This window comes from Comamonas composti DSM 21721, from assembly GCF_000429845.1.
Lineage (GTDB): Bacteria > Pseudomonadota > Gammaproteobacteria > Burkholderiales > Burkholderiaceae_C > Comamonas > Comamonas composti.
The window spans coordinates 1-55,773 of record NZ_AUCQ01000028.1 but is presented as its reverse complement, the minus strand read 5'-3'; the positions used below and the strand labels follow the sequence as shown (position 1 = coordinate 55,773).

The 55,773-nt window shown below is 64.9% G+C and carries 55 protein-coding genes (1 of these 55 only partly in view); 34 read left to right on the top strand and 21 right to left on the bottom strand.

Annotated elements, in window-relative coordinates:
* The 4 genes from G486_RS0113830 to G486_RS0113815 all read right to left on the bottom strand — a co-directional run.
* Positions 1-149 carry the beginning of a malonyl-CoA decarboxylase gene (locus tag G486_RS0113830; RefSeq protein ID WP_027016074.1) on the bottom strand. The gene continues 1,303 nt to the left of window position 1, outside the view, so only the first 149 of its 1,452 coding nucleotides appear in the window; the start codon lies at positions 147-149; its stop codon lies beyond the left edge, outside the window.
* A complete protein-coding gene (locus G486_RS0113825) occupies positions 146-814 on the bottom strand; it encodes a GntR family transcriptional regulator (protein WP_027016073.1) in 669 nt (222 codons plus the stop codon). The genes G486_RS0113830 and G486_RS0113825 overlap by 4 nt, the downstream gene beginning before the upstream one ends.
* 281 nt (positions 815-1,095) lie before the next feature.
* Positions 1,096-1,914, bottom strand: a complete 819-nt coding sequence (lgt, locus tag G486_RS0113820; RefSeq protein ID WP_027016072.1) for a prolipoprotein diacylglyceryl transferase — start codon at positions 1,912-1,914, stop codon at positions 1,096-1,098.
* Positions 1,915-1,986: 72 nt separating this feature from the next.
* A complete protein-coding gene (locus G486_RS0113815) occupies positions 1,987-3,021 on the bottom strand; it encodes a nuclear transport factor 2 family protein (protein WP_051303524.1) in 1,035 nt (344 codons plus the stop codon).
* Positions 3,022-3,103: 82 nt separating this feature from the next.
* Between G486_RS0113815 and G486_RS24315 the strand changes: the two genes are divergently transcribed.
* From G486_RS24315 to gshA, 3 genes are all read left to right on the top strand, one after another.
* Positions 3,104-3,328: a hypothetical protein gene (locus tag G486_RS24315; protein ID WP_027016070.1), complete on the top strand. Its 225-nt coding sequence runs from the start codon at positions 3,104-3,106 to the stop codon at positions 3,326-3,328.
* A gap of 356 nt (positions 3,329-3,684) precedes the next feature.
* Positions 3,685-4,590 carry an SDR family oxidoreductase gene (locus tag G486_RS0113805; RefSeq protein WP_027016069.1) on the top strand — a complete coding sequence of 302 codons (906 nt, stop codon included), beginning with the start codon at positions 3,685-3,687 and terminating at the stop codon, positions 4,588-4,590.
* Between the two features lie 704 nt (positions 4,591-5,294).
* On the top strand, positions 5,295-6,833 hold the full coding sequence (gene gshA / locus G486_RS0113800) for a glutamate--cysteine ligase (RefSeq protein WP_027016068.1): 1,539 nt from the start codon (positions 5,295-5,297) through the stop codon (positions 6,831-6,833).
* A 1-nt stretch (position 6,834) separates the two neighbouring features.
* On the opposite strand, the gene G486_RS0113795 is transcribed toward gshA, so the two are convergent.
* Positions 6,835-7,041 (bottom strand): oxidoreductase-like domain-containing protein, encoded by a 207-nt coding sequence (locus G486_RS0113795; protein ID WP_027016067.1) that lies wholly within the window; start codon positions 7,039-7,041, stop codon positions 6,835-6,837.
* Positions 7,042-7,046: 5 nt separating this feature from the next.
* Entirely contained in the window at positions 7,047-7,292 is a 246-nt protein-coding gene (locus G486_RS0113790; RefSeq protein WP_027016066.1) for a hypothetical protein, read from the bottom strand.
* Between the two features lie 287 nt (positions 7,293-7,579).
* Between G486_RS0113790 and ylqF the strand changes: the two genes are divergently transcribed.
* Both ylqF and G486_RS22355 read left to right on the top strand, forming a co-directional pair.
* Positions 7,580-8,524 (top strand): ribosome biogenesis GTPase YlqF, encoded by a 945-nt coding sequence (gene ylqF / locus G486_RS0113785; protein ID WP_027016065.1) that lies wholly within the window; start codon positions 7,580-7,582, stop codon positions 8,522-8,524.
* A 134-nt stretch (positions 8,525-8,658) separates the two neighbouring features.
* A complete protein-coding gene (locus tag G486_RS22355; RefSeq protein WP_051303522.1) occupies positions 8,659-10,974 on the top strand; it encodes a putative bifunctional diguanylate cyclase/phosphodiesterase in 2,316 nt (771 codons plus the stop codon).
* On the opposite strand, the gene G486_RS0113775 is transcribed toward G486_RS22355, so the two are convergent.
* On the bottom strand, positions 10,971-12,164 hold the full coding sequence (locus G486_RS0113775; RefSeq protein WP_027016064.1) for a M20 aminoacylase family protein: 1,194 nt from the start codon (positions 12,162-12,164) through the stop codon (positions 10,971-10,973). The genes G486_RS22355 and G486_RS0113775 overlap by 4 nt on opposite strands.
* A gap of 156 nt (positions 12,165-12,320) precedes the next feature.
* On the opposite strand from G486_RS0113775, the gene G486_RS0113770 reads away from it, so the two are divergent.
* Positions 12,321-13,304, top strand: a complete 984-nt coding sequence (locus G486_RS0113770; RefSeq protein ID WP_027016063.1) for a DHH family phosphoesterase — start codon at positions 12,321-12,323, stop codon at positions 13,302-13,304.
* 89 nt (positions 13,305-13,393) lie between these two features.
* Here the strand turns inward: G486_RS0113770 and G486_RS22350 are convergent, their stop codons facing one another.
* A complete protein-coding gene (locus G486_RS22350) occupies positions 13,394-14,200 on the bottom strand; it encodes a pseudouridine synthase (RefSeq protein ID WP_211233787.1) in 807 nt (268 codons plus the stop codon).
* 159 nt (positions 14,201-14,359) lie between these two features.
* Here G486_RS22350 and G486_RS0113760 point away from each other — a divergent pair, with 159 nt between their 5' ends.
* Together G486_RS0113760 and G486_RS0113755 are read left to right on the top strand one after the other, a co-directional pair.
* Positions 14,360-15,355: a diaminopimelate dehydrogenase gene (locus tag G486_RS0113760; protein ID WP_027016062.1), complete on the top strand. Its 996-nt coding sequence runs from the start codon at positions 14,360-14,362 to the stop codon at positions 15,353-15,355.
* Between the two features lie 241 nt (positions 15,356-15,596).
* Positions 15,597-16,739, top strand: coding sequence for an MFS transporter (locus G486_RS0113755; protein ID WP_027016061.1), 1,143 nt, complete (start codon positions 15,597-15,599; stop codon positions 16,737-16,739).
* Positions 16,740-17,017: 278 nt separating this feature from the next.
* Here the strand turns inward: G486_RS0113755 and G486_RS0113750 are convergent, their stop codons facing one another.
* A complete protein-coding gene (locus G486_RS0113750) occupies positions 17,018-18,244 on the bottom strand; it encodes an MFS transporter (RefSeq protein ID WP_407059799.1) in 1,227 nt (408 codons plus the stop codon).
* Between the two features lie 494 nt (positions 18,245-18,738).
* Here G486_RS0113750 and G486_RS0113745 point away from each other — a divergent pair, with 494 nt between their 5' ends.
* The gene (locus tag G486_RS0113745; protein ID WP_245587330.1) at positions 18,739-19,083 is read left to right on the top strand and encodes a MoaF-related domain-containing protein; all 345 of its coding nucleotides are present in this window, start codon (positions 18,739-18,741) and stop codon (positions 19,081-19,083) included.
* Between the two features lie 66 nt (positions 19,084-19,149).
* On the opposite strand, the gene G486_RS0113740 is transcribed toward G486_RS0113745, so the two are convergent.
* The 7 genes from G486_RS0113740 to G486_RS0113710 form a co-directional block, all read right to left on the bottom strand.
* On the bottom strand, positions 19,150-19,518 hold the full coding sequence (locus tag G486_RS0113740) for a copper-binding protein (RefSeq protein WP_027016058.1): 369 nt from the start codon (positions 19,516-19,518) through the stop codon (positions 19,150-19,152).
* A gap of 23 nt (positions 19,519-19,541) precedes the next feature.
* Complete coding sequence (locus tag G486_RS0113735; RefSeq protein WP_027016057.1) at positions 19,542-20,039, bottom strand: DUF411 domain-containing protein; 498 nt, start codon at positions 20,037-20,039, stop codon at positions 19,542-19,544.
* Between the two features lie 69 nt (positions 20,040-20,108).
* Positions 20,109-21,509, bottom strand: a complete 1,401-nt coding sequence (locus G486_RS0113730) for a multicopper oxidase family protein (RefSeq protein WP_027016056.1) — start codon at positions 21,507-21,509, stop codon at positions 20,109-20,111.
* 1 nt (position 21,510) lies between these two features.
* Positions 21,511-22,953, bottom strand: a complete 1,443-nt coding sequence (locus G486_RS0113725) for a TolC family protein (protein ID WP_034387714.1) — start codon at positions 22,951-22,953, stop codon at positions 21,511-21,513.
* Complete coding sequence (locus G486_RS0113720; protein WP_027016054.1) at positions 22,950-23,294, bottom strand: hypothetical protein; 345 nt, start codon at positions 23,292-23,294, stop codon at positions 22,950-22,952. Before G486_RS0113720 ends, G486_RS0113725 begins: the two co-directional genes overlap by 4 nt.
* Before the next feature lie 103 nt (positions 23,295-23,397).
* Positions 23,398-23,811 (bottom strand): hypothetical protein, encoded by a 414-nt coding sequence (locus tag G486_RS0113715; protein ID WP_027016053.1) that lies wholly within the window; start codon positions 23,809-23,811, stop codon positions 23,398-23,400.
* A gap of 96 nt (positions 23,812-23,907) precedes the next feature.
* The gene (locus G486_RS0113710; protein ID WP_027016052.1) at positions 23,908-26,022 is read right to left on the bottom strand and encodes a heavy metal translocating P-type ATPase; all 2,115 of its coding nucleotides are present in this window, start codon (positions 26,020-26,022) and stop codon (positions 23,908-23,910) included.
* A gap of 39 nt (positions 26,023-26,061) precedes the next feature.
* Here G486_RS0113710 and G486_RS0113705 point away from each other — a divergent pair, with 39 nt between their 5' ends.
* The 4 genes from G486_RS0113705 to G486_RS0113690 all read left to right on the top strand — a co-directional run bounded on the left by G486_RS0113705 (position 26,062) and on the right by G486_RS0113690 (position 29,196).
* Positions 26,062-26,523: a Cd(II)/Pb(II)-responsive transcriptional regulator gene (locus G486_RS0113705; protein ID WP_027016051.1), complete on the top strand. Its 462-nt coding sequence runs from the start codon at positions 26,062-26,064 to the stop codon at positions 26,521-26,523.
* Positions 26,524-26,651: 128 nt separating this feature from the next.
* Positions 26,652-27,455: an MlaE family ABC transporter permease gene (locus G486_RS0113700; protein ID WP_027016050.1), complete on the top strand. Its 804-nt coding sequence runs from the start codon at positions 26,652-26,654 to the stop codon at positions 27,453-27,455.
* Positions 27,456-27,511: 56 nt separating this feature from the next.
* Positions 27,512-28,501 (top strand): MlaD family protein, encoded by a 990-nt coding sequence (locus tag G486_RS0113695; protein WP_027016049.1) that lies wholly within the window; start codon positions 27,512-27,514, stop codon positions 28,499-28,501.
* Entirely contained in the window at positions 28,498-29,196 is a 699-nt protein-coding gene (locus G486_RS0113690; protein WP_027016048.1) for a hypothetical protein, read from the top strand. Before G486_RS0113695 ends, G486_RS0113690 begins: the two co-directional genes overlap by 4 nt.
* A gap of 27 nt (positions 29,197-29,223) precedes the next feature.
* On the opposite strand, the gene G486_RS22345 is transcribed toward G486_RS0113690, so the two are convergent.
* The 3 genes from G486_RS22345 to G486_RS0113675 all read right to left on the bottom strand — a co-directional run bounded on the left by G486_RS22345 (position 29,224) and on the right by G486_RS0113675 (position 31,493).
* On the bottom strand, positions 29,224-29,496 hold the full coding sequence (locus G486_RS22345) for a hypothetical protein (protein WP_034387711.1): 273 nt from the start codon (positions 29,494-29,496) through the stop codon (positions 29,224-29,226).
* A gap of 199 nt (positions 29,497-29,695) precedes the next feature.
* A complete protein-coding gene (locus G486_RS0113680) occupies positions 29,696-30,061 on the bottom strand; it encodes a winged helix-turn-helix domain-containing protein (RefSeq protein ID WP_027016047.1) in 366 nt (121 codons plus the stop codon).
* A 421-nt stretch (positions 30,062-30,482) separates the two neighbouring features.
* Positions 30,483-31,493 (bottom strand): Bug family tripartite tricarboxylate transporter substrate binding protein, encoded by a 1,011-nt coding sequence (locus G486_RS0113675; protein WP_027016046.1) that lies wholly within the window; start codon positions 31,491-31,493, stop codon positions 30,483-30,485.
* Positions 31,494-31,803: 310 nt separating this feature from the next.
* Here G486_RS0113675 and G486_RS0113670 point away from each other — a divergent pair, with 310 nt between their 5' ends.
* Positions 31,804-32,721 (top strand): LysR family transcriptional regulator, encoded by a 918-nt coding sequence (locus tag G486_RS0113670; protein WP_027016045.1) that lies wholly within the window; start codon positions 31,804-31,806, stop codon positions 32,719-32,721.
* On the opposite strand, the gene G486_RS0113665 is transcribed toward G486_RS0113670, so the two are convergent.
* Positions 32,716-33,495, bottom strand: a complete 780-nt coding sequence (locus G486_RS0113665; protein WP_027016044.1) for an IclR family transcriptional regulator domain-containing protein — start codon at positions 33,493-33,495, stop codon at positions 32,716-32,718. The genes G486_RS0113670 and G486_RS0113665 overlap by 6 nt on opposite strands.
* 175 nt (positions 33,496-33,670) lie before the next feature.
* Between G486_RS0113665 and pobA the strand changes: the two genes are divergently transcribed.
* From pobA to G486_RS0113570, 19 genes are all read left to right on the top strand, one after another.
* Positions 33,671-34,846: a 4-hydroxybenzoate 3-monooxygenase gene (gene pobA / locus G486_RS0113660; RefSeq protein ID WP_027016043.1), complete on the top strand. Its 1,176-nt coding sequence runs from the start codon at positions 33,671-33,673 to the stop codon at positions 34,844-34,846.
* A gap of 117 nt (positions 34,847-34,963) precedes the next feature.
* Entirely contained in the window at positions 34,964-35,743 is a 780-nt protein-coding gene (locus G486_RS0113655; protein ID WP_027016042.1) for a 2OG-Fe dioxygenase family protein, read from the top strand.
* Between the two features lie 69 nt (positions 35,744-35,812).
* The gene (locus G486_RS0113650) at positions 35,813-36,250 is read left to right on the top strand and encodes a universal stress protein (RefSeq protein WP_027016041.1); all 438 of its coding nucleotides are present in this window, start codon (positions 35,813-35,815) and stop codon (positions 36,248-36,250) included.
* Between the two features lie 139 nt (positions 36,251-36,389).
* On the top strand, positions 36,390-37,181 hold the full coding sequence (locus tag G486_RS0113645) for an SOS response-associated peptidase (protein ID WP_027016040.1): 792 nt from the start codon (positions 36,390-36,392) through the stop codon (positions 37,179-37,181).
* A 49-nt stretch (positions 37,182-37,230) separates the two neighbouring features.
* The gene (sbcB, locus tag G486_RS0113640) at positions 37,231-38,670 is read left to right on the top strand and encodes an exodeoxyribonuclease I (protein ID WP_027016039.1); all 1,440 of its coding nucleotides are present in this window, start codon (positions 37,231-37,233) and stop codon (positions 38,668-38,670) included.
* A gap of 238 nt (positions 38,671-38,908) precedes the next feature.
* Positions 38,909-39,532: an FMN-binding negative transcriptional regulator gene (locus G486_RS0113635; protein ID WP_027016038.1), complete on the top strand. Its 624-nt coding sequence runs from the start codon at positions 38,909-38,911 to the stop codon at positions 39,530-39,532.
* A 269-nt stretch (positions 39,533-39,801) separates the two neighbouring features.
* Complete coding sequence (locus G486_RS0113630) at positions 39,802-40,473, top strand: c-type cytochrome (RefSeq protein WP_027016037.1); 672 nt, start codon at positions 39,802-39,804, stop codon at positions 40,471-40,473.
* A 67-nt stretch (positions 40,474-40,540) separates the two neighbouring features.
* Positions 40,541-41,542: a c-type cytochrome gene (locus G486_RS0113625; RefSeq protein ID WP_027016036.1), complete on the top strand. Its 1,002-nt coding sequence runs from the start codon at positions 40,541-40,543 to the stop codon at positions 41,540-41,542.
* Positions 41,543-41,699: 157 nt separating this feature from the next.
* The gene (gene argA / locus G486_RS0113620; RefSeq protein WP_027016035.1) at positions 41,700-43,046 is read left to right on the top strand and encodes an amino-acid N-acetyltransferase; all 1,347 of its coding nucleotides are present in this window, start codon (positions 41,700-41,702) and stop codon (positions 43,044-43,046) included.
* Between the two features lie 246 nt (positions 43,047-43,292).
* Positions 43,293-44,420: a 4-oxalomesaconate tautomerase gene (locus G486_RS0113615; RefSeq protein ID WP_027016034.1), complete on the top strand. Its 1,128-nt coding sequence runs from the start codon at positions 43,293-43,295 to the stop codon at positions 44,418-44,420.
* Positions 44,421-44,526: 106 nt separating this feature from the next.
* Positions 44,527-45,906: an MFS transporter gene (locus G486_RS22340; RefSeq protein ID WP_051303517.1), complete on the top strand. Its 1,380-nt coding sequence runs from the start codon at positions 44,527-44,529 to the stop codon at positions 45,904-45,906.
* A gap of 43 nt (positions 45,907-45,949) precedes the next feature.
* A complete protein-coding gene (locus G486_RS0113605) occupies positions 45,950-46,978 on the top strand; it encodes an amidohydrolase family protein (RefSeq protein ID WP_027016033.1) in 1,029 nt (342 codons plus the stop codon).
* A 115-nt stretch (positions 46,979-47,093) separates the two neighbouring features.
* Positions 47,094-47,777, top strand: coding sequence for a 4-carboxy-4-hydroxy-2-oxoadipate aldolase/oxaloacetate decarboxylase (gene ligK / locus G486_RS0113600; protein WP_027016032.1), 684 nt, complete (start codon positions 47,094-47,096; stop codon positions 47,775-47,777).
* Positions 47,778-47,792: 15 nt separating this feature from the next.
* Positions 47,793-48,725: a DUF1932 domain-containing protein gene (locus G486_RS0113595; RefSeq protein ID WP_027016031.1), complete on the top strand. Its 933-nt coding sequence runs from the start codon at positions 47,793-47,795 to the stop codon at positions 48,723-48,725.
* Positions 48,722-49,639 carry an amidohydrolase family protein gene (locus tag G486_RS0113590; protein WP_027016030.1) on the top strand — a complete coding sequence of 306 codons (918 nt, stop codon included), beginning with the start codon at positions 48,722-48,724 and terminating at the stop codon, positions 49,637-49,639. Before G486_RS0113595 ends, G486_RS0113590 begins: the two co-directional genes overlap by 4 nt.
* Positions 49,640-49,838: 199 nt before the next feature.
* Complete coding sequence (ligA, locus tag G486_RS0113585) at positions 49,839-50,288, top strand: protocatechuate 4,5-dioxygenase subunit alpha (RefSeq protein WP_027016029.1); 450 nt, start codon at positions 49,839-49,841, stop codon at positions 50,286-50,288.
* A gap of 3 nt (positions 50,289-50,291) precedes the next feature.
* Positions 50,292-51,161 carry a class III extradiol dioxygenase subunit beta gene (locus tag G486_RS0113580; protein ID WP_027016028.1) on the top strand — a complete coding sequence of 290 codons (870 nt, stop codon included), beginning with the start codon at positions 50,292-50,294 and terminating at the stop codon, positions 51,159-51,161.
* On the top strand, positions 51,162-52,118 hold the full coding sequence (locus tag G486_RS0113575; protein ID WP_027016027.1) for a Gfo/Idh/MocA family oxidoreductase: 957 nt from the start codon (positions 51,162-51,164) through the stop codon (positions 52,116-52,118).
* A 309-nt stretch (positions 52,119-52,427) separates the two neighbouring features.
* Positions 52,428-53,444 carry an aldo/keto reductase gene (locus G486_RS0113570; protein ID WP_027016026.1) on the top strand — a complete coding sequence of 339 codons (1,017 nt, stop codon included), beginning with the start codon at positions 52,428-52,430 and terminating at the stop codon, positions 53,442-53,444.
* Positions 53,445-53,459: 15 nt separating this feature from the next.
* On the opposite strand, the gene G486_RS0113565 is transcribed toward G486_RS0113570, so the two are convergent.
* On the bottom strand, positions 53,460-54,068 hold the full coding sequence (locus G486_RS0113565) for a LysE family translocator (protein WP_027016025.1): 609 nt from the start codon (positions 54,066-54,068) through the stop codon (positions 53,460-53,462).
* Positions 54,069-54,216: 148 nt separating this feature from the next.
* Here G486_RS0113565 and G486_RS0113560 point away from each other — a divergent pair, with 148 nt between their 5' ends.
* The gene (locus G486_RS0113560; protein ID WP_245587328.1) at positions 54,217-55,683 is read left to right on the top strand and encodes an aminotransferase-like domain-containing protein; all 1,467 of its coding nucleotides are present in this window, start codon (positions 54,217-54,219) and stop codon (positions 55,681-55,683) included.
* Positions 55,684-55,773 lie beyond the last annotated feature (90 nt).

The following is a 55,773-nucleotide window of genomic DNA, read 5'->3' as shown; positions in this document are numbered from 1 at the left end:
GCTTCCTGACCACGGCGCAGCGTGGCATCCAGGCGCTGCTGGGTGCTCCGCGGCGCCTGCGGCTTGGGGGCGACTTTCTCATCGGCAGGCGTATCGGTGCTGCGCAGGCGGGAGACGCTGCGCGAAATCCAGGAGCTGGCGGTATTCATGGCGAGATACGGGATTGGTGGTTGCGGGCAACTTCGCTCAGCGCCTCGCGCTGGCGCAGAAGATGGTTTTGCATGGCGGCATCGGCCGCCTGGGCATCACGCTGCTTGAGCGCTGCGAACACCTGCAGGTGCTCGGCCAGACTTGCCTGGAGGCGGCCCGGAGCATGCAACTGGCGCAACCGGGCCAGCAGCAAAATTCTGCGCAGCCCGCCGATGACCTGGGCCAGCCAGCGATTGTCGGCCAGCGTGATCAAGGCCTCGTGGATGGTGCGGTTGACTTCGTAATACTCGGTAATCGAGCCTTGCTGCGCATGGCGTACCAGACGTTCATGCAGCACCTCGAGAGCCGCCACATCGGCCGCGCCTGCGCGCTTCGTGGCCTCAAAGGCCGCTCGGCCTTCGAGCAAGGCAATGACGGGAAAGATTTCGTCCAGATCGCGCTCCGTGACTTCGCTCACAAAGCACCCCCGGCGCGGCTCGTGGCGCAGCAATCCTTCGGCGACCAGCACCTTCAGAGCCTCGCGCAACGGCGTGCGCGATATAGCCAGGCGCTCGCACAGAACCGGCTCGTCCACGAAGCTGCCAGGCTCCAGCCAGCCCTCGAAAATCTGGGTTCGCAGCCGGGCTGCGACCTCGTCGTGCAGGGATTGGTTTACCGGGCGCATGAGGGCAGGTCGATCATCAACAGATAGAAGTAGAGGTGAGCCAGCTCAAATCTTCCACGTCGCCATTTGCACTGAAATCAAGGCAAAAGCATTGAATGACATTTCTTTTGCCATTATTTCCTGTAATTATGAAGTGAGGTCGAATTTTTGCAAGATGGAGGCGAAAAAAATCCTCCTGATTTACCCGTAAAAAAAGCGTCCTGGCCAGGCCAGGACGCTGCTATGAAAAAAGTAGTTCATGCGCTTGCCAGGCAAGCGCTGCACAGGGTTTCTCTGTGTTTTCAATGCGGGGTCTGAGGCTGTTTTTCGGCCCAGGCCCAAAGTCCCATGCCAAACAAGACCATGGGCACGCAGAGCCACTGTCCCATGCTCATGCCCAGAGACAGCAGGCCCAGAAAATCATCCGGTTCGCGAAAGTACTCGGCCACGAAGCGCAGCAGGCCATAGCCCATGAGAAAGACGGCGGCGACCTGGCCCCGCTTGTGCTCTTTTCTTGCATACAACCACAGCAGCACGAACAGCAGCAGGCCTTCGAGCAGGAACTGGTAGATCTGCGAAGGGTGACGCGGCTGCATGGAGCCACTTTGCGGAAAGACCATGGCCCAGGGCAGCTCGGGACTTGCAAACCGCCCCCAGAGCTCGCCGTTGATGAAGTTGCCAACGCGCCCTGCAGCCAGACCCGTGGGAACACAGGGCGCCACGAAGTCGGCCACTTCCAGCCAGTGCCGGGCACGCGAGCGCGCAAACCACAGCATGGAGGCGACCACGCCCACGAGTCCTCCGTGAAAGCTCATGCCGCCTTGCCAGACGAAGAAAATTTCCAGCGGGTGGCTCAGGTAGTAGCCTGGCTTGTAGAACAGGCAATAGCCCAGGCGTCCCCCCACGACCACGCCGAGCACGCCCAGGAACAAGATGTCCTCCACGTCCTTGCGTGTCCAGGCCCTGTCGGCGCTCATGCGCGAGAAGGGCGGATGCTTGAGGCGCAAGGTGCCCAGCCATAAAAAAAGGCCGAAAGCGGCCAGATAGGTCAGCCCGTACCAATGCACGGACACGGGGCCGATCTGCAGGGCCACGGGATTGATCTGGGGATACATCAGCATCCCGGCATTGTGCCGCAGACCAGCCGGGCAAAGTCCCGAATGGCCTGCTGCTTCAGCGATGCGAGCGCATCATCAGGAGGTCGTCTCGCCGACGATGCGCCAGGCATCGCCCTCGCGCTTCATGCGCAATGTCTTGTGGACCGAATCCTTGACCACGCCCGAAGCGTAATCCTGCCGGAAGCGTGCACTGGCCGTGTCGCCCTGAACCGAAACCTTGACCTCATGGATCTTCACCGTGATGTCTGGCCTGCCCACGATGCGCTGTCTGCGCTGGATCTTCCACTTGTCGAGGGACAGTCCGCCGGCCGGCACAAACTGTTCGCTGTAGGCGCCCAGATAGCTTTCCAGGTCCTGGCTTTCCCAGGCTCTGGCCCAACGGGTCACCACGCTCTTGATCTGCTCGACATCAGGGCTGGGGGCAGCCTCTTGCACAACAGGCGAGGCTGGCGGCTCCTTGGCTGCGATTGCCGAGGAGCCGCTTTGCGGAGAAGGTGCCGGCTGGCTGGCTGCAGGCGCGTCTTTGGTGCGGGCCGACAAGGCCTGCTGGTCAATGTCTCCACCGGGCAAAAGTCTGGAGAGTTGGGCGAATTTGGGCTCCAGCGCCTTGTTCGATGCATCGAGCTCCAGGGACTTGCCATACAGCTCGGCTGCCATGCGCACATACAAGTCACCGAGGTTTTCGTAGGCCGTGGGGTAGCCGGGGCTTACGCGAATGGCCTTCTCCAGTACCTCCACGGCCTTTTGATCCTGGCCCTGGGCCGCATACAGCACGGCCAGATTGTTGTAGGGCTCGGGCAGATTCGGGTGGTCACGCGTGAGCTCGGTGAAGATCTTGATGGCACGCTCGGACTTGTGCTGCTCTGCAGCGATCAGGCCTTGCATGAAGCGCATCTGCACATCGCCTGGATTGGCCCGCAAGTAGTTGTCCACCTTGGTGCTCGCCTGCTCCACCCTGCCTTCATTGAGCAGGCGTGAAATTTCGCCAGCCTCGTCAGCGCTTGCCAGCGACAGACCCGAGGCAAGACCCAGGGCCATGATGCACAAAAGCCGGTTCAGCTTGAAACGCGCAGGCGAAGAGGCGGGAGAGAAGGCAGGGGTCATCAGCATTTCTTGTTTTCCAGGCACAGAGGCTTCAATTAAAAATGACCAGCCCGAAACTGGCAGCAGCCATTTGAAGCACGCTCTGAGAATGCAACAAATTCTACAAGAGCCTGTTCGCCAGGATCGCCACAGAATCAGAGCCTTCAACTTGCTTGATGCAGGTTCAGCAATATCGGAGAAGCTGCGGCCTCACGATATGGGCGGCCGCGAGCCCATGATCCGGCTGCAGTTCAGCTGTGGCAGCGACGGAGATCGTGAACACGCTCTGAGGGCTGAACCGGGTGGGGTGCAGGATTTTTTGCCTGTTTTTTGAGCGCTTGTCATGACCTGGTTACAAATCAATGACTTGCACCGCTTATCCAGGGGTGGAGGGGAGTTGTTCACAAGCTTGTGCAGGCAGAGCTGGGATAAGTTTCTGCGGATGAATGCAGGTGTGCTTAAAAAACATGCAAAGTAGGAAAATTATTTTAAAACAATGACTTAAATCATGTCTCCCGCTGTTGTTCAAGCTTGTCCACAAGCTTGTCAGTCAAAAATGGGGAAAACCCCTGCTCGGACTGAACAAGTCACCTGAGCTACGGCAAGGCCGGTTCACAGCGTCTACATTCTGGGGGCCTGGGCTGCAGCATGTGAGCTGGCCCGAAGGTAGAACAACAAGGAGTGAAACGAATGGAGATCGACTTCAAGGGCCGCGTGGCCATCGTGACGGGTGCGGGCGGTGGCCTGGGTCGCCTGCATGCGCTGGCGCTGGCAGCGCGCGGCGCCAAGGTGCTGGTGAACGATCTGGGCGGAGCCCTGGATGGCAGCGGCGGATCGGCGAGTGCGGCTCAGAAAGTGGTGGACGAGATCCGCGCCGCAGGTGGCGAGGCTCTGGCCAATGGTGCTTCGGTGACCGATTTCGCGGCCGTGCAGGCCATGGTTCAGCAGGCGGTCGATGCCTGGGGCCGCGTGGACATTCTGGTCAACAACGCCGGCATCTTGCGTGACAAGAGCTTTGCCAAGATGGAGATGGAGGACTTCCGTCTCGTCGTCGACGTACACCTGATGGGCGCAGCCCATTGCTGCAAGGCCGTGTGGCCCCACATGCAGGCCCAGAATTACGGGCGCATCGTGATGACCACGTCCTCGACGGGCTTGTATGGAAACTTCGGCCAGGCCAATTACGGTGCGGCCAAGCTGGCCCAGGTGGGCTTGATGCAGACCCTGGCCATAGAGGGGGCCAAGTACGGCATTCATGTGAACGCACTCGCGCCCACGGCTGCCACGCGCATGACCGAAGGGCTGATGCCCGAACAGGTGCTGGCTGCGCTCAAGCCCGAGGCCGTGGTGCCGGCCATGCTGGTGCTGGCTCATGAGAGTGCTCCTACACGCACCACGCTGTGCGCGGGCGCGGGAGGCTTTGAAGCTGCCCACATCACGCTGACCCAAGGTGTTTACCTGGGACTGGGTGAGCAGGTGCCCGAGCAACTGGCAGCGAGTCTGGCCCAGGTGGTGGCGCGCGAGGGCGAGCAGGTTCCGGCCAGCGGCGCGGCCCAGGGTACGCTAGAAGTCGGCAAGGCCATGTCCGCCGCTTAAAACACGTTCTAAGCGTTTGGGCGGTTGGTTTGCCCTGCGTCCCGGCACCCAGAAAAGGCCAGGGAAATAGGCCGACAGTGAACTGGCAAGTCAACTGGCAAATGCATTGGCAAGCGAACTGGCATTTGTGCGAGGTGTTTTCCTTGGAGCGTGTTCACGCTCTCAGGTCCATGTCTGGCAAAGCAGGGCGCTTGCATTCCCGCCACAATGCCCTCAGAACGTGTTTACGATCTCCTCGGTGCCGCGCCAGTGTCTTTGCGGGATGGGATGCAAGGCGCGACACCGCAGCAATAGCCGTGCTATTGCGAGGATTCGCAACGCTGCAGACCGCCCGCAAAGGCACTGGCCCCAAGGGTTGGAGCGAAATCGGGCGATTTCTTCGCGCTGGCCCTTGCTTGCACCCCGGTGCAAGCTGTGCCCCATCGCTTTGAACTCATCCCGATTGCGCTCCAACGCGGCAGCGTAGAGATCGTAAACACGTTCTCAGGTTTCGGCCTGCGGGCATTTTTTCTGGGGCTTTGCGGCCCTGGTGCAGACCAACGCTGACATATTCCTTTCGGATTCGCGCAAGGCGGGCCGTGCAACAGGCCAAAACCAGTGGTTAAACGGCGGGCTGCTCTCGCACTGTTCCGGGTTTCTCTATCATGCGGGGCGTTTGGGTCGGGCCTTGCCTTCGGCCTCCATCAACAAATCGGTAAACCAGAATGAAGATATCGCAGGCGCCCATGGCGATCCCCGATTCCGATAGGCTTAAAGGCATTCGCCGAGGCATAGAAAAAGAAGGGCTGCGTGTGCAGCCCTCTGGTTCTTTGGCCCTGACTCCGCATCCGCTGGCGCTGGGAGCGGCGCTGACCCATCCCCATATCACCACCGATTACAGCGAATCCCAGATCGAGCTGATCACGGGTGCGCGCCTGGGCGTTGAGGAATGTCTGGACGAGCTGGTGCATATCCATCAGTTCGTGCTGCGCACGCTCAAGGAGCAGGGCGGGGAGATGCTGTGGGCATCGAGCATGCCCTGCCAGTTGCCCACGGATGAGACCATTCCGCTGGCCCGCTATGGCTCTTCGCATTCGGGGCGCTCCAAAAGCGTTTACCGCATGGGCCTGGGCCATCGCTACGGGCGGCGCATGCAGACCATCTCGGGCATCCACTACAACTGGTCCCTGCCGGGGGTGAGCAGCAGCGAGTACTTCTCGCTGATCCGCAACTTTCGCCGCCACGCCTTCGTGCTGCTGTACCTGTACGGTGCCTCGCCCGCGCTGTGCCCCTGTTTTGTGCAGGGGCGCGAGCACAGGCTGCAGCGTCTGGGCAGCGAGGGCCAGGCGCTTTATCTGCCGCATGCGACTTCGCTGCGCATGGGGCGGCTGGGTTATCAAAGCGATGCCCAGGCCAGCATCAATGTGAGCTACAACGGCCTGCAAGGATATGCGGACTCCCTGCATGAGGCGCTGACCCGGGCATACCCCGCCTATGAGCAGCTGGGTGTGCGCAATCCCGGCGGCGACTACAACCAGCTGGGCACGGGCCTTTTGCAGATCGAGAACGAGTTCTACGGCACGATCCGCCCCAAGCGCACGGTCAGTCGGGGCGAGCGCCCGCTGCATGCGCTGCGCGAGCGCGGTGTCGAGTATGTGGAAGTGCGGCTCATGGATCTCGATCCCTTCGAGCAGGTCGGCATTGCCGCGCCCACTATGCGCATGCTCGATGTGTTCCTGCTGCACTGCCTCATGAGCGACAGCCCGCCGGACACGCCCGAGGAAATCGCCGAGCTCAAGCACAACCAGCACCTGACGGCCGAGCGCGGCCGCGAGCCTGGCTTGATGCTGCTGCGCGGCGGCCGCGAAATCGGTCTGCGTGACTGGGCGCAGGAGGTGCTCGCCCAATGCCAGCCTTTTGCTCTGGCCCTGGACAGGGCCCATGACTGCGAAGACTACAGCCAGGCTCTGGCCCAGGCCCTGGCACGTGTCGAGCAGCCGGTGCAAACGCCTTCGGCACGCGTGCTCGAACAGATCATCGGGCTTTATGGCAACAGCTTTGCGCGTTTTGCACTGGCGAGCTCCGAACATTCGCGCGACAGCCTGCTGGCCCTGCCCTGGAGCGGCGAGCAGCAGCAGCGCTTCGAGCAGTGGGCAGCCCAGTCCCTACAGGAGCAAAGGGATATGGAGGTCGCCGATGCGCAGGGCGGTCTGGATTTCGAGCAGTGGCGTCAGCGCTATATGTCGGCTGCCAACCTGCTGTGAGTCAGGCAGGGGCCAGAGCCCGCTCGGCGTCCTCGCACCAGAACTGCAGGGCGTCGTAATAGCCTTCCCAGACACAGCCGTTGCAGCCGCGCCCGCAGCAGCTCGTGGGCTCGGGCGGCGGAGCACGCAGTGCCTGCTGGACCTGGGCGGCGCGCTGCTGCCAGGTTGCGATGCGGGCCCTGGCCTGGTCCAGAGGGCTGGCCTGCACGGCGGCTAATCCTTGCCGCGCGCGGCCTTGCGGCGCGCGAACAGCAATACAAAGGCCGTGCCCAGCAGCAGCGCAAACCAGCCCACGATATGGGACTGGGCCAGTATCTGGGTCATGCCGCTGGGGGCCATGAAGCGCGGTGCAAGCAGGATCACCAGACCGATGATGGCGCAGGTCAGGCCCTTGATCAGCAGTTCGTTGTCGGCCTTGCGCGAGGTTTTGCGGGAAGAGGGGGTATCGGACAAGGACATGGCTGCGGTTTCCGGTGAGAAAATCAGCTGCCGATTATGCTTGCGCTCCCGAGAGCCTGCCGGCCAGGGACAATAGGCGCCGCAGCGCTCTGCGATCAGGCCCCGCCCCAGGCCTTTCCCCTGAAGGGCGAACGAGCAAGGGCAGTGGCCCAGCGTATAAGGCCGGCGCGGCCCAGGCTCGTGACAGCGAGCAGGGGCCGTTTCTTGCGCTGAGGCTGTCGTCCTCCCTTGGGGAGCGAGCGGCAAAGCCGCTCAGGACGCTATCCCATTTCATGAAGGTTTTTTCAATGGCCATCCAGTGGTTCCCAGGTCATATGCATCTCACGCGCAAGGCGATTGCCGAGCGCGTCAAGGAAATCGATGTGGTCATCGAAGTGCTGGACGCACGCCTGCCCGGCTCCAGCGCCAATCCCTTGCTGCAGGAGCTTACCGACCACAAGCCGAGGCTGAAGGTGCTCAACAAGCAGGATCTGGCCGACCCCGAGCGCACCCTGCTATGGCTGGACTGGTACAACGCCCAGAGCCAGACCCGGGCGATTGCGCTCGATGCGTCCGAGCCCGCGCCCACGCGCCGGCTCATCGAGCAGTGCAAGCTGCTCGCGCCCCAGCGCGGCGGCATGGCCAAGCCCATGCGCGTGCTGATCTGCGGCGTGCCGAATGCAGGCAAGTCCACGCTGATCAATTCCATGAGTGGCAAAAAACAGGCCAAGACCGGCGATGAGGCCGGCATCACCAAGCTGGAGCAGCGCATCGTGCTGGCCGACGACTTCTATCTGTGGGATACGCCCGGCATGCTGTGGCCGCGCATCATCGTCGAGCAAAGCGGCTACAACCTCGCAGCCAGCGGCGCCGTGGGCCGCAATGCCTATGACGAGGAGCTGGTGGCACTGGAGTTGCTGTCCTATCTGCAAAAGAGCTACGGGGCACGGCTGGAGGCACGCTACAAGCTGGGCCTGGGCGAGCAGCGGATTGCGCAACTGCATGATGACGAACTGCTCGAAGCCATTGGCCGCAAGCGCGGCGCCATGATGGGGGGAGGGCGGGTCAATGTGCAAAAGGCGGCCGAGCTGGTGCTCACGGACTTTCGCGCCCACAACCTGGGCTGCATCACGCTGGAGACACCGGCCGAATTCGAGCAATGGCTGGCTGCAGGCCAGGCCAGGGATGCCGAGCGCCAGGCACGCAAGGACGCAATGAAGGCGCGCAAAAAGCCTGCACGCGAGGCGCGCTGATCGGCCTGGGTCTGCTGCGCGCGGGCGTCCATCCCCATTGCGTGATCAAGGTTGTTGGTATCTGCAATCCGGGAAATCGTTCAGAGTTGCCTTTGGCGACCGCCGCATGAGGCGGTTTTGATTGGGGCAATGGCATGGAGAATCAAGCAGCCCGGGATCAGGTGCGGCTGTCGATGCGTCGTGTGATCTGGGTCAGCAGCATCTGGATTGCAAGTTTGACGGTTTCGTTGGCCTTGTCCTTGCTGGCTCTTGATTCGGTGCCGCGCTTCAGTGCGATTCTCAGCCTCTCGGCCGCCGTGGTCAGCCTGTGTGCGGTGCTGCTGGGCACGCGCTGGCACTGGCGCATTGCAGCCCAGTTCTTTGTCTGGGGGATCTGGCTTTCCCAATTGGGGACCGTGCTTGCCACAGGCGGCCTGCACAGCACGGCGCTGATGGCCTTTCCGGCCTTGATGGCCTTGTGCGCCTGGTTGCTCAACGAACGAGCGGCACAACTGATGCTGTTCATGACCTTGCTGCTCATGGGGCTGCTGGGGCTGGGCGACTGGCGTGGTGCCGAGGACAGCCTCCAGCATGAGGAGTCATTGCTGGTCTGGGTGCTGTACTTTGCGGCTCTGCTGGGGCTGACGGTCCGTGTGACCTTGCTGGCCAGGACCAGGCTGGAAGGGCGGGCCAAGGAGGTGAAGGCGACGCTGGCCGATCTGGAGCTCAACCGGGACGAGCTCAGAAAATTCCATCGTGCCGTGGAGCAAAGCCCGGAGAGCATTGTGATCACGGACGTGGCGCTGAACATCGTCTATGTCAACGAGGCCTTTGTGCAGCGCACAGGCTTTGCGCGCCATGAGGTGCTTGGCGGATCCTCATGCCGTTACTCATGCATGGGGCTCGATGCCAGCTCCTGGGCCAAGGCCCGGGAGCAGCTCAACCGGGGCGAGCTATGGCGCGGCCGCATGACCAACAGGACACGTGAAGGCCGCGAGCTGCTGGAGTCGGTGCTGCTGGCGCCGATTCGCAGCGCCGACGGCAGCATCATCAACTATGTGGAGCTCAAGCACGACCTGACCGAGCATGTGCGGGCCGAGCAGCGCATACAGGCGCTGGTGCACTTTGATGCGCTGACCGGTCTGCCCAACCGCTGGACGCTGACCCAGAGGCTCAAGGAGCTGGCGCGTGTCAAAGAGGTCGAGGGGCGGCTGCTGCATCATGGTCTTTTGCTGCTCGATATGGACAGGTTCACGACCTTCAATGACGTGCGGGGTACCCGGCGTGGCGATGTGCTGCTGCATGCCATGGCCTTGAGGCTGTCCGGCGGCCTGCCGGCAGGGCCGCTGCTCGCGCATCTGGGCGGAGACGAGTTTGCGGTGCTGGTGGAGGGCGCCGGTCAGAGCGCCGCTGAGGCCGATGCGGCCATGCGTGCGCTGGCCTGCAAGCTGCTTGCAACCCTGAGCTGGCCGCTGAGGCTGGAGGAGATCAAGGAGGAGGTGCTTGCCAGCTGCTGCGTAGGGGGGGCGGTGTTCACGGTGTCGCGCACCGGCAATCCCAGCCGCGATGTGCTGCGCCGCGCAGGCCTGGCCTTGCACCAGGCCAAGCTCGCGGGCTTTGGCCAGGTCGTGATGTTCGAGCCCGGCATGGCCAGGGCTGTCAGCAGGCGCTTTCGTCTGGAGAGGGATTTGCGCCACGGGATTTCGGCTGGGCAGATCCAGGCCTTTTTGCACTCCCAGGTCGATGGCCGGGGGCGTTGCCATGGGGCCGAGCTGCTGCTGCGCTGGAAGCACCCGCGCCTGGGCATGGTCGAGCCCAGGGAGTTCATTGCGCTGGCCGAGGAGTCGGACCTGATCGTCACACTTGGCGACTGGGTGCTGGCCCAGGCTTGCGAGTTGCTGCTGAGCCCGGACTTCGTACAGCAGGGCTGGCGTCTGTCGGTAAATATCAGCGGGCGCCAGTTTCATCAGCAGGATTTCGTCAGCAAGCTGCGCGAGACCTTGCTGCGCACGGGCGCCGATGCGCAGCGGCTGACGCTGGAGATCACCGAGAACGTGGTCATGCGCGATGTGGATGAAGCGCGCAAGCGCCTGACCGAGCTCAGGGCCCTGGGCGTGGAGCTGGCCCTGGACGACTTCGGTACCGGCCACTCCTCCATGGCCTATCTCAACCAGTTGCCGTTTCAGGAGCTCAAGGTGGACAAGTCCTTTGTGCGCGACTGCCATGTGCTGAGCACCAGCGCCTCCCTAGTCGAGGCCATTTTGTTGCTGGGCAAGAGGCTGGGCATGCGCGTGGTCGCCGAGGGGGTGGAGGTGCGCGAGCAGCTCGAAGCCCTGCTTGCCTGGGATGAGGCCATCGTGCTCCAGGGCTTTTACTTCGGCCGGCCCATGGATGCCGGTCTCTGGGTCAGTCTGCAGGGCGCGCTCACGGGCCTGGGCGATGGCCGGCCCATGGGCGACTCCGCACGCTAGCCCGCCCTGGCCAGCCAGCGCCTGGCCAGCAGGTCCCAAAAGCGTGCGCCTCGGCCCAGGTTGTCGTCGTTGAAGTCGTAGGCCGGATGGTGCAGGCTGGTGCCGGGGCCGCCATCGGCCGGGCCGTTGCCTATCCAGCCATAGGCGCCGGGCACGGCTTCGAGCATGAAGCCGAAGTCCTCCGAGGTCATGGCCGGCAGCACGTCGGCATGGGTGTTGTGCGCGCCCACGACCTCGCGCATCACCTCGGCCATGAACAAGGCTTCGCGCTCGTGGTTGCAGGTGTTGGGGTAGCCGGGCTTGAGCAGGAACTCGGCCTCGCATTCATGGGCTGCGGCCACATGCGCGCTGATGCGCTGCATGCCTTCGATGAAAAGTTGCTGGGTCTCTGTTCTGAGCGTGCGCACCGTGCCGTAGATGCCGGCCTCGTCGGGGATGATGTTCTCCACCGTGCCCGATTCGATCTTGCCCACGGTGAGCACGGCACTGTCCAGCGGATCGGTGCGGCGCGAGACCAGGGTCTGCAGCTGGCCCACGATGGCGCAGGCCACGGGAATCGGGTCCCGCGTGGCGTGCGGCATGGCCGCGTGGCCGCCCCGGCCCTTGACGCGGATCTCGAAGCGCAGCGTGGAGGCCATGATGGGGCCGACGCGCACCGCCATCTGGCCCGCCGGCAGGTCGGGCCAGTTGTGCAGGGCGAACACGGCATCGCAGGGAAAGAGCTCGAACAGGCCTTGCTCCATCATCAGTTTGGCGCCTGCGCCGCCTTCCTCACCAGGCTGAAAGATCAGGTGCACGCTGCCGTCGAAGTCCCTGTTCTGGCAAAGCAGCGTGGCCGCGCCCAGCAACATGGTGGTGTGGCCGTCATGACCGCAGGCATGCATGCAGCCCGGATGGCGGCTGGCGTGCGCGAAGTCGTTGAGTTCGGCCACGGGCAGCGCATCCATGTCGGCGCGCAGGCCCAGGCTGGGCCCTGGGTTCGCGGCGCTGCGGCCCTTGCCGCGGACGGTTGCCACCACGCCTGTTACGCCCAGGCCGCGGTGCACTTCAAGGCCCAGGGCCTGCAGATAGGCCGCAACCTTGTCTGCCGTGCGATGTTCTTCAAAACGCAGTTCGGGATGGGCGTGCAGGTCGCGGCGAAATCTCAGCAGCTGACCCAGGTGAGGTGTGATGTCCGGTAAAGATCGCATAAGAAAGCGGCGGGCCCGGCCTCAGGCTGTCTGGAGGATCGAGGGCCGCCGCATGTCAGTCTTGGAGCTCGCATGATAGGCGCAGATGGGCTCCGAGCAGCGCCTGGGGGCAGCGGGCTGCAGGGGCGCCGGCCCAGGCCCCACAATCGGGGGATCATGAAACCCACCATCCTGCCCCTGCAATTGCTTGTGCGCCCCGAGCGCGACGACCCCCAGCCCCTGATCCTCTACCACGGCCGACGCTGCCCCGACGGCTTTGGCGCAGCGCTTGCGGCCTGGCTGTTCTACGAAGGCCAGGCCGAGTTTCGCGGCCTGGACCATGGCGAGATCCAGCACGCCGACGATCTGGGCGAGCTCGCCGGCCGCGCCGTCTATGTGCTGGACTTTGCATTCGAGCCCGCCCTCATGGCCGAGATCGAGGAGCGCGTTGCCAAGCTTGTGGTGCTGGACCACCACAAGAGCGCGGCTGAAAAGCTCACCGGCTACCAGTGCCGCTGCGGCGTCGTGCACTTCGACATGAACAAGTCGGGCGCGCGCCTGGCCTGGGAGTTCTTCCAGGCCGACAAGCCCGTGCCCGGCCTGATCCGCTACATCGAGGACCGCGATATCTGGAAGTGGGAGTTCGCCGAGAGCGCGGGCTTTCTCGCAGCCCTGGACATGGAGCCGCGCACTTTCGAGCGCTGGGCGCAGATCGCGGCCTTCACGCCCGAGCAGGAAGCCGCCTTCATGGCGCGCGGCGGCGCCATGGACGAGAAATACCAGAAGCTCTGCGCCGATATCGCCGAGGCTGCCCAGCCCCTGGTGTTCAACGGCATGCAGGGGCTGATGGTCAACTGCCCCGGCATGTTCCACAGCCAGGTCGGCGATCTGCTCGCACGCCAAAGCGGCAGCTTTGCGCTGATGTGGCATGCGAGCACCAAGGGCGTCAAGGTGGGACTGCGCTCGCGCTCGCAGTTCAACTGCATTCCGCTGGCCGAGAGCTTTGGTGGCGGCGGCCATGCCCAGGCCTGCGGTTTCAAGATGGGCAACGAACGCCTGGTCGAGCTGCTGGGCGGCACGCTCAAGGCCGATGCCGGGGCCGACTATGCATTCGTGGCCGCGCCTGGTCTGGCCGAGCCCGAGGCCGATACGGCAAAGTAAAAATAGGAGCTGCCAGCGCTTGCTGTATATGGTTTTCAATATGAAAATTATCTGAAAACCCCTGCTAGCAAGCGCTGCCAGCTATCTATTTAGCCAAGCCGTAAATCCTCGGGCAGCTCGCCGCAGACCTGCCAGCCGGGCAGGGCGCACAGGGCTTGCCAGTGCTGCACGTCGGGCAGGTGGGCGAGTGTGCGCCAGTCGGCCTGCAGTTGCAGCCGCTGGCCCGTGACCGGATGGGGCAACTGCAGCCCATGCGCATGCAGCCACAGTCTTTGCTGGCCCAGGAGCCGCGCCCACCAGCGGTTGAGCGGGCCCTTGCCATGCGTGGCATCGCCGATGATGGGGTGGGCCACATGTTTGAGATGTCGGCGTATCTGGTGGCGTCGGCCCGTGGCCGGCCTGGCCTCGATCAGGCTGATGCGCGTGCCGGCATGGCGCGCATCGAAAGCCTCGGGCGATTCCAGGCGCGCAAGACAGCGCAGGCTGGTTTGCGCGCTCTGAGCCTGCGCATGTGCGGGCGCATCGTCGGGCTTGAGCGCGTGATCGACCTCCAGCGCCTCGGGCAGCCAGCCGCGCACCAGGGCCAGATAGTGCTTGTCCACCTGCTGCTGCACAAAGGCCTGGTTCAGCTGCCGCGCGGCCTCGGCGTGCAGGCCCAGCACCAGCACGCCGCAAGTGCCCTTGTCCAGCCTGTGGACCGGGTAGACATGGCAGCCCAGTTGGTCGCGCAGCGTCTGCAGCACAAACCGGGTTTCGTGGGCATCCAGCCCCGTGCGGTGCACCAGCCAGCCCGCAGGCTTGTAGACCGCGACCAGGTGCTCGTCCTGCCACAGCACATGCAGGCGCATGTCGGGCGCATCGGGCGCGGGAAGGTCGGTGGCGGTGATCGGTGGCATGGGGCCCGCAGTGTAAGTCGCGGTGCGCGCGCTCATGGAAAATCAACCCCTTCACAAAGCAACAGGTAACAAAACCGTGCAAGATAAACGGTTTGCGCGGACCGGCGATTTTTGCCGCCGGCTCCTATCACCTGGAAATCTGGAAAGCGAAAGCAAAGCATGGAGCACAACAACAAGGCCATCCGCATAGGCATCGTCGGCTACGGCAACCTGGGCCGTGGCGTGGAGGCCGCCGTGGCCAAGAACCCGGACATGGTGGTCGCGGGCATCTACACGCGCCGCGATCCCGCATCCCTCAAGCCTCTTGGCACGGCCACGCGCGTGCACGGCATGGACAGCCTGCTGGCCCACAAGGATCAGCTCGACGTGCTGGTGCTGTGCGGCGGCTCCAAGGACGATCTGCCGCACCAGTCGCCCGAGCTGGCAGCGCACTTCTGCCTGGTGGACAGCTTTGACACGCATGCGCGCATTCCCGAGCACTTCGCCAAGGTGGATGCGGCTGCGCGTGCGGGCCAGACCACGGCCCTGATCTCGGCGGGCTGGGACCCGGGCATGTTCTCCATCAACCGCGTCATGGGCGAAGCCCTGCTGCCCGACGGTGCCACCTACACCTTCTGGGGCAAGGGTCTGAGCCAGGGCCACTCGGATGCGATCCGCCGCGTCGAAGGCGTGGCCGGCGGCGTGCAATACACGATTCCCGTGGACGAAGCCGTGGACCAGGTGCGCAGCGGCGTGCGCCCCCAGCTCTCCACGCGCCAGAAGCACCGGCGCGAATGCCATGTGGTTCTGGCAGAAGGTGCGAATGCCGAGACCGTGCGCCAGACCATCGTGGAGATGCCGCACTACTTTGACGAGTACGACACCACGGTGCACTTCATCAGCGCCGAGGAACTCGCGCGCGACCACGGCGCCATGCCCCATGGCGGCTTTGTGATCCGCAGCGGCAATACCAGCGAGCAGAACAAGCAGGTCGTCGAATACCGGCTGCAACTGGACAGCAACCCCGAGTTCACTTCCAGCGTGCTCGTGGCCTATGCGCGTGCCGTGCACCGCATGCGCGCCATGGGCCAGACCGGCTGCAAGACGGTGTTCGACGTGGCGCCGGGCCTGCTCTCGCCCAAGAGCGCCGAGCAGCTGCGCGCCGAGTTGTTGTGACGCAAGCCTGATTCCGGCAGCTGCGGCAGGGCTGTCGCATGAAGATGCCATGAGGCCTCTCGTGCGCGGTGGCTTGCCCTGCCGGGTTTCGGGGTTAAACTATTCTCAGTTGCATTCAGGGCCGCCGGATCCGGGCCGGTCCTGACAATGCGCCGTAAGCGTTAACGTCAACCAACGCGCACTGCTTCATCCAGGCAGGGCGCTTGCGTGTGTTCGCTCCCTGCCCAATTCAAGGGCTCGCATGTCATCTCCCACCCCGTTCAACTTCAATGTCGCGCGCATCCAGTTCGCGATCATCACAAGTTTCTTCATCGTCGGCCTGTCGCTCGGGGCCTTGCCTTTATTCATTTCCGATGAGCTCGCGGCCAGCGATGCCATCGTCGGCCTGGTGATCGGGGTCCAGTTCCTGGCCTCGCTGGTGAGCCGCTTCTTCGTGGGGCGGCTGTTGCGCGCGGGCCTGCGCCGCTGCGTGCTGGCGAGCCTGGGGGCCTTGATGCTCTACGGGCTCTTGCTGGGCGCGAGCAGGCTGGCCCTCGATGCAGCGGTGCCGGTTCTCATCCTGGCGCGCATCGTCCAGGGCGTGGCCGTTGGCACGCTGACCACGGCCGCCATCGTCTGGACGATCGACCAGCTTGGCGAGTCCAGCACGCCGAGAGTCCTGGGCATGACCGGCATATCCATTTATGGGGCTGTGGCCTGCGGCGCGCCCGCAGGGATCTTGCTCTTCAAGGCCTGGGGCCTGCCGGCGGCGGCCGCCGTGGTTGCCGCGCTGCCGCTGCTGGCGATGGCCATGCTGCGCAATGTGGCTGATGCAGCCCCCCAGGGAGATCAGCCGCCAGCCGGCGGCAAGGTGTTCGGCAAGGTGCTGCTGCCCGGCGCCGTGCTGTTTCTGCATGGCGTGGGCTTTGTGTCCATCGAGGCGTTTGTCTCGCTCTATTTCCTGGAGGCCGGCTGGTCGATGGTGACCCTGGCCTTGTCGCTGTTCGGACTCGCGTTCGTGGTCGTTCGCCTGAGCTTGGGCCATCTGCTGCAGGGCCACAGGCTGGTGCGGCTGGCAGCCCTGTCCCTGGGCTTTCAGGCGCTGGGGCTGCTGCTGCTGGCACTGGCCACGAACCAGTACTGGGCCTTGCTGTGCGTGGCGCTCATCGGCGGCAGCTGCTCGCTGACCTTTCCGGCGCTGGGCACCATAGCCACCGGGCACTGCAGCCCGCATGAGCGGGGCACGGCCATGGGCTATTACTCGGGCTTTCAGGATGCGTCCTACGCCTTGACCGGGCCGGTGATCGGAATGGTGATCAATGCCCAGGGTTATGGAGCCGGCTTCTTCGTGGCCGGCGTCTGCGCCTTCTGCGGCCTGGCCCTTTTGTTGCGCGCAAGGCGCTGAGCACGCTCTTAGAACGTGTTTACGATCTCCTCGGTGCCGCGCCAGTGTCTTTGCGGGATGGGATACGAGGCGCGACACCGCAGCAATAGCCGTGCTATTGCGAGGATTCGCAACGCTGTAGACCGCCCGCAAAGGCACTGTCCCGAAGGGTTGGAGCGAAATCGGGCGATTTCTTCGCGCTGTGGCTTGCTTGCACCCCGGTGCAAGCTGCGCCCCACCGCTTTGAACTCATCCCGATTGCGCTCCAACGCGGCAGCGTAGAGATCGTAAACACGTTCTTAGGTCTGAGCTCCTGCGGTCTGGGGCTCTGCATCCTCCAGCCGGTCCACATCGCGCAAGGGCTTGAAGAGCCTCATCCAGCCGCCGACCACGGCCAGCGTGCACACGCCGCCCAGCACGGCTGCGGGCACGGCGCCCAGCCAGGCTGCGCTGGTGCCCGCGCGGAACTCGCCGAGCTCGTTGGACGAGCCTATGAACAGCATGTTGACCGCATTCACGCGGCCGCGCATGGAGTCGGGGGTGGAGAACTGCAGCAGGGCCGTGCGGATGAAGACGCTGACCATGTCGGCCGCGCCAGCCACCATGAGCGCCGCCATGGACAGCCAGAACCAGCCCGACAGCGCAAACACCAGATTGGCCAGGCCGAACACGGCCACGGCGCCGAACATCACGCGGCCCACACGGCGCTGAACGGGGCGGGTCGCAAGCCACAGGCCCATGGCAACCTCGCCTATCGCCATGGACGAGCGCAGTAGCCCCAGGCCTTCCGGCCCGACCTTGAGCACCTCGTGCGCATAAACCGGCAGCAAGGCCACGACACCGCCGAGCAGCACGGCAAACAGGTCCAGCGAAATCGTGCCCAGGATGATGGGGCGCGTGCGAATGAAGTGAATGCCTTCGCCAAAGCGCTCCCACAGCGATCCAGTCACCGGACCCTGGATGCCCGCATAGCGCACGGGCACGGCCAGCAGCAGCAGGGCCGAAGCTGCAAGCGCGCTGCCGCAGGCCGCATAGGTGAGTCCGGCCCCGCCCCAGGCATAGAGCAGGCCACCCAGAACGGGCGCCGCAATCGCGGCCGTGCGCATGAGCATGCTGTTCGTGGCCAGGGCCTTGGCCAGTTGCTCGCGCGGCACGATCTGGGGCAGCAGGCTCTGCGTGGCCGGCCCCATGAAGGCGCGGCTGCAGCCGAACAGCACAAGCACGGCGTAAATCCAGTGCGCATCGCCATGGCCGTGCGTGGACAGCCACCACAGCAGCAGCGAGCACAGCGAGGCCACCCACCAACTGATCTTGAGCAGCAGCTTGCGCGGCATGCGGTCGCTGAGGTCGCCCGCAGGAATCAGAAGGACCACCATGGGCAAAAACTGGGCCAGGCCCACATAGGCCAGGCTCATGGGGTCGCGTGTGAGCGCATAGACCTGCCAGGCCACGACCACGGCCTGCATTTGCAGGGCAAACATGGCCAGCATGCGGGCTACGACGAAAGGAGCAAAGCCGTTGGCCAGAAGGCCAGGGCGTGATTCGGGAGAGGAGGTCGAAGAAGACGAAGTGGGCAAGATTCGGATCCTGGGCGAAGGCCTGGGCGGGACGGCACTTGGCCGCCGGATCGCCCCAAGGCAAGAGGTGGCCCGCTGGGGGCCGTGGTCACATGGATGTGGGCCGGCTGGGACTTTCTGGCGGGCGCCCAGTATGGGGCAATTGCCGAAGCCTTGCAGGGCAGAGGCTGACGCAAGCATGCGGTGCACTCCCACAAACTACCGTCCTGAGGGCCATGAATATGCTCTGCAGGAGAGGGCGGGAAGTTGTCGGTATTCCTAGAAGAACGCCTTGCACCCGTTGCGCCTCTGCCCCTGAAACGGCGGCGCTGATCTGGTTGCGAGGTAGCCCTTGCACGCAGTCCAGGGGCTGGCCGCAACAGCCTCATGGCGAGGCGGTACAGGCGCCGTGGGCGAACTACAAGGCCATAGACCTTGTTTCAGAGGAGCTTTCAATCATGTCCATGCCGTCACTTCAATATGCCGGCACTTTGATGGGGCGCGAGGCCGTCATCGACTTTCCCGACAGCCGGGCCACGGTACGCTACACCCTGCAGGGCGAGATGCTGTGGCGTGTCATCGACTCGCAGGGCAAGGTGTCGGAGGGGCACGAGCGTCTGAGCTATCTGCAGCTCGATGACAACCTACACTTTCTCAACTGGATCGAGAGGGCGGGCTTTACCGTCAGCCAGCTCATCGACGTGGCCCAGGGGACGGTCCAGGCGTTCTGGTCCTATGCCGAGCCCGGTGGCTCGCAGGCCCAGAGGATTTCCATGGTTGTTGTCGGGCGTTTTCGCTTTTGCGGCTGATGCGCGCTTGCGGCCTGCCGGCCCAGGGGCCGGCAAGCGCCTGTGCGTTAGAGCGTGAACACGCTCTTAGGGCTGAGCCCTTTCGATATGGGTCACGACGAGTCTGCCGTTGTCGTCCTCTGCATGGAACAGCACCTTGTCGCCGGGCTTGAGTCGCGCCGCTGCAGCCGGGTCCTTGAGGCTGAACACCATGCTCATGGGCGGCATGTCCAGGTTCCTGATCTCTGCATGGCGAATGCCGAGCTTGCCGCTGCGGGCATCGACACGGGTAATCTCGCCAGCCGTCATGGCGATGTCCGGCTGGGCGCCGGCGGACGATGTGCTCTGCGGGCCGGCATGGGCGCCGTGAGATGCATGCTGCTCAGCGAGGACAGGGGTGGTCACGGCTGAGCAAAGGCCTATGGCCAGCCAAAGGGATGTCAGTTTCTTGCGCATAAGATTTCCTGGACTCTTGTGATTCAGCCGCGATAGCTGGTGAAAACACGCGTGGAGACGTCGCTGTTCATGAGGTTTCTGGTGATCAGCAGCACGTCATAAGCGTTCTTGCGGCCCTGGTACTCGGGCCCGTCCATGCCGGGGCTGCCTATGGGCATGCCGGGTGCGGCAATGCCTATGGCCTGGGGCTTTTGTGCGAGCAGCCTGTGTACATCGGCTGCGGGCACATGGCCTTCCACGGCATAGCCGCCCACCAGAGCTGTATGGCAGCTGCCCAGGCGTGGGGGAATGCCCAGTCTGGCGCGCACGGCGCTGTTGCCCTGGTCATGCACGGTGACGGCAAAGCCGTTCTTTTCCATATAGTCCACCCAGTCCTGGCAGCAGCCGCAGCTCGGGTCTTTCCAGAGCTCCATGGGGATGCGGGCCTTGGGCGCGGCGATTCCAGGAGCGGCGAAGGCCGCGAGCGCAGCCACCGTGCCCAGGAGGGCGCTGCGGCGCGAGGGGAGAGAGTGTTGGTGCATCTGGTGTTCCTTTTGGATGCTGGTTGTCGGTGGCGTGATGGCGCAGGCCGATCCGGCCTGCTGCAGTCATCAATGAGGGTTGTGGGACGTGCGGCCGGGCTTGCGCACGCTGTCTGCTTCCGGGGCGTGGCCGGGCGCGGTCTGGCGCGGCGCAGGCGCTGCGTTCTCGGGGCCTTGCCATTCGTAGGCCACGCTGCCCTTTGGGTGCTTGAACCAGCCAGGATCGCCATGCGCGTTGGCTCCCAGTTGCTCGCGTACCTTGAGCGTGGTGAACATCCCGCCCATCTCCAGCGGGCCGAACGGACCCCGGCCCGTCATCATGGGGTGGGTGTTGTCGGGCAGCGGCATTTCCATGGAGCCCATGTCGCCCATGCCGCGCTCGCCCATGACCATGTAGTCGGGCACGATCTTCTGTATCTTGCCGACCAGGCCGCTGTGGTCCACGCCAATCATGGTGGGCACGCCATGGCCCATGGCGCCCATGGTGTGATGGCTTTTGTGGCAGTGCAGCGCCCAGTCGCCGGGCTCGTCGGCAAGAAACTCGATCTGGCGCATCTGCCCCACGGCCACGTCGGTGGTTACCTCGGGCCAGCGAGAGCTCTTGGGGATTGGGCCGCCGTCCGTGCCCGTGACCTCGAACTCGTGGCCGTGCACATGGATCGGATGGTTGGTCATGCTCAGATTTCCCATGCGCAGGCGCACGCGGTCGCCGCGCCTCGCGACCACGGGGCTGATCGCGGGAAAGACGCGGCTGTTCAGAGTCCAGATGTTGAAGTCCGTCATCTCGGCCACGCGCGGAGTCATGGCGCCGGGCTCCACGTCATAGGCCGACATCAGAAACGCGTAGTCGCGCTCCACGGGCGCGATCAGCGGATGCACCCCTTTGGGATGGGTGATCCACAGGCCCATCATGCCCATGGCAAGCTGCACCATCTCATCGCCATGCGGGTGGTACATGAAGGTGCCCGGGCGGCGCGCCGTGAACTCGTAGACAAAGGTCTTGCCCGGGCCTATGGGCGGCTGGGTCAGGCCGCTGACGCCGTCCATGCCGTTGGGCAGGCGCTGGCCGTGCCAGTGCACGCTGGTGTGCTCGGGCAGGCGGTTGGTCACGAAGATGCGCACACGGTCGCCCTCCACGACCTCGATGGTCGGGCCCGGCGACTGGCCGTTGTAGCCCCACATGTTGACGAAGAAGCCCTCGGCGACCTCGCGCACCACGGGCTCGGCCACGAGGTGGAATTCCTTGACGCCGGACCGCATGCGCCAGGGCGTGGTCCAGCCGTTGAGCGTGACCACGGGGCGGTAGGGGCGGCCGTTGGGTGGAGCCAGCGGTGCAGCGGTATCGGCCGAAGACTGGCTGGCGGGCTCGGGCAGGGCGGCCATGGCCACGCGGCTCACGCTGGCGGCCGAGACGGTTGAGACGACGGCAGCGGCAGTTGCCGCACCGGTAAAGAAATTGCGACGCTTCATATCAATGGCTGGTGGCAGTGATGGTGGACGTGGCTTCGCTGAGCACGGGCGGGGTTGGGGCGGCAGGCGAGCGGGCCGCGAGCGCGAGTCGCAAATCGGTGTCGGCCAGCCAGAAGTCGCGCTGGGCTTCGGTGGCCGTGGCCACGGCCTGGGTGCTGGCGCGGGCCTCGGCCAGCAGCTCCCAGGTGCTGATGAACATGCCGTTGTAGCGCAGCACGGCCTCCTCCTGCATGAAGCGGCGCAGCGGCAGTACCTCGGCCTGTTGCTGGTGGGCGAGGTCCCAGGCCGTGCGGTAGCGCAGCCAGGTGTTGCGTGCCTCGCTGCGCGCCGTGAGCGCGGCCTCGCGCAATCGGGCGGCGCTGTGCTCGACTTCGGCGCGTGCGCGACCCCGCGCTGCGCCGCCCCAGTCGAGCAGCGGCAGCGGCAGGCCGATCTCCCAGCCGCGCGTGGCCTCGTCATGGCCGCTGGCCTTTTCCGTGGCCGTGTTGCGGCTGTAGGCCAGGCCTATGTCGCCGAACAACTGGCCTGCAGCAGCCCAGCCCTGGCGCTGGGCGCGCTGATCGAGGTCATGGCGCAGCGCGCGCAGATCGAGGCGCTGGCGCAGGGCCGTGGCTTCGGCGTCGTCGCCGGCCTGCAGCTCGGCCGCGTTTTTGGGAATGGCCGGCAGTTGAGCGGGCAACTGGAAGTCGAGTTGCGCTCCCCACAGGCCCATGAGGCGGGCCAGTTGATCGCGCTCCAGGGCCGCAGCCAGACGTGCGCGTGCCAGCTGGGCCGAGGCCTCTTGCTCCAGGCCCATCTCCCTGGCCTGTTGCAGTCGACTGAAGTTGCCTGTGCGAGTCATGCGGGCCGCGAGCTCGGCGCCGGCCTGGGCGGCCTCGAACATGGTCTGGCGCGCCTGGAGCTGCTGCCCCGCAGCCACGGCACGCAGCCAGGCGCGACGCGTATCTGCGGCCAGGCGCAGCACTTCCTGGGCGGTGTCGAGGCTGGCCTGCTCGATTTGCAGGCCCTGCCAGCGTGCACGCCAGGGCAGGGTGATCAGATGGATCAGGCCAAAGCCTAGCTCGCGCTCCACCTCGCGCTCATGGCCGTTGACAAAGCGGCCCAGGGTCAGCGTAGGGTTGGGCAAGGTCAGGCTCTGTACGCGCTGCGCATCTTGCACACCAAGCCGGGCCAGGCTGGACTGCAGGCCGGGGTTGTTCAGCAGGGCAATGCGCACGGCCTGATCGGCATCCAGAGGCCGGGTCAGCCACTGGGCGATGCGCTCGCGCGCTTGATGCTGCGCTTCGGGGTCGCGGCCGGGCAACTGGGCATCTTCGGGCAGGTGACGGGCCGCATATGTCTGCACCTGGCCGCGCATGCCGTCGGGTGCAATGCTGGCGCAGCCTGCGAGCAGCAAGACCGTGGCCAGGGTCAGGCCGGTGCGGGCAAAAAGGGGCAGCTTCATGGCCGACCTCCATGCAGGTGGTGGCCGGTTTCGGGATCAGCAGGCCGGCTTTCTTGTGCTGCCTCCCATTTCAGAATGTCGCCATGGCCGCTCGCAAACCGGGCCACGGCCGCATTGGCTGCGTGCCAGTCGCCAGGCTCGTCTATGAGCTGGGTGCCCTGGTGCAAAGGCTGGTGCTGCAATCGCAGACGGGGAGCTTCGGGGTCCAGAAAGTCGGGCAGCACGGCGGCTGAGGCCGGCTGTCGGCCGCCGTCCCGGGCCTGGGCGCTTGAAAGCAGGATGAACAGGGCGGCCAAGACGGCTGCCTGAAGGAATGGGGTGAGAGCATGCGCAGAGCGCATAAAGGACTCCTGGGAACTGGGCTGAGACCGCGCCCGCACCCGGTCATGCACCCATCCTGATCGAGGGGCATGCAGGGCGCAGACGCAACTTGGGCGTCAGTGCTCAGGAAATCGGTGGTTTGATGATCTGGCGTGCAGCGGCGCTGGCAAACACGCTATGGCCCTGGGGACGCAGGAAATCGGGTGCAAGGCCCTGGAGGGAGGCCGGCTGGCTGGGGGTGAACAAGGCCGAGTGGCAGATGCCGCAGGCCGAGCAGCCCGTGCCGTGCTCGTGCTCGTGCTCGAAGCAGTGGCTGTCCAGATCCGTGCTGCCGGCTCCGTTACAGCCCGTGGCTGCATGCTCTTCATCGGGGCTTGCAGGCTGCGCGGCTGCATGCTGGTGTGGCACTGCATGGGTGCTTGCAACTGCCATGCCCACGGCGGGTGTCACCGGTGTTGCGCCCATGGCCATGGCATCGCCGAGCAGGCCCCGCAGGACCAGCAGCAAGACCATGGTGAAGGAGAGGGCGCGGCGCATGCCCTCAATGATACGTGGCTGACGAGGAAAGTTCCGCAGCGCCGCCGGGCAGTCGCCGCCCTCTCAGGAGCAAAGTGAGGGCCGGTGCGGGGCGGCTCAGCGGGCCTTCCACTTCCTCAGCCTCAGACCGTTGGCCACGACCAGCAGGCTCACGCCCATGTCGGCCAGGACGGCAAGCCACATGCTGGCCTGGCCGGTAAGTGCCAGGCCGAAGAACAGCAGCTTGACCCCCAGCGCCAGGCTGATGTTCTGCCACAGCACCACGTGGGAGTCGCGCGAGAGGCGCACCACCTCGGGTATGCGGCGCAGGTCGTCGTTCATGAGCACCACGTCGGCGGTCTCCATGGCCATGCCCGTGCTGTGCATGCCGCCCATGGCAAAACCTATGTCGGCCTGGGCCAGGGCCGGGGCGTCGTTGATGCCGTCGCCCGTCATGGCCGTGGGGCCGATGCGCGACTGCAGCTCGGCCAGGGCGTCGAGCTTGTCCTGGGGCAGCAGGCTGCCGCGCGCATCCTCTATGCCGGCCTCGGCCGCAATCGTGCGCACCGTGGCCGTGTTGTCTCCACTGAGCACCACGGGCTTGACGCCCAGCCGCTGGAGCTGGGCCACGGCCTCGCGGGCTTCGGCGCGCAAGGGGTCGGCCACGGCGAACAAGGCCTGGACCGCCGTTTCGTCGGCAAGCAGGGTCACGGTGCGGCCCTGGGCCTCATGGGCCAGCAAGGCCATGTCGAGCTCAGGCGTGCCCCAGCCCTGTTCCTGGACCCAGCGCAGATTGGCCAGGGTCCAGAGCCTGCCGTCGATCCGTGCCTGCACGCCGCGTCCAGGCAGGGCCTGCAGATCGTGCAGCAGCTGTCCGGCTGCAGCCTCGGTGAGGCCGGTCTGTTCTTGCAGGCCTGCTGCAATGGCGCGCGAGACCGGGTGGTCGGAGCGCCCGGCCAGGGTCAGGGCCTGGACGGCGACGCTGTTGTCGCCAGGCTGGGCCGGGCCGTGGCTGCTCCAGGTCTGCCACTGCACGAGGCGCGGGCTGCCCGTGGTCAGGGTGCCGGTCTTGTCCAGGGCGATGGCGCGCAGTCTGCGTGCCGATTCCAGCGCCTGGCCGCCCTTGATCAGCAGGCCCCGGCGTGCGGCTGCCGTGAGCGCGCTGACCACGGTGACCGGTGTGGACAGGACCAGGGCGCAAGGGCAGGCGATGACCAGCAGCGCCAGGGCCTGGTAGGCGGCTTCGCGCCAGCCCCAGTCCATGACCAGCGGCGCGAGCACGGCCAGCGCAATCGCCAGCACGAGCACGATCGGGGTGTAGACAGACGCAAACTGGTCCACAAAGCGCTGCGTGGGGGCCTTGGAGGCCTGGGCCTGCTCCACGGCGTGGACGATGCGTGCGATCAGGCTGTCGTTGGCGGGGGCCGTGACGCGTACCTGCAGCTCGCCGTCCTGGTTGATGCTGCCTGCGTACAAGTCGTCGCCAGGTCCCTTGCTGGCCAGGGCGCTCTCGCCCGTGATCGGCGCCTGGTTGACCGAGCTGCTGCCCTGGATGATGACGCCGTCCAGCGGCACGCGCGCCCCCGGGGCCACGCGCACCACGGCATCGAGCCCGACCTGGTCCGCCGGTACGCGCTGCACGCTGCCATCGGAGGCCAGCAGGTCGGCGGTTTCCGGAGCCAGTTGCAGCAGGCTGCGAATCGCCTGGCGTGCGCGGTCCAGGGCCTGATCTTCGATGCGCTCGGCGGCTGCATACAAGGCCATGACCATGGCCGCCTCGGGCCACTGGCCGATGATGAAGGCGCCGGTGACGGCCACGGCCATCAGCGCGTGAATGCCCAGGCGCAGTTTGAGCACATCCTTGATGCCGGATCGGTAGACCCCCAGGCCCGACAGGCCTATGGCGAGCAGGGCCATGGCCATGCCCGCATATTGCAGTGTGGGCAGGCCGCCCTTGGCGCCGCTGATCCAGTCGGCAGCCTCGGCCAGTACGGCGGCCATGAGGGCGGCGGTGATGCGCGGCCAGCCGGGCAGCACGCCATGGTCGTGGCCTGCGTGGTCGTCGGCTGCTTCGTGCGCGTGGTCATGGCTCTCGCCAGGCGGGTGGCTGTGGGCCTTGGCCGGCTGGGCTGTGGTGAACGGAGCGCAGCAGCCCGTGCCGCAGGCCGAGTTGTCGGAGCCGGGCGTTGCACTGGCGGAGTCCGCAGAGTTGTGAAGGCGATCGGAGTTCATGGGAAGATTGGAAACAGTAAAGCCACTTCAAGGTCAAGCATGTCCGCAAACCAGGTCCCCATTTTGCGCATAGGCGAGGCGGCCAAGCGCTCCGGCGTGGTCGCCGCGAATATCCGCTATTACGAGAAGGAAGGTCTGCTGGCGGCCGGCGTGCGCGAGGAAAACCAGTACCGGCTCTACAGCGACGACGACGTACACCGCCTGCGCTTCATACGTCTGTGCCGGGCCATGGACATGTCGCTGGACGAGGTGCGCACCTTGCTGGCCCTGGATGGGGCGAGCAAGGCCGATTGCGCGGCGGCGAACGACACGCTGGATGAGCATCTGACCCATGTGCGTGAGCGCCTGGAGGAGCTGCAGGCGCTGGAGAAGGTCTTGATCCAGTTGCGCAGCCAGTGCGATGGCTCGCACGAGCACTGCCATCTGATCGAGGCCTTGCATGCCAAGGCCGACGAGCCACTGCCTGTGCCGCTGTCCGGGGGCGGGAAAAGACATGTCTGAATCCTGGGGTACAGGCTTTCGCGAGCCGGCTGCGGGCGCACGCCGCAGATTCTCCGGGGAGATGACGCCTGAGTAGGCCATCAGGCCTTTGGCCCATGCGGGCCGGTGCGGCCCGCTATCATTCCTGCATGAATGTCCGCCAGGCCACTGTGGCCGCTTCCGACCGTGTATGGGCTGCGCTGGGCGCGCATGGCCTGGCCTGGTGGCGCAGCATTTATCTGGGGGCCGCGATGCTGGTGCTGGTGCTGTCGCCGTCGAGCTACCGAGGTGCAGCCGGGCGGGCCATGGCCAGACAGATTTATCTGCAGACCGGCCCGGTCCTGCTGGGTTTCACGGCCCTGGCCGCGCTGATGTGTGCGGTGATCACGCATATCGTGGTGGTCACGGCGCAGAGCTACGGGCTGTCGCGCTATGCGCTGGAGATGGTGGTGCGCGTGCTGGTGATCGAGCTGATTCCGCTCACGGCCGCGCTGTTCGTGGCCATGCGCTGCACGATTCCCAGCGGCAGCGCCATCATGCAGATGCGTGCGCGCGGCCTCTTTGACGGCTGGCGCCAGAAGGGCCTGGATCCGCTGCGCATGGCCCTGGTGCCGCGTGCGGCTGGCGGCGTGTTTGCGGCGATCACGCTGGCCGCGCTCAGCTGCGTGGTGGCCTTGATCACGGTCTATGTCAGCGTCTATGGCTTCAGCTTTGCGGGGCTGCCGGTCTATACGCGCATCTTCGGCAGCATCTTCACGCCGGGCGTGACCCTGGTGTTCGTGCTCAAGACCTTTTTCTTCGGCCTGACCGTGGCCATCATGCCGCTGGCCTCGGGGCTTTATGCATCACTGATGCGCCATCAGCCCGGCGGGGCCGAGCTGGGCGGGTTCGCACGCATGTTTGCGGTGCTGCTGCTCATCGAGGTGGTCTCGCTGCTGGGCAATTACTACTGAAGAATCATGAACGCTGGATACAGGCGCGCAACAGGGCGTGTCGCGAAGGAATACCCATGACCGATCACCGACCGCCAGAGCCTGGCTGGGATGGCTCCGTCCAGGGCGAGCTCAAACCCGTTGCCCATTTGCGCGCCAAGGCCGCAGGCCTTTTGCTGTTCACGCTGGCGCTGATCCTGGGCTCGGCCTTTTATCTGATGTATGCGCGCGGCCTGTTCGAGCCCACGCAAAAGCTCATTCTCACGGCCGATGACTCCGAGGGTGTGAGCGTGGGCATGGACATGACGTTCTCGGGCTTTGCCATAGGCCGCGTGCGGCGCATCGAGCTGGCCGACGACGGCAATGTGCGCATCCATGTCGATGTGGCGCGCAAGGATGCGCGCTGGCTGCGCGAATCCAGCGTGTTCACCCTGGTCAAGGGCCTGGTCGGCGGCACGACCATCAAGGCCTACAGCGGCATGCTCGAGGATGCGCCGCTGGCCGATGGCGCCGTGCGCCCCGTGTTGCGCGGCGATGCCACGGCCGAGCTGCCGCAGATCATGGCCGCGGCCAAGCAGGTCGTGGAAAACCTGGCCCAGATCACGGCCCAGGATTCGGCTCTCGGGGGCTCGTTGACCGAACTGCGCACCCTGGCCGAGCGCATGCAGGGCGCGGGCGGCGTGCTCGGCGTGGCTCTGGGCGGCGAGGAGCAGGCGCGCAAGGTGCTGGCCACCGTGGACAACGCCAATGCCACCCTGGTACGGCTGGAGCGCATGCTGGCACGCGCCGACCGCCAGGTCTTCGATCAGGGCGGCCTCGTGACCCAGGTCCAGGCCACGGTGATCGAGCTCAACGGCCTGCTTGCCGATACGCGCAAGAGCCTGACCAAGATCGATGCCGTGCTGGCCGAGGCCCAGGCCGTGGGCGCGAATGCGCGCGAGGCCACGACCGATCTGGGCGCGCTGCGCGCCGAGGTGGAAAGCAATCTGCGCCGCATGGAAGGCGTCTTGAACGAGCTGCAAGGCAAATGGCCATTCGCGCGTCAACCCGAACTCAGGCTGCCATGAAGTCCAGACTCTTTTTCCCGTTGCTGCTGGCGGTGCTGGCCGGCTGCGCAAGCCCGAGCGCGCCCGAGTGGGCCTTGCAGGCCGAGACGGCCGCCCAGCGCGCGAGCATGGCCTATCTGCAGGGGCGCCCGCGCGTGCCCGAGCTCGAGTGGAGCAAGGCCAGGGCCGAGGTCGCGCGCACCGGCCGGCCCGACCTCGTGGCCAGGCTGGAGCTCATGCGCTGCGCGGCGCAACTGGCCGCGCTGGCCTGGGACGGCTGCCCGCTCTATCAGCCGCTGGCACAGGATGCGGCTGCCGCCGAAGCCGCCTACGCGCGCTATCTTGCGGGCCGGCCCCAGGCCGAGGACTGGGCTCTGCTGCCACCGGCCCAGCAGGGGCTGGCCAAGGTCTTGCTGCTCGAAAAGAGTGCCACGCCCGAGGCGGCGCTGTCTGCGGTGCAGGCCGTGGAGCATCCATGGCCGCGACTGGTGGCTGCTGGCGCGGCCTTGCAGGCAGGGCTTGCAGAGGAAGGCTTGCTGGCGCTGGCCGTGGCTACGGCCTCGGATCAGGGCTGGAGCCGGCCCTTGCTGGCCTGGCTGCTGTTGCAGGAGAAGGCGGCACAGGCTGCAGGTGATACGCCCAGGCAGGAGGCCGTGCGGCGCAGGATCGAGCTGGTCGCGCCTGTGGGACGGAGTTTGGATACTCTGAAAAAATGAGCTGTTAGCGCTTGATCTATAAGGGTTTCAGATATGAATGAGCCTGAAATCCGTGCTGGGCAAGCGCAAGCTGCTCTGATATTTGTTGCTGCTCGAAACCTTGCGAGGCGTTGTGTGGTGCATGCCCGGAGCGGCATCGAAACTGGGCAGAAAATCTTCGGGGTTCTTTTGCAGCAAGGTGTCCGCAGCTGAAGCCGCATGGTCCAGCCAGAGCGTGGAGGCTCCGGCGACGAGGGCGAGCAGGGCCGTCAGTGCAAAGGCAAGGATGGGATGACGTCCTGTGAGGTTGATCTTGCGCATGGAACACCTCCTTGGGCTGCGGTATTGGGGCAGACCCCAAGCTTAGGGCAAATCCGCATGAACGCAGGCCCTGATCGGCCAAGCCCATGCAAAGTATCGGTGATCACCTACAGGCCGCTTGCGTAACTGTCAGCGGCCTGGTTCAGGCGCAGCGGACCCAGAGGGACGCGCCTGGCGCGCTCAGAGCGTGAACACGCTCTCAGGGCCTGGGCTCGATGCTGGGCGCGAGCAGGCGCGTGAGCGCCGCTATGTCGGTGGCGGCCGCCATGCGCGCCGTGTTCTCGATGGAGCGGTAGTGCAGCACGATGGCCGAGCCAGTGGGCGTAAGCGAAGCCCCGCCGCCATGGGCGCCACCGGCCGAAGTGTTGACGGCCGGAGTCTGCAGGGAGCGGTTCATCTCATCGACCAGCACCCAGGCGCGCCGGTAGGACATGCCCAGCGCACGCGCTGCAGCCGAGATGGAGCCGGCTTCGGCAATGGCCTCCAGCAACTGGACCTTGCCCGGGCCGATGGCAATGGTGCTGTCGTTGTAGACGCGCACACGAAACTGGACTTTGGAGGACATGAATGAAACGCGTGGGGAATGTAGTGTGAACGGGTGCAAACGCAAGCGTAAGCGAATTTCATGCCCGGCGCTGACGGTTTTGTAGCCGCGGTGGGCAGCGCAGAGGCAGTCACAGGGTAGCAGACCCTGCAAGCAGCGAGCTGAAGTGGCAGCCGAGCTGCGCCGTATACGCTCGGTCTGCGCTAACAGCCGATAGCGGCTCCAGTCTCTCACCCCGACACCTGTAAACACGCTCTTAAAAGGCAAGATGCCCGCCCGCGATATCGTCGTTGATGCACTGCGTATGCAATGGAGCTGACGACTCGAAGGTTATGAGAGGTTCTCTATTGAGGATTGCTGTTTAGATGCTTGCCCTGCGCGAACTCCCGCAGCGGCACATCTGCAGGGGGCGTCACCGGGCCTCATGGGGCCCGGTCCTGGATTACAGCTCTATCTTGGCGCGGCGGATCACGTCGCCGAAGCGTTTGTTCTCTTCAAGCATGAAGGCCTTGAACTCCTTGGGTGTGGGGAAGTAGTTCTCGTAGCCAAAGGTCTGGAACTTGGGTTGGACATCGGGCTCGGCCAGAGCCTTCATGGTGTCCTGGCGGATTTTCTCGACCACGGCTGCCGGCGTGCTCTTGGCCACCGCAAGAGCGTTCCAGCCCGTGACCACGGCGTCGGCCGGGCCGCCCGACTCGGCCACGGTGGGAATATCCTCGTAGCCCTTGAGTCGATGGGGCGCGAGCACGGCCAGAAAACGCAGCTTGCCCGAACGTGCGAGCGGCCCGGCCGTGCCAGAGGAGCCCAGCGCAAAGGCCAGCTCGCCCGTGGCCACGCTGGTGTAGAGCTGGCTGGTTTCCTTGTAGATCACGTGCTCCATCTTGGTGCCCGTCAGGGACTCCAGCAGGGCCGAGCCCAGGTGCACGGGGTTGCCCACGGACCAGGAGCCGTAGTTGAGCTTGCCCGGTTTGGCCTTGGCATCGGCAATCAGGTCGGCCATGGTCTTGTAGGGGCTGTCGGTGGCCACGCAGACAAAGAAAAAGGTCCGGAACAGGGGCAGGACGACTTCGAAGTCCTTGTCGATGTTGTAGGGCAGCTTCTTGAACAGGTAGGGGTAGGCCGCAAGGTGTACGTTGTCCAGCTGGATGATGTCCGTGCCGTCGCCGGCGCCGCGCTTGAAGGCCTCGATGGCGATGAAGCCGTTACCACCCGGGCGGTTCTCGACAATCACGGGCTGGTTCCACATGCGGCCGAGCTTGTCCGCCACGAGGCGCGAGGTGCCGTCGGGGCCGCCGCCTACGGGGAAGGGGTTGATGATGCGAACCTGCTTGCTCGGCCAGTTGCCGGCACCCGATGAGGACTGGGCCTGGGCCGGAGCCATGGCGCCGAGCGCCAGGGCGCCCAGGGTCAGGCCGGCTTGGCGGCGATTGATGCACAAAGCGTTATGGGTCATGGTTTGTCTCCCTGATACCTGAAGAATCGCTGTGAACAGCGGTTGGGTGCTGGATGCTACCGCGGCTGCCGCCTGCTTTGATGAATGTTTGTGGGTGTCACTCCAGAGCCAGATCAGGCGGGGGGCGGGGCTGACTGCGCTCCGCTTTTCTTTGTCTGTTCGATCGATCTGGAAATGGAGGCACTTAATGGAGGCATTTGGCAGATGGACGATCCGCTCGCAGCATTGTGGCATCGGGGGGTGAAGCTCCTAGTCGCTGAAAGCGCTAGCTGCTATAGCAAAATGGCATGGGAGAGGAAATCACAGTGCCATGAATTTGCAGCAGATAGAAACTTTTGTTCACGTCGCCGAGACCGGCAGCTTCAGCAAGGCTGCGGTGCTGCTGGATACGGCTCAGCCAGCCTTGAGTCGCCAGGTCCGGGCTCTGGAGACCGAGCTGCGCGAGACACTGCTGATACGCACGGGCCGGGGCGTGACGCTGACCGATGCGGGGCGCCGCCTGCTCGAGCACGGCCACGCCATCATGCAGCGCGTGGCCCTGGCGCGTGAGGACCTGGGCAGTCAGCGCGACGAGCCCGTGGGCCGCATCGTCGTGGGCCTGCCGCCCAGTCTCGCGCGGCGCCTGACTCTGCCGCTGATCGATGTTTTCAGCAAGGAAATGCCCAAGGCGCGGCTGGCCGTGGTTGAAGGCTTTTCCATGAATATCGCTGAATGGCTGGGATCGGGCCGCATGGACCTGGGGCTGGTCTATACGCCGGAGCCGCATCCGCAGATCGAGGTCGTGCCGGTGCTGGAGGAAAGACTGTGCCTCATTGGCCCGGCCAGCAGTCTCAAGGGCCGCGCACAAATCCGCTTCGAGCAGCTGTCCGAGTTGCCGCTGATCATGCCCCAGCGCGGCCAGATCTTTCGCAAGCTCATGGAGGCCCAGGCCACGCTATCGCAGGTCAAGCTCAACGTGGTCTGGGAGGTCTCCAGCGTGCCCGCCATCCTGGATCTGGTGCGCGGCGGCTACGGCTATGCGGCGCTGACCGACAGCGCCATGCACAGCCATGCGACCGATGAGCAGTTGCAGGAAGTGCCCATCGTCGGCCCGCATGTGGTGAGCACCTTGTGCCTGGTGCAGTCGGCCAAGAAAAAGGCCACGCCCCTGATCCGGCGCACTTCCGAGGCCCTGCGCAGCCTGAGTCTGCAGTACTGTGGGTCCGGGGCCTTGCCTAGCAGTTCATAGCAGAGGGCGCAGCTCGCGCGCGGCCTCCTGCAGCAGGGGCAGGAGTTCGGCCAGCATGGCTGCGGGGCTCATGCGCTGGGGTGAGGTGACGATGTTGAGCGCAGCCAGCGTCTGACCGGTCATGTTGCGCAAGGGCACGGCCAGAGCCTGGACCGCAAGCTCGTGCTCTTCCAGTGCCAGGCAATAGTCCTGGCGCCTTGCCTCATCGAGCAGGCTGCGCAGGCCCGGCTCATCGGTGATGGTGTGCGCGGTCAGGCGCGGCAGCTCGCGCGAGGCCAGCCATTGCGTGAGCTCCGGAGGTGACAGCGCGGCCAGCAGCACGCGCCCCGTGGAGGTCGCATGGGCGGGCAGCCGGCTGCCCAGGTGCAGGCCATGGGCCAGCAGGCGCTGGGCGCGCTCGTGCGTGGCGCTGCGCGCCACGATGACCACCTCATGGCCGTCGCGCACCACGCATGAAAAAGACAGCCCGGTCTGGGCTGCCAGTCTGTGCAGCACCGGCTGGGCAATGCGCGGCAGCCGGGCCGAGGCCAGATAACAACCCGACAGGCGCAGTACCTTGGGTGCGAGCCAGAAATGGCTGCCATCGGTCTCCAGATAGCCGAGGTGGGCCAGCGTCAGCAAGTGCCGGCGGGCTGCGGTGCGGGTAATACCCGCTCGCTCGGCGGCCATGGTCGCATTCAGGCGCTGGCGCTCGGTATCGAAGCTCTCCAGCACGGCCAGGCCCTTGGCCAGGCCGGCAATGAGGTCGTCCGCAGCAATCGGTGTGGTGGTCATAGCAAGACAGCAGAAGTTTCACGCTTGTGCGCGATTGTCGTGCGGATTGCGCGCCAATCGCGCAAATTGCAGAAAACAGCCTGTTCATTGCGCTGGCGCAAAACTAGTCTTGGCGCTCAGCGTATGGGCCGGCTTCAGGCCTCATGCATCGCATCGAACAACGGAGGCAATACTCGTGCGCACTCAAGTCGCCATCATCGGTGCAGGCCCTGCAGGCCTGCTTCTGGGCCAGTTGCTTTACAAGGCCGGCATAGACAACATCATCCTCGAGCAGCGCAGCGCCGACTATGTGCTGGGTCGCATCCGCGCCGGCGTGCTGGAGCAAGTGACCGTGGACCTGCTCGAGCAGGCCGGCGCCGCCACGCGCATGCATGCCGAAGGCCTGCCGCATGACGGTATAGAGCTGCTTTTCGGCGGCAAGCGCCATCGCATCGACCTGCATGCGCTCACGGGCGGCAAACGCGTCATGGTCTATGGCCAGACCGAAGTCACGCGCGATCTCATGGAAGTGCGCGAGGCCGAAGGCCTGACCACGATCTATGAAGCCGCCAATGTCCAGCCCCTGGACTTCGAGGGCAGCAAGCCGCGTGTGCGCTATGAAAAGAATGGGCAGGTGCATGAGCTCGAATGCGATTTCATCGCGGGCTGCGACGGCTTTCACGGCATCTGCCGCGCGAGTGCTCCGGCCGACAAGCTGCGCACCTTTGAGAAGGTCTATCCATTCGGCTGGCTCGGCCTGCTGTCGGACACGCCTCCGGTCTCGCCCGAGCTGATCTACGCCCAGACCGAGCGTGGCTTTGCGCTGTGCAGTCAGCGCAGCGCCACGCGCAGCCGCTATTACCTGCAGGTGCCCTTGACGCAAAAGGTCGAGGACTGGAGCGACGAGGCCTTCTGGGACGAACTCAGGCTGCGCCTGGACCCCGAGGCGCGCGCCCAGCTGGTGACCGGCCCCTCGCTGGAAAAGAGCATTGCGCCGCTGCGCAGCTTCGTGACCGAGCCCATGCGCTTCGGCCGCATGTTCCTGGCCGGCGATGCCGCGCACATCGTGCCGCCCACGGGCGCCAAGGGGCTGAATCTGGCAGCTTCGGACGTGGGCTATCTGTCGCGTGCCCTGGTGCAGTATTACAAGGAGCGCAGCGAGGCCGGCATCGATGGCTACTCCGAGCAATGCCTGCGCCGGATCTGGAAGGCCGAGCGCTTTTCCTGGTGGATGACATCGCTCATGCACCGCTTCCCCGAGGCCGGCAGCTTCGACGCCAAGGTGCAGGAAGCCGAGCTCGACTACATCGTCAACTCGCGTGCGGGCTCGACCTCCCTGGCCGAGAACTACGTGGGCCTGCCCCTGGTCTGATCCGGCTGCAGCCGGCGCCCAGGTGCAGGATTGATGCGCGCCGGGCACGACTGCATTGCAAAAAAATCGATGAAGCAAGGCCTGGCGCGGCTTCCACGGGGAGTAAGCTTTGCAGCCATGGCGCACATCAGCTTTCCTCCCCCCTATATCGCCTCGTCTGCTGCGGCTCATGCGCTGCGCCAGACCGGCCATGCCGTGCTCGCTCCGCAGGAGCTCGCAGCCAGGGCTGGCGTGGGGCTGGCCAGCTTGCAGGCGCTGGAGCCCGACTGGAGCGAGCTGCCTGCCGATGCCTTCCTCAAGGATGGCGGTCGCTACCGACGCCGGCGCCACTCCTGCTTCATCGCCTCGCACAACCAGCTGCAACAGGTCGCTCACCGCGCGCACTGGCAGCCGGTCGAATACAACGCCCTGCATGGCGGCATGCTCAGAATGTTCGAGCCTATGCGCGCGGCAACGGCCCAGAGCCCGGCCTGGGGCGGCCTGCTGCTGGGTCTGTCTGATCTTGCGGACCAGGTCTTTGCAACCCGAGGCCAGCCCTGGTTCATCGAGGCCCATCAGTTCCGTATAGACACCACCGATGGCATAGGGCGGCCCACGCCCGAGGGCGCGCACCGCGACGGTGTGGACATGGTGGCTGTGGTGCTCGTGGGCCGGCACGCGGTCAAGGGCGGCGAGACACGCATCTTCGAAGCTGCAGGCCCCAGTGGCCAGCGCTTTACGCTGACCGAGCCCTGGTCCGTGGTGTTGCTCGATGACGCCCGCATGATCCATGAAACCACGCCCATACAGCCCGAGTCCGGGCGGGTGGGCGGCACGCGCGACACCCTGGTACTCACATGGCGGCGTGATGGCTTTCAAGGCCAGGTATTTGATGGGGATCAAAAGTCTGAGGCATGATGGGCCTCAGACTTTGAACCAATGTCTTGGCCAAGCCTCTGGAGGCGGCCGCATAAAAGGAGAAGCACCATGTTCAAACATATCCTGGTTCCCGTAGACGGGTCCGCCTGCTCGCAACTGGCCGTGCGCAAGGCCGCAGAGCTTGCCAAGGCCTTTGGCAGCGCGATGACGGCAGTCTATGTCGTCGATCCCTATCCGTTCACCGGCGTGGGCGCGGATTTCGCCTACGGTCAATCCCAGTATCTGAGTGCTGCTACGGCCGAGGCCAATGCTTCTCTGGATGAGGTCAAGAAAATTGCCGAAGAGGCCGGTGTGGTCGCCACCACCGCGATTGGCGAGGGCCATGCCGTGCATGAGGGCATTGTGCGAGCGCTGGAGAATGCGGGCGCCGACCTGGTGGTCATGGGCTCGCACGGCCGTCGCGGCCTGGAAAAGCTCATGCTGGGCAGCGTGACCCAGCGCGTGCTCGGCGCCGTGCGCGTGCCCGTGCTGGTGGTGCGCGAATAAGCTCCAGGCCGCGCGCTTTGCGCGCCCCGGATCAGCGAGCCGCCCCAGGGCGGCTTTTTGCATGCCCGGAGATATGGTTGTGCCTTGTCCGGGTCCGGCCAAGGCACAACCCGCATACAAATACTCGTACCATCGGCCCATGAGTTCCCAATACGAAAACCTGGGCCAGCTTGCGCTCTGGACCGATTTTTTCAAAGTGACCCCGCCGGCCCTGCCGGCTGAGCACCAGATGCGTGTGCGCCGCATCGGCGGCTTCATCCGCGCCAAGGCGCGGCCCCAGGACCCGGCTGCGGATCTTGCAGTCTCAGAGCCCTCTGCCTGTGTTGTTGCGGAGGATGGCGCCGAGGTCGGTGCGCAGGTGGCGGCGCCTGTCTCCAGGGCCGCACCTGTGGAGCGTGAATGGGTGGCTGCACAGTGGGGGCTGGTGCCGTCCTGGGTGAAGTCGGCCTCCGATGCGCGTCTGCGTGCGGCCAAGCTGCTGCAGGCGCGCAATGAAAGTGTGAGCACGACCCAGGCCTTTCGCGATGCCTGGCTGGCCGGGCAGCGCTGCATCATCCCCATGCAGGCTTTCTACGAAGACGATTTGCGCAGCGGCAAGCCCGTGGCCACGCGCATTGCGCGTGTCGACGGCCAACCGATGGGCGTGGCCGGTATCTGGTCGCGCTGGTGCGATCCGCAAACCGGCGAGGAGCTCATGAGCTATGCGCTGCTTACCGTCAATGCCAACAGCCATGCGCTGATGCGCCGCTACCAGCACCCGGGCAGCGAAAAGCGCATGCCTGCGATCCTGGGCGAGGGCAGCTACGACGCCTGGCTCAGTGCCCGCCAGGACAAGGCGCGCGAGTTCATGCGCGCCTATCCGGCCAACTGGCTGCTGGCCAATCCCGTGGAAAACAAAAAGGACAAGAAGCCCAAGGGCCTGCTGGGCTGAGCCCCGGGCTCGGGGCTGGCGCCCGTCTTTCGCGGGCATACTCGCCCCCATGGCTCACACCTTCTTCTGGCACGACTACGAAACCTTTGGCGCCCAGCCGCGCTATGACCGACCGGCCCAGTTCGCGGGCATACGCACGGATGCCGAGCTCAATGAAATCGGCGCGCCCGTCATGCTCTACTGCCGGCAGGCCAACGACTACCTGCCCGATCCCCAGTCCTGCCTGATCACGGGCATCACGCCCCAACTGTGCCAGGAGCAGGGCCTGAGCGAGGCCGAGTTCGCGGCGCGCATCGAGGCCGAACTCGCCCGGCCCGGCACCGTGGGCGTGGGCTACAACACGATCCGCTTCGACGACGAAATCACGCGCTTCATGTTCTGGCGCAACCTTATCGATCCCTATGCGCGCGAATGGCAAAACGGCTGTGGCCGCTGGGATCTGCTCGATGTGGTGCGCATGGTCTACGCGCTGCGTCCCGAAGGCATGGACTGGCCCGAAAAGGAGGACGGCTCGCCGAGCTTCAAGCTCGAAGACCTGGCGCGTGCCAACGGCCTGTTGCATGAAAAAGCGCATGATGCGCTGTCCGATGTGCGCGCCACGATTGCGCTGGCGCGCAGGATCCGCGAGCTGCAGCCCAGGCTTTTCGATTTCGCCTTCGGCCTGCACAAGAAAGACCGCGTGCTGCAGGAGATGGGCCTGCCGGCCGAGCCGTCCCATGCCAGGCCTTTCCTGCATGTGAGCGGCATGTTCGCCCCCGAGCGCGGCTGCCTCGCCATGATGTGGCCGCTGGCAACCCATCCCACGAACAAGAACGAAATCCTTGGCTGGGACCTGGCCCATGACCCCTCGGAGCTGGCAAGCATGGGCGTCGACGAACTGCGCCTGCGCCTGTTCACGCGCAAGAGTGATCTGCCCGAGGGTGTGAGCCGCTTGCCGATCAAGAGCATTCATGTCAACAAGTCGCCCATGGTCGTGGGCAAGCTCAAGACCCTGAGCCCGGAGATGGCCCAGCGCTGGGCCCTGGACCAGGAGCAGGCCTTGGCCCATGCGGCGATCGCGCGCGACCTGCCCGACATGAGTGCGCTCTGGCGCGCGGTCTTTCAAAGAGAGCCCCAGAGCCTGGATGCGGACCAGGACTTGTATGGCGGCTTTGTGGGCAACGAGGACCGGCGCAGGCTGGTCCATTTGCGCAGCCTCTCGCCTCAGGAGCTGGCGCTGGATCGCACGGGCTTTGACGATGCGCGCCTGGTCGAGCTGCTGTTTCGCTACCGCGCACGCAACTTCCCCCAAAGTCTCAACCCGCACGAGCAGCAGCGCTGGGCCCGGCACCGCGCGGCCTGTCTGATCGAAGGTCAGGGCGGGGCGCGCACGGCCGAGCAGATGTTCGCCATGATCGACCAGCTCTCGGAAAGCGCCGACGAACACGACGAGGAAATCCTGGGTCAGCTCTACGACTGGGCCGATGCCATCGTGCCCGAGGCCGGCTGACGGGCTTGCCAGAGCCAGCGCATCTCGACAAAGAGGGGAGGAATAAGAGCGTGTTCACGATCTCCTCTCCATCCTCTTGGAGGTCAGTGCTCGCCGTCCATTGGTGTTCTCGTTGCTGCCCCACAGCCGTTTGGCGGTGATGTCCATTTTTCACAGGGGCGGGCTCTGGCACTGAGGCGACTTTCGCTTGTCGGGCGCTGACAGATACTGGCTGGATCTTTCGGAGAAACAGGGAAACATGTACGTCCAGCCGCTTTTTTCCATGCCAGAGGTCCATGAAATGCACGAGGTCATGCGTGACTACCCGCTTGCGACCCTGGTCGCGAGCCGTGCGGGGCAGATCGAGGTGGACCTGCTGCCTCTGCTCCTGGTCGAGGCAGGCCCGTTCGGGCGCCTGGCAGGCCATGTCGGCCGGTCGCATGATCTGGCGGTCATGGGTGATGAGATGAAGTCCGTGACGGTGCTTTTTCAAAGCCCGAATGCTTATATCTCTCCGACCTGGTATGTCAACGGGCAGCGCAGCGGGCGCAATGCGCCCAGCTGGAACTATGTGGCCGTGCAGGCGCAAGGCCGCATCCGCCTCATCGATGATGCCTTGTGGATGCGTGCGCATCTTGAGTCCTTGGCCCACGCACAGGAGGCGCAGCGCATCCCGCCCTGGTCTGCATCCCAGACAGATCCTGAATTCCTGGCTGCTGCTGCGAGTCGGCTGATCGGTTTCGAGGTGGAGATAGAAAGCCTGTGCGGCAAGCGTTTTTTGTCGCAGCAGCGAACACAGGCAGATCGCCTCAGCCTGATCCAGCACCTCGCACGCGATCATGGCCCCGGTGCCTCGGCGGTTTCGAGGCTCATCAAACCCTGAGAACGTAAACACGTTCTGAGAACATGAACAGGCTCTGAGAGCCTGGGCATGCTCCAGGTCTGGCGGAGAAAGGGCTGCGACAGACATGCCTGCATGCCATGCAGCGGCAGGCAGTCAATTAACCCGTGCTTAATCCGGTCCCTCTAGGATGCGGGTCCGCCGGCCCGGGCATTCCCGGGTCGGGCGTTATTGCTGGGCTCCCGGCTGCAGTTTCCCTGCGCAAGTCTTCCAGGCCATAGGCCGGAGCAGGGCTAACCCTTTTCCCCATGATGAATCGTTTGAATACAAAGACCCCATCCAGGTCGTGGGTGGCTGTTGGTGTGGTGCTGTTGCTCGCGGCTTCCGTCCAGGCCGGTCAGAGCACCGTCCAAGGCAATGCCGCTGCCGGTGAAAAAATTGCCCAGTCAGGCTCGGCTCTGGGCGCTGCGGCCTGCGTGAGCTGCCATGGCGCCAAGGGCGAAGGCATGCCCGGCTTTCCCGCGCTGGCTGGCCAGCGCCCCGGCTATCTGGTGCGCCAGCTTGACCAACTGGCCGAGGGCGCACGCCAGTCCCCGGTCATGGGGCCCATGGCCAAGGCCTTGTCGGACCAGGAGCGCGCCGATGTGGCTGCCTATTACATGAGCCTGCCTTTGCCCATGAAGCCTGTGCGCGGGCCCTTGCCGTCCAGGGGCGATGACGATGGCGCCTGGCTGGTCGAGCGCGGACGCTGGGCCGATGGAATTCCGGCCTGCGCGCAGTGCCATGGACCCTCGGGCGTAGGCGTGGGCGCGGACTTCCCCGCGATAGGCCATTTGTCTGCAGATTACATGCAGACCCAGATCGATGCCTGGAACAAGGGACAGCGCGATCCCGGACCTCTGGGCCTCATGGGCAAGATCGCCGGCAAGCTCACGCCCGAAGACATCAAGGCCGTCGCCGCCTATTACGCCCGCCTGAGATGAAACACCTGTTGCATCGCTGAGCGGTTCGACGCGATGCGCAAGGCGCCCGGCGCCATGGATAAGCACAATGAGCGATCAAGCACAAAAAGCGAGCCAAGGCTCGAACGTTCCCGAGTACATTGCCACAGCCTGCCTGTACGCCGTGCTGGGCGGGGCCTTGCTGTATGGGATTACCTCCAGCATGCCGGCCAGAAAGGCGCTGCTGCCCAAGATTGAGCAAGGCGAAAAGCCTCGCCAGGCCCGGGCCGGTGCGCAGCAGCAGGCTGCGGCTTCGGCCCTTCCCGTGGCCTTCTCGCCGCCCGGCGAGCGTGATATCCCCGAAGGCCCCATGGGCGAGTGGATTCGCCGTGGCGAAGCCATCTTCATGCGTACCCCGGCGAACGCCGTGGGCTTCTCGGGCAATTCGCTGAGTTGCGCCAATTGCCACCTGGATGCAGGCCGCCTCAAGGGCGCGGCGCCCATGTGGGGCGCCTATCCCATGTACCCGGCCTACCGCAAGAAGACCGACCATGTGGACACCTTCGCCGAGCGCGTGCGCGGCTGCTTCATGTACAGCATGAACGGCAAGGCTCCGGCCGACGGGCATGATGTTCTGGTGGCTGTAGAGGCCTATGCCTACTGGATGGCGCAAAAAGCCCCGACCGGCGAGAAGCTGCCGGGCGCGGGCTTTGCCAAGGTCGGCCAGGCCGAGCAAGAGCCCAGCGTGGAGCGCGGCGCCAAGGTGTACGAAGCCAATTGCGCGCTGTGCCATGGCGACAAGGGCCAGGGTCAGGAAACCGGTGGCGTGACCGTGTTCCCGCCGCTCTGGGGCAAGCAGTCCTATAACTGGGGCGCGGGCATGCATGAAGTGGACAAGGCCGCGAACTTCATCAAGAACAACATGCCTTACGGCAATCCCACGCTCAGCGACCAGGAGGCCTGGGATGTTTCCCTCTACATCAACAGCATGGAGCGCCCCCAGGACCCGCGCTTCACGGGCAATGTGGCCGAGACGCGCAAGCAGTTCCACGACAGTCCCTATTCCATGTACGGCACACAGGCCCACGGGCAGTTGCTCAAGGGTCTGTAGGCCGGTCGGCCCGTTTTTCATGCCGGGATGCTGCGCTTTGACATGCGCAAACGCCTGGCATGCCGCTACACTGGCGCCTGCCTGGCTGCCGAGGATGACAGTGTCCCGGCATCCAGGCTTTTTTTCTGCCCAGCCGCCCGCAAGGTCCTGCAACACCATGTCCACTGTTTTCAACTTCACCTTTGTTCCCTGGTTCAGGTCGGTTGCGCCTTACATCCACAAGTTCCGCCATCAGACCTTTGTGGTGGGGCTTACGGGCGAGGCGATTGCTTCGGGCAAGCTCGGCTCCATCGTCCAGGATCTGGCCATGATCAAGGCCATGGGAGTGAAGATCGTGCTCGTGCACGGCTTCAGGCCCCAGGTCAACGAGCAACTGCAAGCCAAGGGCCATGCCGCCCAGTATTCACGCGGCATGCGCATCACGGACTCGGTGGCGCTGGACTGCGCGCAGGAGGCCGCAGGCCAGTTGCGCTACGAGATCGAGGCTGCCTTCAGCCAGGGCCTGCCGAACACGCCCATGGCCGATGCCAGGGTGCGCGTGATCTCGGGCAACTTTCTCACGGCAAGGCCCGTGGGCATTGTCGACGGCGTGGACTTCAAGCACTCGGGTCTGGTGCGCAAGGTGGACATGGCCGGCATCCAGAGCGCGCTGGACATGGATGCGCTGGTGCTGATCTCGCCGTTCGGTTTCTCACCCACGGGCGAGGCCTTCAACCTCAGCATGGAGGAGGTGGCCACGCGCGTGGCCATCGAGCTCAAGGCCGACAAGCTGATCTTTCTGACCGAGGTGCCGGGCATACGCCAGGACCCGTCCCAGTCCATGGGTGAGGACAACCCCATAGACACCGAGCTGCCGCTGGCGGCCGCGCGCCGCATGCTGGCCGAGTTGCCGCCGGCCCTGCTGCCCACGGACACGGGCTTTTATCTGCAGCACTGCGTGAATGCCTGCGAGCATGGCGTGGAGCGCAGCCACATCCTGCCGTTTGCGATCGACGGGGCCTTGCTGCTGGAGATCTATGTGCACGACGGCATAGGCACCATGGTCATCGACGAGAAGCTCGAAGAGCTGCGCCAGGCCACGCCCGATGATGTGGCCGGCATCATCCAGCTGATCGAGCCCTTCGAGCAGGACGGCACCCTGGTCAAGCGCAGCCGCACCGAGATCGAACGCGACATAGGCCACTACACCATCATCGAGCACGACGGCGTGATCTTCGGCTGCGCTGCGCTCTACCCCTATCCCAGCGCCCGAACCGGCGAGATGGCGGCCGTCACCGTCTCGCCCAAGAGTCAGGGCACGGGCGACGGCGAGAAGCTGCTCAAGCGCATAGAGCAGCGCGCCAAGGCCCAGGGGCTGGAGAGCCTGTTCGTGCTCACCACGCGCACCATGCACTGGTTCATCAAGCGCGGCTTCCAGTCCGTGGACCCCGAGTGGCTGCCCGAGGCGCGCAAGGCCAAGTACAACTGGGACCGCAAAAGCCAGGTGCTGGTCAAAAAGCTCTGACGCCTCAGCGCGGGAGCTGCAAACCCAACGTTATTGTCATGTGATGAAAGCATGAAATGCTTTCAAAAAAATAGCTTAAAGCGCTTGATCTGCAATGGGTTGAGCGCTTTTCCATTGAATTCTTGAGTGGAACTTTTTGCTTTCGAGCTATGCCATATTGGTATAGCTGCTAGCGGCTCCAGGCTCTTGGCCTTGACGCCTGGCTTGCCGAGAATGTCAGCTACTCCTAGATTTCACGAGACAGCGATGCAAACGGCGATTCCCTGCCTGCTCATGCGTGGCGGCACATCCAAAGGTCCTTTCTTTCGCGCCAGCGACCTGCCAGCCGATCTTGCAACGCGCGACCGCGTGCTGCTTGCGGCCCTGGGCTCGCCCGACAAGCGCCAGATCGACGGCATTGGCGGCGCCCATCCGCTGACCAGCAAGGTCGGCATGGTCAGTCTGTCGGACAAGCCGGGCATCGACCTGGAATTCCTATTCGCCCAGCTCCAGCCCGAAAAGGACACGGTGGATACCACGCCCAACTGCGGCAACATGCTGGCCGGCGTGGTGCCGTTCGCGCTGGAGACGGGCATGCTGGCCGCGCGCGGCGAGAGCAGCACCTTTCGCGTGCTCACGCTGAACACTGGCATGGCCGCCGACATCACGGTGCAGACGCCGGGCGGGCGGGTGGAGTACGAGGGCTCGGCCCGCATAGACGGCGCGCCAGGAACCTCGGCGCCCATAGAGATCAGCTTTCTCGATACCGCGGGTTCGGTCTGCTCCGGCCTGCTGCCCACGGGCCAACCCAGGGATACGGTCACGGTGACGGGCGAAGGCCTTGAGCCCTTCACGCTGGACGTGACCTGCATAGACAACGGCATGCCCCTGGTCATCTTCAAGGCCTCGGATGTGGGCGTCACAGGCCTGGAGAGCGCGGCCGAGCTCAATGCGAACACCGATCTCAAGCGCCGCATCGAGGCGCTGCGCATGCAGATCTCCAAGGCCATGGGCCTGGGCGATGTCTCGGCCAAGAACTACCCGAAGATGACGCTGATCGCCGAGCCGCAAAACGGCGGTGCCATCACCACGCGCAGCTTCATCCCCCATGTCTGCCATGACGCCATCGGCGTGCTGGCCGCCGTCACCGTGGGCACGGCCGTGAAGATGCCGGGCACGGTCTGCGAGGGCGTGGCCCGGCTGGAGCAGGGCGCTGGCCCGGTCACGGTGTCCGTGGAGCACCCCACGGGCGAATTCAGCGTGACGCTGGACAGCGACGCGGCCAATCCCGATGTGGTCACCAAGGCCGCGCTGCTGCGCACGGCCAGGCTGTTGATGCGTGGCGAGGTTATGGTGCCGCGCTCCGTCTGGGCCGGGCCGGACCCGCAATCCTGATCTTCCTGGCTCGCCGTCGGGCTGCTCCGGCTGCGGGCTTTTTTGCAGCTGAGCAGTGGCGGCCACGCCTGGCGATGCGGCCGCGTGAACCCAAGAGAGACAAGCCATGACCAATCCCCAGGGCCGCGACAACAGCACGGCCAATGTGCAGACCCTGCTCAACGAGCATCCGTTCTCCGGCTTTCAGTGGCTGGTGTTTGCGCTGTGCTTTTTCATTGTCTTGCTCGACGGTTTCGATACCGCAGCCATAGGCTATATCGCGCCTTCGCTGATCGCCGAGTGGGGCGTGAGCAAGCCCGCGCTGGCGCCCGTGCTCAGCGCAGCCCTGTTCGGCCTGGCTGCAGGCGCGTTGATGGCCGGCCCCCTGGCCGACCGCCTGGGTCGCAAGAGCGTGCTCGTGGGCTCGGTGGCGGTGTTCGCGCTGGCCTGTCTGGCCTCGGGCTTCTCGCCCGATATCCAGACCCTGGCCCTGCTGCGCTTCGTCACGGGTGTGGGCCTGGGCGCGGCCATGCCGAATGCCGTCACCTTGATGAGCGAGTACTGCCCCGATGCGCGCCGCGCCACGCTCACGAATGCCATGTTCTGCGGCTTTCCGCTGGGCGCGGCCTTTGGCGGCTTTCTTGCAGCCTGGATGATTCCGCATTTCGGCTGGCGCAGCGTGCTCATCCTGGGCGGCGCCGTGCCCTTGCTGCTGGTCGTGGCCCTGATCGTTTTTCTGCCCGAATCCGTGCGCTACATGGTGGCCAGGCAGTACCCGGTGGAGCGCATACGCAGGACGCTGGCGCGCATTGCGGGCCATGCCGTGCAAGGCGTGCAGCGCTTTGTGATGACCGAGAGCGCGCCCGCAGGCCAGGGCAGGAGCGGCCTGGGCCTGGTGCTCTCGCGCGAGTACCGCGTGGGCTCGGTCATGCTGTGGCTGGCCTATTTCATGGGCCTGGTGATCTTCTATGCGCTCATGAACTGGATGCCCGTGCTGTTCAAGGAGGCCGGGCTGGACCCCAAGACCGGCACCCTGGTCGCGGCGCTGTTCCCGCTGGGCGGGGTGGGCGCGGTGTTTTTCGGCTGGCTCATGGACCGCTTCAACGCCAACCGCATCATCGCCATCGGCTACGCGCTCACCGCCGCCTCGATCTGGTGGATAGGCCAGACCGCCGGGCAACTGGGCTGGCTGGTCGTGGCCGTGTTCGTGGCCGGTACCATCATGAATACCGCCCAGTCCTCCATGCCGGCGCTGGCCGCAAGCTTTTATCCCACGAGCGGCCGCGCCACGGGCGTGGCCTGGATGCTGGGCATTGGCCGCTTCGGCGGCATTGCGGGCTCCTACCTCGTGGCCGAACTCACGGCGCGCGAGCTGGGCTTCAGCCAGATCTTTGCGGTGGTCGCCATCCCCGGCCTGATCGCCATGGCGGCCCTGGTCATCAAGCAAATGGCCAGCCCGGCCAGGACTGCAGAGCCCGCACAGGCCGCAAGTCAGGGCGCGCATTGAAGGCGCGCGGCATTTTCATTTCAAGAAGACAGGAGAGCATGCAATGATCATCGACGTTCACGGCCACTACACCACGGCCCCCGCCGCGCTGGGAGCCTGGCGCGACCTGCAGATCGCAGGCCTCAAGGAGCCGGGCAAGGCGCCCAAGGCCAGCGACCTGCGGATCAGCGATGACGAGATCCGCGAGACCATCGAGACCAACCAGCTCAGGCTCATGAAGGAGCGCGGCTCGGATCTGACCATCTTCAGCCCGCGTGCCAGCTTCATGGCCCACCACATCGGCGACTTCGAGACCTCGTCGACCTGGGCCGCGATCTGCAACGAGCTTTGCCATCGCGTCTCCGAGCTGTTCCCCGAGCACTTCATCCCCGCAGCCATGCTGCCCCAGTCGCCGGGCGTGGACCCCAAGACCTGCATTCCCGAGCTCGTCAAATGCGTGGAGCAGTACGGCAACGTGGGCATCAACCTCAATCCCGATCCTTCGGGCGGCCACTGGAGCTCGCCCCCGCTGTCCGACCGTAGCTGGTACCCGATCTACGAGAAGATGGTGGAGTACGACATCCCCGCCATGGTCCACGTGTCCACGAGCTGCAACAGCTGCTTTCACACCACGGGCGCCCACTATCTGAATGCCGACACCACGGCCTTCATGCAGTGCCTGACCAGCGATCTGTTCAAGGACTTTCCCACGCTCAAGTTCCTGATTCCCCATGGCGGCGGCGCCGTGCCCTACCACTGGGGGCGTTTCCGCGGGCTGGCGCAGGAGCTCAAGAAGCCGCTGCTCGAAGAGCATCTGCTGAACAACATCTTCTTCGACACCTGCGTCTACCACCAGCCCGGCATCAACCTGCTGACCGAAGTCATCCCGGTGAAGAACATCCTGTTCGCCAGCGAGATGATCGGCGCCGTGCGCGGCATCGATCCACGCACCGGCCACTACTACGACGACACCAAGCGCTATATCGAAGCCACGCAAAACCTCACGGCCGAGGAAAAGCACATGGTCTACGAAGGCAATGCGCGTCGCGTGTTCACGCGCCTGGACACGGCGCTCAAGGCCAAGGGCCTTTAATCAGAAAGAGGAGCTGGTAGCGCTTGCTACATAAGCATTTCAGATACAAAGCTATCTGAATATGAAGCAGGGCAAGCGCAAGCAGCTCACTTTTCAGCATTCTCAGGAGAAAGACATGTACGAACTCGGAGTCGTTTACCGCAACATCCAGCGCGCCGACCGCGCGGCTGCCGACGGCCTGGCCGCTCTGGGCTCGGCCACGGTGCACGAGGCCATGGGCCGTGTCGGCCTGCTCAAGCCCTATATGCGTCCCATCTACGCGGGCCAGCAGGTCTCGGGCACGGCCGTGACCGTGCTGCTGCAGCCCGGCGACAACTGGATGATGCATGTGGCGGCCGAGCAGATCCAGCCCGGCGACATCGTGGTCGCGGCCGTGACCAGCGAGTGCATGGACGGCTACTTCGGCGACCTGCTGGCCACGAGCTTCCAGGCCCGCGGCGCGCGCGCGTTGATCATCGATGCCGGCGTGCGCGACGTGAAGACCCTGCAGGAGATGAACTTTCCCGTGTGGAGCCGTGCGATCTCCTCCAAGGGCACGATCAAGGCCACGCTGGGCTCGGTGAACATCCCCGTGGTCTGCGCAGGCATGTGGGTCACGCCCGGCGACGTCATCGTGGCCGACGACGACGGCGTGGTCTGCGTGCCGCGCGACAAGGCCGTGGCCACTCTGGAAGCCGCGCAAAAGCGCGAAAGCTTCGAAGGCGAAAAGCGCGCCAAACTGGCTTCGGGCGTTCTGGGCCTGGACATGTACAAGATGCGCGAGCCGCTGGAAAAGGCCGGCCTCACGTACAAGGGCTGAGAAGGGGCAGGGCGCATGAGCATTCCCGCATCTTCTGGCGACTGGCGCATAGGCCTGGTCGGTTATGGCGAGGTGGGCCGCATCCTGGCCGAGGACTTGCGCGCCCAGGGGCTGCCGGTCGCGGCCTTCGACCTCAAGCTGGGCACGGCAGCCCAGACGCCGCTGCGCGCGCATGCGCAGCAGCACGGCGTGCAGCTCGCGGGCAGTCACGAGGCCCTGGCCGGCGCCAGCGACTTCGTGATCAGCGCAGTCACGGCCAGCCAGACCCTGATCGCGGCCAGGGCCTGCGCGCCTGCCATGCGTGCGGGCGCCTTCTACCTGGACTTCAACTCGGCCTCGCCGGGCGCCAAGCAGGCTGCGGGGGCGCTCATCGATGCGGGCGGCGCGCGCTATGTGGAAGGCGCGGTCATGACCAGCATTCCGCCTTACCGCATCAAGGTGCCGCTGCTGCTGGGCGGGGCCTTCGCGGCCGCGCTGGCCGCGCAGATCAACCCGCTGGGCTTTGATGCCAAGGTCGCCAGCGACAGGCTGGGCGTGGCCTCGGCCACCAAGATGTGCCGCAGCGTGATGATCAAGGGCCTGGAGGCCATGGTCATCGAAAGCTTTAGCGCGGCGCGCCATTACGGCGTGGAGGACGAGGTTCTGGCCTCGCTGCACGAGACCTTTCCCGGCATGGACTGGGAAAAGCTGGGCGCGTATTTCTTTCAGCGCGTGATCGAGCATGGCCGGCGCCGCAGCGAGGAAATGTTCGAGTCCGCCAACACCGTGCGCGACACGGGCATGCCCGCGTTTTCCGCCCAGGGTACGGCCGAGCGCCAGGCTTTCATGGCCGATCTATCCCAGGCCGGCATCTTCGGCGAGCCCGGCCAGCCAGGCTTTGCGCGCAGTGCCGACTGGCGCACCGAGGCCGACCGTCTGCTGCAATTTCTCAAGGACAAAAAAGCATGAGCGCATTTGAAAAAACCCCTGGCTGGCTGGACTGGTATGCCGGCCCCAGCAAACCCAGGTTCCAACTGCCTGCGGGCGCCGTGGACGCCCACTGCCACGTCTTCGGGCCGGGCGCGGAATTTCCCTTTGCGCCCGAGCGCAAGTACACGCCTTGCGACGCCAGCAAGGCCCAGCTGTTCGCGCTGCGCGATCACCTGGGCTTCGAACGCAACGTGATCGTGCAGGCCACCTGCCACGGCGCCGACAACCGCGCCATGGTCGATGCCTGCAAGGCCAGCAATGGCAAAGCACGCGGCGTGGCCACGGTCAGGCGCAGCATCACGGATGAAGAGCTGCAGGAGCTGCACGCGGCCGGTGTGCGCGGCGTGCGCTTCAACTTCGTCAAGCGTCTCGTGGACTTCACGCCCAAGGACGAGCTCATGGAGATCGCGGGCCGTATCGCCAAGCTCGGCTGGCATGTGGTGATCTACTTCGAGGCCGTGGACCTGCCCGAGCTGTGGGACTTCTTCACCGCCTTGCCCACCACCGTGGTTGTGGACCACATGGGCCGCCCCGATGTGGCCAAGGGTGTGGACAGCGAGGAGTTCGCGCTGTTCCTCAAGTTCATGCGCGAGCATGACAACGTCTGGAGCAAGGTCTCCTGCCCCGAGCGTTTGTCGGTGAGCGGCCCCAAGGCGCTGGACGGCGAGCAAAATGCCTACCAGGACGTGGTGCCTTTTGCGCGCCGCGTGGTCGAGGAGTTCCCGGATCGCGTGCTCTGGGGAACCGACTGGCCGCACCCCAATCTGAAGGACCATATGCCCGATGATGGCCTGCTGGTGGACTTCATCCCGCAGATCGCTCCCACGGCCGAGCTGCAGCAAAAGCTGCTGGTGGACAACCCGCTTCGCCTGTATTGGATGGAGGAGGCTTGATCCCCCTGAGTCGCCTGCGGCGCCTTCCCTCCAGGGGGACGGCATCTTCGCGGCGGGGAGGCCCTTGCTTGATGCCCCTGAGTCGGGCTCTGCCAGTCTTGTGCGCTGTACCCCTGGCATGACTTTCTCGCCCCTTGAATGAGGACGGGTTCTGGTTAACGCCTCTGGCAGGAATTAAAAGAGTTGAAAAGGAGAAATCATGGCACTGGAAAAACCTTATCTGGACGTGCCCGGCACCATCATTTTTGATGCCGAGCAGTCGCGCAAGGGTTACTGGCTCAACCAGTTTTGCATGTCGCTGATGAAGGCCGAGAACCGCGAGCGCTTCAAGGCCGACGAGCGCGCCTATCTGGACGAGTGGGCCATGAGCGAGGAGCAAAAGCAGGCCGTGCTGGCGCGCGATCTGAACTGGTGCATGCGCACGGGCGGAAATATTTATTTTCTTGCGAAGATCGGCGCCACCGATGGCAAGAGCTTTCAGCAGATGGCCGGCTCCATGACGGGCATGAGCGAGGACGAGTACCGCGCCATGATGGTCTCGGGCGGCCGCTCGGCCGAGGGCAACCGCTATGTGGGCGAGGACGGCGATGCCCAGGACCACCGCCAGCCGCAAGGCGGCGCAGGCAAGAACAACAAGGAAGGCAACTGAGTCATGGCACGCATTACCGCATCCGTCTACACCTCCCACGTGCCCGCCATCGGCGCGGCCATGGACCTGGGCAAGACCCAGGAGGATTACTGGAAGCCGCTGTTCGCGGGCTATGACTTCTCCAAGCAGTGGATGAAGGACAACAAGCCCGATGTGGTCTTTCTCGTCTATAACGACCACGCCACGGCCTTCAGCCTGGACTGCATTCCCACCTTTGCGATCGGCACGGGTGCGCAATACCAGCCGGCCGACGAAGGCTGGGGCCCGCGTCCCGTGCCCGTGGTCCAGGGCCATCCCGCACTGGCCAGCCATATCGCGCAAAGCGTGATCCAGCAGGACTTCGACCTCACCATCGTCAACAAGATGGATGTGGACCACGGCCTGACCGTGCCCCTGTCCCTGATGTGCGGCGAGCAGGACCCTCAAAGCGGTGCCTGGCCTTGCCCCGTGATTCCGTTCGCGGTCAACGTGGTGCAATATCCCGTGCCTTCGGGCCAGCGCTGCTTCAACCTGGGCCGCGCGATCCGCCGCGCCATCGAGAGCTACGACGAGGACATCAATGTCCACATCTGGGGCACGGGCGGCATGAGCCACCAGCTCCAGGGCGCGCGTGCCGGCCTGATCAACAAGGACTGGGACAACCGCTTTCTGGACTTGCTCATCGAAAACCCCTCGGGCCTGGCGCAGATGCCGCATATCGACTATGTGCGCGAAGCCGGCTCCGAAGGCATCGAGCTCGTGATGTGGCTGATCGCGCGCGGCGCCATGTCCGATGTGGACGGCCCCGCGCCCCTGCCCAAGGTTGCCCACCGCTTCTACCATGTGCCCGCATCGAACACGGCCGTGGGACATCTGATTTTGGAGAACCAGTAAATGAGCAAGACCATCAAAGTCGCCCTCGCGGGCGCAGGTGCCTTTGGCATCAAGCACCTGGACGGCATCAAGAACATTGACGGCGTGGAAGTCGTCTCCCTGATCAGCCGCGACCTGGCCAAGACCCAGGAAGTCGCCGACAAATACGGCATCCAGCATGTGACCACGGACCTGGCCGACAGCCTGGCCCTGCCCGAAGTCGATGCCGTGATCCTGTGCACGCCCACGCAAATGCATGCGGCTCAGGCCATTCAGTGCATGCAGGCCGGCAAGCATGTGCAGGTCGAGATTCCACTGGCCGACAGCCTGGAGCAGGCCCAGGCCGTGGTGGCGTTGCAAAAGAAGACCGGTCTGGTCGCCATGTGCGGCCATACGCGCCGCTTCAATCCCAGCCACCAGTGGATGCACAAAAAGATCCAGGCCGGCGAGTTCAACATCCAGCAAATGGATGTGCAGACCTATTTCTTTCGCCGCACGAACATGAACGCCCTGGGCCAGGCGCGCAGCTGGACCGATCACCTGCTGTGGCACCACGCGGCCCACACCGTGGACCTGTTTGCCTACCAGGCCGGCAGCCCCATCGTGAAGGCAAACGCCGTGCAAGGGCCCATCCACCCCGAACTGGGCATTGCCATGGACATGAGCATTCAGTTGAAGGCCGCCAACGGCGCGATCTGCACGCTGAGCCTGTCGTTCAACAACGATGGCCCCCTGGGCACGTTCTTTCGCTATATCGGCGACACGGGCACCTATATCGCGCGCTATGACGACCTGGTCAACGGCAAGGAGGAGAAGATCGATGTCTCCCAGGTCGATGTGTCCATGAACGGCATCGAGCTGCAGGACCGTGAATTCTTCGCAGCCATACGTGAAGGCCGCGAGCCCAACTCCAGCGTGGCCCAGGTGCTGGCCTGCTACGAGGTGCTGCACGACCTCGAGCAGCAACTGAACTCTTAACAACACCCCCTGAGTCGCTGACGCGCCTTCCCCCTCTTTCTGCGGGAGGGGGACGACAGCTTCGCGGCGGGGCGGCCCTTGCTCGCTGTCTCTGGCTTGGGCCACGGCCAGTTTGATGCAGTGCGAGCAGTGCCCAGCCTGAGGGGCTGTCTTGCCGTTGTGGGGTAGAGGTTGCGCTGTGCCTGCTTCATGGGCCTGTTCCAGCTCAAGTTTCAAATTCCCCATAGACTTGCCAGCATCGCGACCAGCAGCCCGCGCCCCGAAAAATCAGGGGGCGCGGGCTTTTTCGCCAGACAAAGGATGAACACAATGGACAGTCGCCCCATCGGCTCCTTCTCGGTCCGCTCCATCGGCCTGGGCTGCATGAATTTCTGCCATGCCTACGGCAACTCGCCCAGCGAGGAGCAATCCAAGGCCGTGCTGCACGCGGCCCTGGATGCAGGCGTGACCCTGTTCGACACGGCTGCGCTCTATGGCTTTGGTGCCAGCGAGGCCTTGATCGGCCCGGTGCTCAAGCCCCACAGGGATCGCATCACCCTGGCCAGCAAATGCGGCATGGCGGGCGTGCGCGGCGAAGACGGCGTCATGCGCCGCGTGATCGACGGCCATCCCAAGACTCTGCGCAAGAACTGTGAGGACAGCCTGCAGCGCCTGGGCACGGACGTCATCGATCTCTACTACCTGCACCGCTGGGATCCGCGTGTGCCCATAGAGGAATCCGTGGGCGAGATGTCGCGCCTTGTGGAAGAGGGCAAGGTCCGGGCTCTGGGCCTGTCCGAAGTCGGCGTGGACACGCTGCGCCGCGGCCATGCAACCCATCCCATCGTTGCGCTGCAAAGCGAATATTCGCTGTGGTCGCGCAACGCCGAGCTGGGCACGCTGGCCGCCTGCAAGGAGCTGGGCATTGCCTACGTGGCCTTCAGCCCGCTGGGCCGCGCCTTTCTCACAGGCAAGCTGCAGGACACCGGCAACTTCGTCAAAGGCGATATACGCGCGGCCATGCCGCGTTTTGCGCCTGCGGTCTATGCACAAAACCTCAAGCTGCTGGCTCCCATGCAGTCGATTGCCGAGCGTGCGGACTGCACGCTGGCCGAGCTGGCCATAGCCTGGGTGCTGCACCAGGGCCAGCATGTGATCGCCTTGCCCGGAACCACCAGCGTGGAGCACCTGCATGAGGATTTGCGTGGTGGCTCGGTCAGGCTAGATGCCGGCCTGCTGGCCGAGCTCGACGAGCTGTTCAAGCCCGAGCGCATTGCGGGGGACCGCTATGCGCTGGGATCGCAGCGCGAGGTGGATACCGAGAAGTTTGCGTTCGAGGCCCGTTGATCGCGTCAGCGCTCTTCAAAGCAGCACCGGGTAAAGCGACAGCAGCAGCAGTCCGGCCATGAGGCCGTTGAAGCAGCGCAAGGCCTGGGGCGAGCGCAAGGCCTTGCCCACCGCGCTGCCGAACAAGGTCCAGACGCTGATGCTCGGGTAATTGACCAGCCCCAGGACCAGGGCCGAGAGCAGCAGATTGAGCAGGAAATTCTCGCGCGGCGTATAGGTGGCAATGACGCCGATGGTCATGATCCAGGCCTTGGGATTGACCCACTGAAACGCCGCTGCCTGCCAAAAGCCGAAGGGCTTGGCGGCGGCGGCCTGCTCACTCCCGGCTGCGCTGATGGCGATCTTCCAGGCCAGCCAGACCAGATAGATCGCGCCAATGTATTTGAGGGCGGTATAGATCCAGGGCTCGCGCTCGAAGAGCTGGCCCAGGCCTGCCCCTATCAGCAAGACCATGAATACCGCACCCAGCGTGATGCCCAGCATATGCGGCAGGCTGCGGCGGTAGCCAAAGCTGGCACCCGATGCCGTGAGCATGACGTTGTTGGGGCCGGGGGTGATGGAGCTGACCAGGCTGAACATGGCCAGGGGAAGCAGGAAAGAGGTCTGGGATGGCTCGTAACTCATGATGGGTGTGGCACAGGTTGGTCATGCACGCCGGAATGCGGCAAGGAGTTGATGCTAGATCCTTAATTCAGTACAGTACCGGTACACTTTTGCTCTGCAGATATAAAACTGGCCTGCTTGCACAACCATGACACTCAATCCACACGCCATGCCGGATCCTGTAAACCAGATCCAGACTTTGGGCTGGCGCCCGCTGCGTTCTTCCCCGCTTTCTCTGGTGGAGCAGTTGGTCGGCCACTACGCGAGTCTGATACGCCAGCATGGCCTGCGCGCAGGTATGCGGCTGCCTTCGGTGCGCAGCCTGGCCGAGCAGGCCGGGGTCAGCCGCGACACCGTGGTCCAGGCCTATGACAGGCTTGCGGCCCAGGGACTGGTGCACTCGCGGCGCGGCGCCGGATTCTTTGTGAATGCCTTGCGCCAGGTTCAGGCCGAGGCCCCCATGCCGGAAGCGTCGGGCCCTTCGACCCTGGCCCACAGCGCGGCCTTCGATACGGCCTATCTGCTGCGCAACATGTTCCGCGAAGGCCAGGGCCAGGCGGGCGGGGCAGGGCTTTTGCCTCCGAGCTGGATGGACATGGACATGCTGAGCTCGGCACTGCGCGCCATGGGCCGCAGTGCCGGGCCCAGCCTGCTCAGTTACGGGCTGCCTCAGGGATTTGCGCCGCTGCGCCAGCAACTGGCCTCCCAGCTCCAGGCGCAGGACGTGCCGGCCCACCCCGAGCGCAATCTGATGACCGTGGCCGGCGTGACCCAGGGGCTGGATCTGATTGCGCGCAGCCTGGTGCGCGCAGGCGATACCGTGCTGGTCGAAGACCCGGGCTGGTTCCTGGTCTTCGGGCGGCTCATGGCCCAGGGCGTGAATGTGGTCGGCGTGCCAAGGCTGCCCGGTGGCCCCGATGTCGAGGCGCTGGAGCGGCTGGCACGCCAGCATGCACCCAAGCTGTTCATTCTCAACACCGCCGTGCACAACCCAACCGGCCACAGTCTCTCGGCGGGCGTGGCCCATCAGGTGCTGCGCATCGCGGAGCAGCATGATTTTTACCTGGCAGAGGACGACACCTATGCCGACTTTCTGCCCGGCACGCCCGTGCGGCTCGCAGCCATGGACAGGTTGCAGCGCGTGCTGCTGATCGGGGGTTACTCCAAGACCCTGGCCGGCAGCCTGCGCGTAGGCTATGTTGCGGCCCATGAGCAGTTGATCCACAAGCTGGTGGACTACAAGCTTCTGGGCGGGCTGACCTCGGCCTTGCCCGGAGAGCAACTGGTGCACCGCGTGCTCGCCGACGGCCAATACCGCAAACATGTGGAGCGCTTGCGCGAGCGCGTGGACCGGGCGCGCAGCCGCTGCCTGCGCCAGCTCGAAGCCCTGGGCTGCCGTCCCTTGCAGGAGCCCCAGGCCGGCATGTTCGCCTGGGTGGACTGCGGCATGGACTCCGAAGTGCTGGCCCGTCACGCGGCAGCCCAGGGCCTGTTGCTGGCGCCGGGCCTGCTGTTCTCGCCGGCCCAGCAAAGTTCGAGCATGCTGCGCATTTCCGTGCCCATGGTGGAGCAGCCCAAGGCCTTCTCCAAACTCGGGCAACTGCTTGCGCACTACCGGGATGGCCGACACTCTTAGAACGTGTTTACGATCTCTACGCTGCCGCGTTGGAGCGCAATCGGGATGAGTTCGAGTCGATGGGCCGCAGCTTGCACCGGGGTGCAAGCA

Coding starts and splice junctions, on each gene's coding strand:
- G486_RS0113825 (WP_027016073.1), bottom strand. CDS start 814: ATGCGCCCGGTAAACCAATCCCTGCACGACGAGGTCGCAGCCCGGCTG.
- lgt (WP_027016072.1), bottom strand. CDS start 1,914: ATGCTGATGTATCCCCAGATCAATCCCGTGGCCCTGCAGATCGGCCCC.
- G486_RS0113815 (WP_051303524.1), bottom strand. CDS start 3,021: ATGCTGATGACCCCTGCCTTCTCTCCCGCCTCTTCGCCTGCGCGTTTC.
- G486_RS24315 (WP_027016070.1), top strand. CDS start 3,104: ATGCAACAAATTCTACAAGAGCCTGTTCGCCAGGATCGCCACAGAATC.
- G486_RS0113805 (WP_027016069.1), top strand. CDS start 3,685: ATGGAGATCGACTTCAAGGGCCGCGTGGCCATCGTGACGGGTGCGGGC.
- gshA (WP_027016068.1), top strand. CDS start 5,295: ATGAAGATATCGCAGGCGCCCATGGCGATCCCCGATTCCGATAGGCTT.
- G486_RS0113790 (WP_027016066.1), bottom strand. CDS start 7,292: ATGTCCTTGTCCGATACCCCCTCTTCCCGCAAAACCTCGCGCAAGGCC.
- ylqF (WP_027016065.1), top strand. CDS start 7,580: ATGGCCATCCAGTGGTTCCCAGGTCATATGCATCTCACGCGCAAGGCG.
- G486_RS22355 (WP_051303522.1), top strand. CDS start 8,659: ATGGAGAATCAAGCAGCCCGGGATCAGGTGCGGCTGTCGATGCGTCGT.
- G486_RS0113775 (WP_027016064.1), bottom strand. CDS start 12,164: ATGCGATCTTTACCGGACATCACACCTCACCTGGGTCAGCTGCTGAGA.
- G486_RS0113770 (WP_027016063.1), top strand. CDS start 12,321: ATGAAACCCACCATCCTGCCCCTGCAATTGCTTGTGCGCCCCGAGCGC.
- G486_RS22350 (WP_211233787.1), bottom strand. CDS start 14,200: ATGCCACCGATCACCGCCACCGACCTTCCCGCGCCCGATGCGCCCGAC.
- G486_RS0113760 (WP_027016062.1), top strand. CDS start 14,360: ATGGAGCACAACAACAAGGCCATCCGCATAGGCATCGTCGGCTACGGC.
- G486_RS0113755 (WP_027016061.1), top strand. CDS start 15,597: ATGTCATCTCCCACCCCGTTCAACTTCAATGTCGCGCGCATCCAGTTC.
- G486_RS0113745 (WP_245587330.1), top strand. CDS start 18,739: ATGCCGTCACTTCAATATGCCGGCACTTTGATGGGGCGCGAGGCCGTC.
- G486_RS0113740 (WP_027016058.1), bottom strand. CDS start 19,518: ATGCGCAAGAAACTGACATCCCTTTGGCTGGCCATAGGCCTTTGCTCA.
- G486_RS0113735 (WP_027016057.1), bottom strand. CDS start 20,039: ATGCACCAACACTCTCTCCCCTCGCGCCGCAGCGCCCTCCTGGGCACG.
- G486_RS0113730 (WP_027016056.1), bottom strand. CDS start 21,509: ATGAAGCGTCGCAATTTCTTTACCGGTGCGGCAACTGCCGCTGCCGTC.
- G486_RS0113725 (WP_034387714.1), bottom strand. CDS start 22,953: ATGAAGCTGCCCCTTTTTGCCCGCACCGGCCTGACCCTGGCCACGGTC.
- G486_RS0113720 (WP_027016054.1), bottom strand. CDS start 23,294: ATGCGCTCTGCGCATGCTCTCACCCCATTCCTTCAGGCAGCCGTCTTG.
- G486_RS0113715 (WP_027016053.1), bottom strand. CDS start 23,811: ATGCGCCGCGCCCTCTCCTTCACCATGGTCTTGCTGCTGGTCCTGCGG.
- G486_RS0113710 (WP_027016052.1), bottom strand. CDS start 26,022: ATGAACTCCGATCGCCTTCACAACTCTGCGGACTCCGCCAGTGCAACG.
- G486_RS0113705 (WP_027016051.1), top strand. CDS start 26,062: ATGTCCGCAAACCAGGTCCCCATTTTGCGCATAGGCGAGGCGGCCAAG.
- G486_RS0113700 (WP_027016050.1), top strand. CDS start 26,652: ATGAATGTCCGCCAGGCCACTGTGGCCGCTTCCGACCGTGTATGGGCT.
- G486_RS0113695 (WP_027016049.1), top strand. CDS start 27,512: ATGACCGATCACCGACCGCCAGAGCCTGGCTGGGATGGCTCCGTCCAG.
- G486_RS0113690 (WP_027016048.1), top strand. CDS start 28,498: ATGAAGTCCAGACTCTTTTTCCCGTTGCTGCTGGCGGTGCTGGCCGGC.
- G486_RS22345 (WP_034387711.1), bottom strand. CDS start 29,496: ATGCGCAAGATCAACCTCACAGGACGTCATCCCATCCTTGCCTTTGCA.
- G486_RS0113680 (WP_027016047.1), bottom strand. CDS start 30,061: ATGTCCTCCAAAGTCCAGTTTCGTGTGCGCGTCTACAACGACAGCACC.
- G486_RS0113675 (WP_027016046.1), bottom strand. CDS start 31,493: ATGACCCATAACGCTTTGTGCATCAATCGCCGCCAAGCCGGCCTGACC.
- G486_RS0113670 (WP_027016045.1), top strand. CDS start 31,804: ATGAATTTGCAGCAGATAGAAACTTTTGTTCACGTCGCCGAGACCGGC.
- G486_RS0113665 (WP_027016044.1), bottom strand. CDS start 33,495: ATGACCACCACACCGATTGCTGCGGACGACCTCATTGCCGGCCTGGCC.
- G486_RS0113655 (WP_027016042.1), top strand. CDS start 34,964: ATGGCGCACATCAGCTTTCCTCCCCCCTATATCGCCTCGTCTGCTGCG.
- G486_RS0113650 (WP_027016041.1), top strand. CDS start 35,813: ATGTTCAAACATATCCTGGTTCCCGTAGACGGGTCCGCCTGCTCGCAA.
- G486_RS0113645 (WP_027016040.1), top strand. CDS start 36,390: ATGAGTTCCCAATACGAAAACCTGGGCCAGCTTGCGCTCTGGACCGAT.
- sbcB (WP_027016039.1), top strand. CDS start 37,231: ATGGCTCACACCTTCTTCTGGCACGACTACGAAACCTTTGGCGCCCAG.
- G486_RS0113635 (WP_027016038.1), top strand. CDS start 38,909: ATGTACGTCCAGCCGCTTTTTTCCATGCCAGAGGTCCATGAAATGCAC.
- G486_RS0113630 (WP_027016037.1), top strand. CDS start 39,802: ATGAATCGTTTGAATACAAAGACCCCATCCAGGTCGTGGGTGGCTGTT.
- G486_RS0113625 (WP_027016036.1), top strand. CDS start 40,541: ATGAGCGATCAAGCACAAAAAGCGAGCCAAGGCTCGAACGTTCCCGAG.
- argA (WP_027016035.1), top strand. CDS start 41,700: ATGTCCACTGTTTTCAACTTCACCTTTGTTCCCTGGTTCAGGTCGGTT.
- G486_RS0113615 (WP_027016034.1), top strand. CDS start 43,293: ATGCAAACGGCGATTCCCTGCCTGCTCATGCGTGGCGGCACATCCAAA.
- G486_RS22340 (WP_051303517.1), top strand. CDS start 44,527: ATGACCAATCCCCAGGGCCGCGACAACAGCACGGCCAATGTGCAGACC.
- G486_RS0113605 (WP_027016033.1), top strand. CDS start 45,950: ATGATCATCGACGTTCACGGCCACTACACCACGGCCCCCGCCGCGCTG.
- ligK (WP_027016032.1), top strand. CDS start 47,094: ATGTACGAACTCGGAGTCGTTTACCGCAACATCCAGCGCGCCGACCGC.
- G486_RS0113595 (WP_027016031.1), top strand. CDS start 47,793: ATGAGCATTCCCGCATCTTCTGGCGACTGGCGCATAGGCCTGGTCGGT.
- G486_RS0113590 (WP_027016030.1), top strand. CDS start 48,722: ATGAGCGCATTTGAAAAAACCCCTGGCTGGCTGGACTGGTATGCCGGC.
- ligA (WP_027016029.1), top strand. CDS start 49,839: ATGGCACTGGAAAAACCTTATCTGGACGTGCCCGGCACCATCATTTTT.
- G486_RS0113580 (WP_027016028.1), top strand. CDS start 50,292: ATGGCACGCATTACCGCATCCGTCTACACCTCCCACGTGCCCGCCATC.
- G486_RS0113575 (WP_027016027.1), top strand. CDS start 51,162: ATGAGCAAGACCATCAAAGTCGCCCTCGCGGGCGCAGGTGCCTTTGGC.
- G486_RS0113570 (WP_027016026.1), top strand. CDS start 52,428: ATGGACAGTCGCCCCATCGGCTCCTTCTCGGTCCGCTCCATCGGCCTG.
- G486_RS0113565 (WP_027016025.1), bottom strand. CDS start 54,068: ATGAGTTACGAGCCATCCCAGACCTCTTTCCTGCTTCCCCTGGCCATG.
- G486_RS0113560 (WP_245587328.1), top strand. CDS start 54,217: ATGCCGGATCCTGTAAACCAGATCCAGACTTTGGGCTGGCGCCCGCTG.